We start from the raw sequence: 55,519 nt of genomic DNA on the forward strand, positions 1-55,519 counted from the left end.
CCCCCTCGCCGCCGTGCGGCCCGCCGCGACCGTGCTGCTGCTGCGCGACAGCACCGACCCGGCCCGCCCCGGCATCGAGGTGCTGATGACCCGCCGCTCCATGACGGCCAGCTTTGCACCCGGGGCCTACGTGTTCCCGGGCGGCGGCATCGATGCCGCCGACGCCCAGGCCCACGGCATTTCAACGCGCCGCCCCACGCAGAGCGACCTGCACCTCACGCAGGCGATCGCCGCCATCCGCGAGAGCTTCGAGGAACTCGGCGTGCTGCTCGCGCACCGGGCCGACGGCGCGCCGGTGGACGACGGCGACATCGCCACGCTGGACCGCAACGCCCCGTTCGCCGCGCAGTGCCAGGCCCGGGGCCTGACGCTGGATGGCGCAGGCGTGTTCGTGCTCGCGCACTGGATCACCGACCGCGACCTGCCGCGGCGCTTCGACGTGCCCTTCCTCGTGGCCCGCATGCCCGCTGGCCAGCAGCCGGTGGCCGACGAGGCCGAACAGTTCGAGCCGTGCTGGGTGCGCCCGGCCGACGCGCTGGAGCGCCACAAGGCCGGCAGCTTCTTCATCATCTTCCCGACCATCCGCACGCTGGAACGCCTGCAAACCTACGCCTCCGTGCAGGCCGTGCTGGACGCCTGCGCCCGCAACGACGAGCCGCTGTGGACGAGCTGCCCACGCGCCGGCCTGGTGCGGGGCGCCGAAGAGCGCTACATGGAACACGAATCCCCGTTCGGCGAGCTCGCGATGGTGTGCCCCGACGGACAGATGGTGCACAGCCTGGACTGGCAGAACGAACAGCCGGTGTCCTTGCTGAAGAACGTGCAGCGCCTCACCGCGCCCAACCCCGGCTTCATGACCGGCCCGGGCACCAACAGCTACATCGTGGGCGACCCGGCCAGCGGCCACATCGTGATCGACCCGGGCCCGGACGAGCCGGCCCACATCGAGCGCCTGTGGCGCGCGGCGGGCGGGCGCATCCAGGCCATCGTCTGCACCCACTCGCACCCCGACCACTCGCCCGGCGCGCCGCGCCTGCAGGCGCTGTGCACCGCGGCCGGCCTGGAGAAGCCCCCCATCCTCGGCCTGCCCAGCGCCCCCACCTCGCGCGAAAACAGCCGCTTCACACCCGAGCGCACGCTGGCCGACGGCGAGCAGCTCGTGCTGCTGGGCCAAGCCGGCGACGCCACCGTGTCGCACACGCTGGAGGTGGTGCACACCCCGGGCCACGCGGCCAACCACCTGTGCCTGGCGCTGGTGGAAGACGGCCTGCTGTTCACCGGCGACCACATCCTCAACGGCAGCACCACCGTGATCGACCCGCCCGACGGCAACATGGGCGCCTACCTCGATTCGCTGGACAAGCTGGACGCGCTGTGCGAGCGCCACGGCATCGAGTTCCTGCTGCCCGCGCACGGCTATGTGCTGGGCGACCTGCGGCGCACGGCCGACAACCCCAGCGCCCCGGTGCACGGCGGCGCGCGCGCCGCCATCGCCCACCTCAAGGCCCACCGCCTTGCCCGCGAGGCCAAGGTGGCGCGGGCCATGCAGGCCGTGCCCGAGGGCAGCATGGACGACTGGGTGAAGCTGGCCTACGACGACGTGCCCGACCGCCTGTGGCCGGTGGCCAAGCGCTCGCTGATGGCGCACGTGGAGCGCATCCAGAGCCTGGGCGGTTTCAACCTCTGAAACCTGGGCGCGCCCGGCCTCAGTCCGCCGCGACCCACACGCCGTTGCGGGCCTTGAGCACGAAGCGGGCGCGGTGGTCGTAGCCGTAGTGATCGCCGGCGCTGTACTTCAGCACCCCTTGCGGCACCACGACCTCGCCGGTGTTCTCGATCGCCTTCTTCAAGGCCTGCCGGAACTCCACCGTGCCCGGTTTGGCCTGCTTCAGCGCCACCGGAATCGCCTTGTCGAGCAGCAGCTTGGCGCCCCAGATGTTGGCCGCGAACTGGTTGTAGCTGCCGGCGCCGAACTTCGCTTCGTACAGCTTGACGAAATCGAGCGCGACCGGCTTGGAAGGGTGGCTGTCGGGCAACTGGTCGGCACCCACGGCCGGGCCTGACAGGCCCAGCGTGCCCTCCACGTCCTTGCCGCCCATGCGCAGCAGGTCGGGCGCCACCGCGCTGAAGGTCTGGTAGATGCGGCCCTTGTAGTTGCGGTCCACCAGCGCCTTCTGCGGCATCACCGCGCCGCTGCCCGAGGCCACCACCAGCATCGCGTCGGGATTGGGCGAGAGCACCTTGAGCGCCTGCGCGGTCACCGAGGCGTCGGCGCGGCCGAAGCGCTCCACGCTCACCAGCTTGAGCCCGGCCTCGTTGCCGTAGCGCGTCATCTCGCGCAACCAGGATTCGCCATAGGCGTCCGAGTAGCCCAGGAAGCCGAAGGTCTTCGCCCCGCTCTTCTTCATGTGCTCGATGGTGCCCTGCGCCATCAGCGAAATGCTCTGCGGCAGGCGGTAGGTCCATTGGCCGCGCTCGTCGGGCAGGTCGATCGGGGCCGCCGCGAGCTGCACGGTCTGCGACTCGCTGGCGACCTGGGCGATCGCGATGGCCGGCGGGCTGGCGGTGGAGCCAATGATCAGGTCCACCTTTTCCTCGGTGACCAGGCGGTGCGCGTTGCGCGCGGCGTTGGTCGGGTCGGTGGCGTCGTCGAGCACCACGTAGCGGATCTTCTCGCCGGCGATCTCGGTCGGGAACAGCTGGATGGTGTTGCGCGGCGCGATGCCCAGGGCCGCCGCCGGCCCGGTGATGGAAAAGCTGGCGCCGATCACGATCTCGGCCTGGGCCCCGACGCCGCTCAGGGCCAGGGTGGTGAGCGCGGCCAGGCGCAGGAATGGCTTCATCTTGTGTCTCCTTCGGGTGGTAAATCGATCGGTTCTCAGGCCACGGACTGCAGCGGAATCACGGCCGGGGTGGCGGCGGCCTCCTCGTCGTGCATGCGCTTGATCAGCCAGCGGAACTGGTTGAGCGCCGCGTCGGCCGCGATCGGCTGCATGGGGCTCGGTGGCGTGCGGCGGATCAGGCGCTGCTGCGCCTCGATGATCCGACGGTCCTCCTCGAAGGCCGTGCACAGGCTCTGGTAGATCGACTCGGTGATGGTCGCGTCGTCGAGCCGGAACTTGTGCGCCTGCATGAAGAAGTAGTGCGTGGTGGTGTCGGTCTCCGGCGTCAGCGCCTGGCAGCTGTGGAACTGCAGGGCCCCGGTCATGTCGTCGTCGGGCGTGTCGGCGGGTTTCACGCTGGCGGCCATCAGCAGGACGCCGGGCACCAGGTAGTCGTAGCTGAAGCGCCGGTTGACCTTGCCGGTGAAGCCGCCCAGGCGCGCGTGGTACGGCGCCGGCACGGTGTTGTGCACGTCGCGCGTCACGCGCACGCCGCGCTCCAGCCGTTCGATCACCGGCTTCACCTCGGCGATGTTGGGCGAACCGCCCAGGGTCTTCTCGTGCACGTAGGACAGGTGCGAGAAGTCCAGCAGGTTGTCGGAGATCAGCTGGTAGTCGGCGTCGTAGTGCAGGTAGCCCGGCTTCATGCGCCACTCGGGGTGGTTGAGCGAGTACGCATCGGGGATCAGCGCCTCATCGGCCAGCGCCGGGTCACCCATCCAGATCCACAGCCAGCGCCCACGCTGCACCATGGGGTAGCTCTTCACGCACAGCTTGGGCGGAATGCGCTCCTGGCCCGGGATCTCGGTGCACTGGCCCGTGGCGTCGAACTTCAGGCCGTGGTACATGCAGCGCACGCTGTCGCCCTCGCGCCGCCCCATGTGCAGCGGGGCATGCCGGTGCGGGCACTTGTTGTCCAGCGCCACCGGCGTGCCGTCGGCCAGGCGGTAGATCAGGATGGACTGGTTGAGGATGCCGCGTTCGAGCAGCGTGTCGGCCAGCACCTCGTGGTCCCAGGCCGCGACGTACCAGCAATTCTTGATGAACATGTCTTTGTCTCCGTGCTTGCCGGCGGCATCGTGGGCTGCCGGTCTGGAAACGGAATCTAGGGCGGGTGGCCCGCGCCATCAATACACTATGCCGATACCCACTATCTGCCGGAGCGATGATGGAGTTCGACCTCAACCTGCTGCGCGTGCTGGTCAGCCTGGACGACACCCGCAACGTCACGCGCGCCGCCCAGCAGCTGGGCATGAGCCAGTCCGGCTTCAGCACCGCGCTCAACCGACTGCGCCTGCAGTTCGAGGACACGCTGTTCGTGCGCACCTCCGGCGGCATGGAGCCGACGCCGCGCGCCCGCGAGATGGTGGGCACGGCGCGCGCCGTGCTCGGCCAGGTGCGCACCGGCATCCTGGCCGACCCGCAGTTCGACCCGGCCACCACGCAGACCGAATTCCGCCTGGTCATGGCCGACGTGGCCGAGATCGTGTTCCTGCCCCGTCTGATCCGCCACCTGGCGGTGCATGCGCCGCACGCCTCGGTGCGCTGCTTCCCCCTGCCCACCTCGCAGCTGGAGGCCGCGATGGAAGCGGGCGAGGCCGACCTGGCCATGGGCTACTTCCCCGATCTGAACAAGCAGGTCTTCTTCCACCAGCGGCTGTACATGCACACCTTCGCCTGCGTGATGCGCGCCGACCACCCGCACGCGCAGACCCGCCTGAGCCTGAAGGATTTCGAATCGCTGGACCACGCGCTGGTGAGCTCGCCCGCGCGCAGCACCGACCTGGTGGACCGATTCATCGAACGCAAGGGCATCCACCGCCATGTGGTGCTGCGCACGCCGCACTACATGAGCCTGGCGGCGGTGATCGCCGAATCGGAGCTGGTGGCCACGGTGCCGCTGGCCGCCGGCATGAGCGTGGCGCGCAGCGGCGCGATCCGCCTGGTGCGCCCGCCCTTCGACCCGCCGCGCTTTGCCGTGCAGCAGCACTGGCACCGCCTGTACCGCCACGACACGCGCAACCAGTGGCTGCGCGCGCAGGTGTCGCAACTGTTCAACGAACAGTCGGACGAGTGGCGAGCGGTGGAGCAGTCGATGTATGGAAACGGGCCGACAGCCCGCCGACGGGCGGCACTGCGGCGCGGCGCGAGCTAAAACGATCCGGCGCCGGGCCGCCCCAAGCCGGATCAGCCCCCTTGGGGGGCAGCGACCCGCGCAGCGGCGGAGCGTGGGGGCATAAAAGTGTGAAGCGCACCGATAAGCCGGATTCTGTGCGTCCGAGTTGCCTCGAACGTGACCGCCATTCATCTGGGCCGGGGATCGCTCCCCGGCTCGGTGCCACCTACCCGCCAGCTCCGCGGAACCACGTCAACGCTGGCCTATTTGGTGTTGCTGCGCGTAGAGATTGCCCGTTTCACCCGAACTGAATCGGCTCGTCTCTGTTGCTCTGATCCTCACCTTAGGGCCCATCGAGCGAGCTCGATGGGCTTGTCGGCGGAGAGGTGTTACCTCCTACGCTGTCCTGTGCAGTCCGGACGTTCCTCCAGCACACCCTTTCGGGATGTCGTGCCAGCGGCGGTCTGGTGCGCTTCACGCGTCGATTATCGCCTGCTCAAACGAGTCGCTCGATCTTGCGGTGGCGCCACACCAGCCGGTAGTAGGCGGTCTGCATCACCAGCATGGCCACATAGGCCACCGGGAACGCGACCCACACGCCGGGCAGACCCATCTTCGCGTCGAGCACGTAGGCCGCCGGCAGCTGGATCGCCAGGATGCAGAAGACCGAAATGGCCATGGGCACCATCACCACGCCGCTGGCGCGCATGAGGCCGCCCACCACCGCCTGGAAGCCGAACACCAGGATGCTCCACAGCATGATGTGCAGCAGGTGCTCGGCCTGCGCGCGCACCTCGGGCTGCGTGAGGAACAGGCCCATCAGCTTGTGCGAGAGCGCGTAGCCCAGCAGCACCAGGGCGCCGGTGAGCACGGCGTTGAGCCACAGGCCGGTGCGCAGGATCGCACCCAGGCGATCGACCCGGCCCGCGCCGATGGACTGCGCCGCCAGGATGGACGCGGTGATCGCGATGGACAGCGCGGGGAACTGCACGTAGTTCACCACCTGCGTGACCGCGCCATAGGCGGCCGTGGCCTGCGAGCCGTGGCCGTTCACGAGCGCCAGGATCACGAGTTCGGAGACCGAGATCACCACCATCTGCAGCCCGGTCGGGATGCCGATGCGCATCACCTTGGCCAGGATGTCGCGGTCCAGCCGCAGCGCGCCGATCAGCTCACGATCGACCGCCAGCACGTGGTGCTTGCGGCCCAGGCGCCACGCCAGGAAACCCAGCGCCGCCGCGTAGGACACCAGCCCCGCGTAAGCCGCGCTCTGGATGCCCAGGCGCGGCAGCCCCAGCCAGCCCTGGATCAGCGCCGGCGTGAGCAACAGGCCCAGCGCGGTCGACAACAGCAGGGCGATCAGGGGTGAGACCGTGTCGCTCACGCCGCGCAGCAGCTGCGTGAACAGGATGAAGACCAGCAGCAGCGGCATGATCAGCAGCATCACCCGGGCGTAGGCCACCGCGTCGTCGAGCACGTCCACCGGCGTGCCCAGGGCCTGCAGCGCCGGCCGTGCGAACACCACGCCCAGCACGGCGGCGACCAGGCCGATCAGGGCGCCCAGCACCAGCGCCGTGCCCGCGATGGCCTTGACCTTGTGCGGCTCGCGCGCGCCCCAGGCCTGGCCGATGAGGACCGAGGCGCCCGCGCCGATGCCGATCACCAGCGAGATGAAGAAGAACACGATCGGGAACATGCCCGAGACCGCCGCCAGCGCGTGCGTGCCCAGCATCTGGCCGATGAAGATGCCGTTGAGCGTGCCCGACAGCCCTTGCAGGATGTTGGACAGCACCATGGGCACGAGGAAAACGAGGTAGACGCGCCAGAGCGGGCCTTGGGGAGCGTTGGGCATGGAGGGCTTCTTGTTGTCTTGTTGAAAAGGGATCAGGCGGATGGTGCCGCCGTTTCGGGCGCGAACGCGTCGCGCGCGAGCCAGGCCAGGTGGGCCTGCACGTCGGCCGGCCAGTCGGCGATGCAGCGCGCGAAGGCCTCGGCGTCCTGGGCGAACAGCGCGCGCGAGGCCTCCTCGAAACCGGCGAAACCGCCCGCGATGGCGCTCATGAAGCGGTAGGCGCGCTCCTTGGCCTGGCGCCAGCCGTCGCGATCGGCGTGGGTGCGGCGGGCGTCCTCGACCAGGCGCCGCAAGGCCGCCGACGCGCCGCCCGGCTGCTGCGCAAGCCACTCCCAGTGGCGCGGCAACAGCGTCACCTCGCGCGCCACCACCCCCATGCGCGGGCGGCCTACCTGCGGGGCAGCGGCCGGCGCGGCACGCTGTGCGTCATCGGCCACTGCGGCCGGGTAGCCCGATGGCCAGGGGTGATCGACCAGCGCCCCGGTGGCGTCGTCGAACACCAGCAGGCCGCCGGCCGTGAGGTCGAGCGCGGCCAGGGCCCGCGCCACCTCGCCGTAGGGGCCGAAGGCCACCCGCTTCGCGCCGAGAAAGGCGGTGCAACTGGGAAGGGTCGTGTCGTTCATGCGGCGGATTGTACCCGGGTTTAATAATTTCACCCGGGTTATTTAAAAGCCGCGCATTGACGACAATACGCGGGCTCCGTCTTCTGCTTGATCAACACAAGCCCCACGACCCATGATCCGCCTCTCCGAACTCAAACTGCCGCTGGCCGCCGTGCCGGCCGAACACCGCCGCGCCGCCGACGCCCCGACCGAAACCGAGGTCGACCGGCAGCCCCCGCCGCATCCGCTGGAGGCCCTGACCGGGCTGGCCGCCACGGCGCTGGGCATCGAGGCCGCGCAGATCGCCCAGCTGGAGGTCTTCAAGCGCAGCTTCGACGCGCGCAAGGCCGACCTGCTCGCGGTCTACATCGTGGACGTGACGCTGGCCGACCCGGCGCAGGAAGCCACCCTGCTTGCGGCGCACGCGGGCAAGCCCCACATCCAGCCCACGCCCGACATGACGTGGCACGCGCCCGGCCACGCACCCGCGCACTGGCCCGGCGACGAGTCCGAGCGCCCGGTGGTGGTGGGTCTGGGGCCCTGCGGCCTGTTCGCCGCGCTGGCGCTGGCGCAGATGGGGCTGCGGCCCATCGTGCTCGAGCGCGGCAAGCCGGTGCGCGAGCGCACCAAGGACACCTGGGGCCTGTGGCGCAAGCAGGTGCTCAACCCCGAGAGCAACGTGCAGTACGGCGAAGGCGGTGCCGGCCTGTTCTCCGACGGCAAGCTCTACAGCCAGATCAAGGACCCGCGCTTCCTCGGCCGCAAGGTCATGCACGAGTTCGTGGAGGCCGGCGCGCCGCCCGAGATTCTCTACACCGCGCACCCGCACATCGGCACCTTCAAGCTGGTGCGCGTGGTCGAGGCCATGCGCGAGAAGATCGTCGCGCTCGGCGGCGAGATCCGCTTCCAGCACCAGGTCTGCGGCATCGGCCTGGCGGGCGAAGGCGAGGACCAGCGCGTCGACCGCCTCACGGTGCGGCGCCTGGACAGCGGCGACACGCTGGACATGCCGGTGCGGCACGTGGTGCTCGCGCTGGGCCACAGCTCGCGCGACACCTTCGCCCTGCTGTGGGACGCGGGCGTGTTCATGGAGGCCAAGCCGTTTTCCATCGGCTTTCGCATCGAGCACCCGCAAGGCGTGATCGACCGCGCGCGCTGGGGCCGCCACGCCGGCCACCCGCTGCTGGGCGCGGCCGACTACAAGCTGGTGCACCACGCGAAGAACGGCCGCGCGGTCTACAGCTTCTGCATGTGCCCGGGCGGCACGGTGGTGGCCGCCACCTCCGAACCCGGGCGGGTGGTCACCAACGGCATGAGCCAGTACTCGCGCAACGAGCGCAACGCCAACGCGGGCCTGGTGGTGGGCATCGAGCCCAGCGATTTCCCGCAGGCGTTTCCGAGCGACCTGCCGCTGTGGACCGCCGCCTTCGGCGAGGCCGACGGCGCGCGCTACGCCGGGCAGGCCGCCGCACTCGCGCCACAAGGCCGCACGCACCCGCTGGCCGGCATCGTGCTGCAGCGCCAGCTCGAATCCCGCGCCTACCAGTTGGGCGGCCACAGCTATGAGGCGCCCGGCCAGCTGGTGGGCGACTTCCTGAAGCAGACGCCGTCGAGCGCGCTGGGCGAGGTGCAGCCCTCGTACCGGCCCGGCGTGAAGCTCGGCGACCTCGCCCCGGCACTGCCCGCCTATGCCATCGAGGCCATGCGCGAGGCCCTGCCGGTGTTCGGCCGCAAGATGCGCGGCTACGACATGCCCGACGCGGTGCTGACCGGCGTGGAGACCCGCACCTCGTCGCCGCTGCGCCTCACGCGCGGCCACGACTGCCAGAGCCTGAACACGCGCGGCCTGTACCCGGCCGGCGAGGGTGCGGGCTACGCCGGCGGCATCCTTTCGGCCGGCGTGGACGGCCTGCGGGTGGCCGAGGCGCTGGCGCGCGAGCTGCTCAAGGCCGCTTGAGGAAGTCCACCGCCAGCGCGGCCAGCGAGCGCGCGCCCACCGGCAGCTGGGCTTCGTCGATGTCGAACAGCGGCGAGTGGTTGGAGGGCGCCTTGTTGAAGTCCAGTCCCTTCTGCGGCGCGCCCAGGAAGTAGAAGAAGCCCGGCACCACCTTCTGGAACTCCGAGAAGTCTTCCGAGCCGCTCACCTTCGGAATCAGCATCACCTTGCCGCCCAGGGCTTCGCGCAACGCCGGCAGCGAGGCCTCGGTCAGTGGGGCGGGGTTGGTGGTCACCGGGTAGGCCACGGGCCCGAAGCTCACGCGGGCCTTGGCGCCGCTGGAGGCCGCGATCGACTCGGCGGTGGCCACGATGCGCTTCTTCGCGTCCTCGCGCATGTCCTCGTCGAAGGTGCGCAGCGTGCCCATCATCTCCACGCTGTCGGGAATGATGTTGTAGCGCGTGCCACCCTGGATGGAGCCGATGGTGATGACCGCCGGCTCCTTGCTGATGTTGAGCTGGCGGCTCACGATGGTCTGCAGGCCCAGCACCACCTGGCTCGACGCCACGACCGGGTCGACCGCCGCCCAGGGCGAGGAACCATGGCCGCCGCGCCCGTCGACGCGGATCGTGAGCGCGTCCGACCCCGCCATCAGCGGGCCGCTGCGGTAGCCCACCACGCCGGCCGGCAGGTTGGAGCTGATGTGCAGGCCGTAGATGGCCTGCACGTCTTTCAGGGCACCGGCCTCGATCATGGCCTTGGCGCCGAAGCTGGGCACCTTGCCGTTGGCATCCGCCACCACGGGCGCGCCCTCCTCGGCCGGCTGGAAGATGAATTTCACGGTGCCCGGCAGCTGCGCGCGCAGGCCCGCCAGCGCCTCGGCCGCGCCCATCAGCATGGCCACGTGGGCATCGTGCCCGCAGGCGTGCATCACCGGCACTTCCTTGCCTAGGTAGTTGGCCTTCTGCTTCGAGGCGAACGGCAGGCCGGTCTTTTCCTCCACCGGCAGGGCGTCCATGTCGGCCCGCAGCGCCACCACCTTGCCCGGCAGGCCGCCGCGCAGCGTGCCCACCACGCCGGTGCCGCCCACGCCGGTCTGCACCTCCAGGCCCAGCTTGCGCAGGTGCTCTGCCACCAGCCTGGCGGTTCGCACCTCCTGGCCCGAGAGCTCGGGGTGTTCATGGATGTCGCGGCGCCAGGCCACCATCTTGGGCGCGAGCGCGTCCACCGACGCCTCGATCTGTTTGAAACCGGCGGCATCGAGCGCCTGGGCACCCGCCGGGGCGGTCAGCAGCAGGCCACCGCTGGCCGCGAGCGCCGCCACGAGCGAGGAAGTTGGGAGGGACACGCGCATCGAAAATACCCCGGCAGGTAGTGAATGAAGCGCCCATGCTAAAAGCCGGTTCATCGACCTTGGAGGCTAATATCGCCATTCAGAGAGCTGATACCGCCATGCCTGCCCGCCCACCGTTTGTCGTCGAGATCGCCGTGCTGCCCCAGAGCGCCCTGGGCCATGCGCTGGCGCTGGTGGAGTTGATGCGCACCGCCAACCTGATGGCCGGCCTGCGGCTGGGTGCCCAGGCACCGCGCCTGGCCTGGCGCTTCGTGGACGCCCAGGGCCAGCCGCTGCGCGCCGAAGAGGGTTTGCTGCAGGGGCTCGCCCTCGAAGGCCAGAGCGGCGACACGCCGGCCGCCGCGCTCTTCATCGCCCCGCTGCACCTGGCCGACATCCCGGCCATCCGCCAGGCCGTGCAGCGCCACGCCGCGCTCGCGCGCCGGGCCGCGCTGATGGTGGACACCGGCCGCAAGGTGTGCACGCTGGGCAACGGCGCCTGGTTCGCCGCGCACGGCGGGCGGCTGGACGGGCGGCGCCTCGCGCTGGCGTGGTACTACATCGCCGGTCTGCGCCGCGACTTTCCCACCCTCACCCCCGAAGCCGGACAAGGTTTCTGCGAGGACGGGCCCTGGCTCAGCGCCGCCTACCCCGCCGACCTGGGCCCGCTCGCCATCGCACTGGCGCAGCAGGCCCAGGGTACCGAGCTGGCGGCCGCTCTGGCGGCGGTGCTGCGCCCCGACCGCGACCGCGAACTCGCCGCCGCGCAGGCCACGCACGCCATTCCGAACACCCGCGACAGCACCCTGGCGCGCGCCATCGCCTGGATGGAGCAGCGCGTGGAGCAGCCCTACGACCTGGCGGCCCTGGCGACCGCTGCCGCCGTGAGCACCCGCACCCTGTTGCGCCATTTCCAGCAGGAGCTGGGCCATTCGCCGCTGGACCACCTGCACGGCCTGCGCTGCGCCCGGGCGCGCGTGCTGCTCGAGATCACGCTGGAAAGCGTGCCCACGGTGGCGCTGGCCTGCGGCTACAGCGACACGGCGGCGTTTCGCCGCATCTTCGCGCGCCACACCGGGCTCTCCCCCACCGCCTACCGGCAACGGCACGCCCTGCGCGCGCCGCGCCGCCGCTGGCGGGTGGACACCGGCGCCAGCGTGGAAACCGCGCTCGCCGCCCTGCGCGCGGCGGCGAAAAAACCGGGAACCCCGTAGAACGACACGAATCTTTACAGCATGGGCATCCGGGCTTGACACAAGCGGTGCATGCTTCAGGCTACCCCCATAAGGAGTTCTCCATGAAAACCCCCGTTCTGATTCCCGTGATGACCGGCTTGCTCGCCTTGGCCGGCAGTGGCGTGGCGCACGCTCAGGATGAACAAGGCCGCGTGATCAGCAGCACCCCCGTCATCCAACAGGTGGCCGTGCCGCGCGAAGTCTGCAGCGACCAGCAGGTGACCTACCAGGGCCAGAAATCCGGCGCCGGCGCGCTGATCGGCGGCATCGCCGGTGGTGCGATGGGCAATGCGATCGGCGACGGCGGCGGCCGTGCCGCCGCGACCGTGATCGGCCTCATCGGCGGCGCCATGCTGGGCAACCGCATCGAAGGCCCGAGCCAGCCCTACACCGAAACCTACCGCCAGTGCGGCTCGCAGACCTTCTACGAAAACCGCACCGTGGCCTACGACGTGGTCTACGAGTACGCCGGTCGCCAGTACCGCACGCAGATGCCGCAGGACCCGGGCCGTTTCGTGCGCCTGAACGTCACCCCGGCCGACGCGATGCCGCCGCCGCCCGTGGTCTACCCCTCCTACCAGCCGCAGACCCAGTACGTGGAGCCGTCCACCCGCATCTCGATCGGCACCACCTACTACCCCGCCTACCCAGGCAACCGCTGGGGCCCGGGCCACCCGTACCCGCGCCACGACGGCTACTACAACCGCCGCGACAACGACCGCTGGGAACGCAACCGCTGAAACCCGGCCCCATGAAAAAAAGCGACCCTATGGTCGCTTTTTTTTGGGTCCTGCAGATCAGGCCTGCTGCTGTTGCTGGAGGGCGGCGATGCGTTCTTCGATCGGCGGGTGGGTGGAGAACAGCTTGCCCAGGCCGCCCGTGATGCCCAGCGCCTGCATGGTCTTGGGCAGCTCGCCCGGCGTCAGACCACCCAGGCGGGCCAGCGCGTTGATCATGGGCTGCTTGCGGCCCATCAGGCTGGCGGCGCCCGCGTCGGCGCGGAACTCGCGCTGGCGGCTGAACCAGGCCACGATGATGGCGGCCAGGAAACCCAGCACGATGTCCATCACGATGGTGGTGACCATGTAGCCGATGCCGGGGCCGGAGTTGTTGTCGCTGCCGCGGCGCAGGAAGGCGTCCACCGCGTAGCCGATCACGCGGCTGAGAAACACCACGAAGGTGTTCATCACACCCTGGATCAGCGTCATGGTGACCATGTCACCGTTGGCCACGTGCGCGACCTCGTGGCCGATCACGGCCTCGACTTCTTCCTTGGTCATGTTCTGCAGCAGGCCGGTGGACACGGCCACCAGGGCCGAGTTCTTGAACGCACCGGTGGCAAAGGCGTTGGGCGCACCGTCGAAGATGCCGACCTCGGGCATGCCGATGTTGGCCTTGTCGGCGAAGCGGCGCACGGTCTCCACGATCCAGGCCTCGTCGGCGTTCTGCGGCTGGTTGATCACGCGCACGCCAGCACTGAACTTGGCCATGGGCTTGCTGATCAGCAGCGAGATGATGGCGCCGCCGAAGCCGATCACGAGCGAGAACCCGGCCAGCGCCGTCATGTTCAGCCCGTTGGCCGTGAGAAAGCGATCCACGCCCAGGATGCGGGTGGTGATCAACAGCACCGCCATCACGGCGAAGTTGGTCAGGACGAACAGCAGGATGCGTTTCATGGGGACTCCGGTTTCTAGGTATCGACGACTGCGGGATGATAAGTGGGGCCAACCACGCGGTTCTTCAAGCGGCACACCTCACACCTGGGGCAGCAGGAAACGCCGCTCCCAGGCACTGATCTCGTTGAGGAAGCTCTCGTGTTCCAGCGCCTTGACCGCGAGGTAGGCGCGCACGAAGCGCTCGCCCAGCAGGCGCGGCGCGTGAGCGCTCTGGGCCATTTGTTCGTGGGCGGTGAAAAAAGTTCGCGGCAGGCCCCGGGGCAGGTCGTAGCCGTTGTCCTGCACCGGTTCGCCCGGCAGGCGGCGCGTCTGCAGGCCTTCCAGGCCGGCGGCCAGCGTGGCGGCCATGGCCAGGTAGGGGTTGGCGTCGGCGCCGGCCAGGCGGTTTTCCACCCGGCGCGCGGCCGGCGGGCTCACCGGCACGCGCAGGCCGGCGGTGCGGTTGTCGCGGCCCCATTCCACGTTGATCGGCGCCTGGCTGCCGGCGACGTAGCGGCGGTAGGAGTTGACGGTGGGCGCGTAGATCAGCGTGAGGTCGGGCGTGAACGCCTGCAGGCCGCCGATGTAGTGCAGGAAGGCCTCGCTCTCGGCGCCGTCGGGCTGGCTGAAGATGTTGCGGCCTTCGGCGTCCACCACGCTCTGATGCAGGTGCATGGAGCTGCCGGCCTCGCCGGCCAGGGGCTTGGCCATGAACACCGCGTTGAGGCCGTGCTGCAGCGCGATTTCGCGCGCCGCCGTCTTGAACAGGAAGGCCTGGTCGGCCACGGCCACGGGGTCGCCGTGCAGCAGGTTGATCTCGTACTGGCAGGGGCCGACCTCGTGCAGCCAGGTGTCGGCCCGGATGCCGAGCGCATCGATGGCGGCGTGGAACGCGTCCCAGAACGGCGCCAGTTCGTTGAGCGCGTTCAGGCTGAAGGCCGACTGCCCGACTTCGGGCCGGCCACCCCGCCCCACCGGCGGCGTCAGCGGCTGGGCCGGGTCGGTCATGGCGGCGGTCAGGTAGAACTCGATCTCCGGTGCGACCACCGGCTGGAGCCCCAGGGCCTGGTAACGCGCCACCACGTTTTTGAGCACCGAGCGCGGCGCGAACTCGCACAGGCTGCCGTCGAGCTCCACGCAGTCGTGCACCGCCAGGTAGCGCGGCACGCTGGCCCAGGGAGCGAGCTTGAGCGTGGCCAGGTCGGGCACCAGGCGCACGTCGGGATCGCTGTCGGGGAAGACCTTGTCGTAGGAGTACTCGCCCGTCACGCACTGCATGGGAATGGCCTGGCAGATGCGCAGTTCACCACCCGCAGCGAAACTGGCCGCCGGCATGAGTTTGCCGCGCGGGTAGCCGGTGACGTCGGCGAACAGGCATTCCACGTCGCGCACGCCGGTGGCGCGGAAATGGGCGGCAAGCTCGGCGCGGTCGGCGTCTTGCGCCAGGTTCAGGTGGGACCAGGAGGGCGTGGCGGGCTGGGTCATGGGGTGTCCGTTGGGGCATCGGTGCGCCTGGGGCGAAACACCCCGGCGTCGGCATAGTAAGCGGGATCGCCGTTCGCCGGCCACCAGCCCGGCACGCCCAGCACCGGCAGCGGCGTGAACGGCTTGGCCGCCAGCACCGGTGCGCTGAGGCCCTGGGCCAGCCACCCGTCCCAGGCAGCGAGGTCGTCGCCCAGCGACGCCGGTACCGGCGCGCGGAACACGTGGGCGGTGATGGACTTGTAGGGCGTCACCAGCTTTTCCAGCAAGGCATGGCCGAACAACACCAGCCGCGCCTGCGCCCAGAGCGGTCGCAGTGTGACGAACAGCCGGTGCCAGTCCCGGGCGGTCAAGGCGTCCCAGATCGGCTCGGGCGCCTGCAGCAAGGCGGCGTTTTCGTCGAACAGGGTGAGGGCGTCACGCACCGGGCCTCGCACGTCGCGCACGCCATCGGCGGCGATCTGTGCCGCCTGCAGCCGGTTCAAACATTGCTTGGTCAACGGAAAGCGCCGCCAGCACAGGCCGTTGAAGAAGTCGTGCAGGTTCTCTCGCGTGGGCACGCGGCCGGTGTCGAAGATGAACTGCTCGTAAGCGGTGCCGGCGGGCAGTTCGGCTTGCGGCACGAAGCGCACCGGGGCGGTGCCGCCCAGCGCCTGCGGCCAGGGCTCGCCCCCCGCCAGGGACGCCGCCACCGCCCGCCCCTCGTCAGCCACAGGGGCGAACCAGGGTGCGGCCCAGTCGAGCGCCAGGTCCAAGGGACTCAGGCTTGCAGGCGCCAGGGCAAGGCCTCGCCACCGCGCAGCGGCTTGAGATCGGCCTCGCCGAAGCGGAAGCTCTCGGGCGTGGTCCAGCTCTCGCGCTTCAGGGTGACGGTGCCGCTGTTGCGCGGCAGGCCGTAGAACGCCGGGCCGTGGAAGCTGGCGAAACCTTCCAGTTTGTCGAGCGCGCCCACCGAATCAAACGCCTCGGCATACATCTCGATCGCGGCGTGTGCGGTGTAGCAGCCGGCGCAGCCGGTGGCGTGCTCCTTCAGGTGGGCCGGGTGCGGCGCGCTGTCGGTGCCCAGGAAGAAGCGGTCGCTGCCGCTGGTGGCCGCGGCCACCAGGGCCTGGCGGTGGGTTTCGCGCTTGAGCACCGGCAGGCAGTAGTAATGCGGGCGGATGCCGCCGGTGAAGATGGCGTTGCGGTTGTAGAGCAGGTGGTGGGCTGTGAGGGTGGCGGCGGTGAACGCACCGGCCTCGCCCACGTACTGCGCGGCCTCCTTCGTGGTGATGTGCTCCATCACGATCTTCAGCTCGGGAAAGTCGCGCCGCAGCGGGATCAGCTGCTGGTCGATGAAGACGGCCTCGCGGTCGAACAGGTCGATGTCGGACGAGGTCACCTCGCCGTGCACCAGCAGCAGCAGGCCGGCGCGCTGCATGGCTTCGAGCGTTTTGTAGGTCTTGCGGATGTCGGTCACACCGGCATCGCTGTTGGTGGTGGCGCCCGCGGGGTACAGCTTCAAGGCGACCACGCCCGCGTCTTTGGCGCGCGCGATTTCCTCGGGCGGCAGGTTGTCGGTGAGGTAGAGCGTCATCAGCGGCTCGAAGCTCATGCCGGCGGGCACGGCGGCGCGGATGCGATCGCGGTAGGCCACCGCCTGCGCCGCGGTAGTCACCGGCGGCTTGAGGTTGGGCATGATGATGGCGCGGCCGAACTGCGCAGCGGTGTGGGGCACCACGGTGTGCAGGGCTTCGCCATCGCGCACGTGCAAGTGCCAGTCGTCGGGTCTGGTGATCGTGAGGGTATCAAGGGCGCGGGTGTTCATGCCGCTATTCTCCCATCCGCCAACACGCAGCCGGCGAGACGCGCCCGAATCCAGAGCACCCGAGGATCCGGCTTCGCCGGTCCCAGGGTGCGCCCCCCTTCAGGGGGGACGCGCAAAGCGCGGCGGGGGGTGCTTTCTAATGAGCCAGGATCTTGTTGAGGAAGTCCTTGGTGCGCGGCTGGCGGTCTTCGGGCTTGCCGAAGAAGTCGTCCTTGGAGCAGTCCTCCAGGATCTTGCCGCCCACGTCCATGAAGATCACGCGGTTGCTGACCTTGCGCGCGAAGCCCATTTCGTGCGTCACGCACATCATGGTCATGCCTTCGTGGGCCAGGCCGATCATCACGTCCAGCACCTCGCCGACCATCTCGGGGTCCAGCGCCGAGGTCGGTTCGTCGAACAGCATCACGATCGGGTCCATCGAGAGGGCGCGGGCGATCGCCACGCGCTGCTGCTGGCCACCCGAGAGCTGGCCAGGGAACTTGTCCTTGTGGGCGATCAGGCCCACCCGCTCCAGCATCTTCAGGCCGCGCTTCTTGGCTTCGTCGGCATTGCGGCCCAGCACCTTGATCTGGGCGATCGTGAGGTTCTCCGTCACCGACAGGTGCGGGAACAGCTCGAAGTGCTGGAACACCATGCCCACGCGGCTGCGCAGCTTGGGCAGGTTGGTTTTCGGGTCGTGCACCGCGACGCCGTCGACCGTGATCTCGCCCTTCTGGAAAGGCTCGAGCGCGTTGATGGTCTTGATGAGGGTCGACTTGCCCGAGCCCGACGGGCCGCACACCACGACCACTTCACCCTTCTGGATGTTGGTGGAGCAATCGGTCAGCACCTGGACGCTGCCGTACCACTTGGAGACGTTCTTGAGTTCAATCATTGCAATTCCTGGATTTCGGTGGCGTCAACGGATGATGGCAATCTTCTTGTGCAGTCGCTTGACCAGCCAGGACAGCACATAGCACATGGCGAAATAGACCACGGCAGCGGCAAGGTAGGCCTCGATCGGGCGGCCGAAGTTCTTGCCCGCGACCTCGAAGCCCTTGAGCATGTCGTAGGCGCCGATGGCGTACACGAGCGAGGTGTCCTGGAACAGGATGATGGTCTGCGTGAGCAGCACCGGCAGCATGTTGCGGAACGCCTGAGGCAGCACCACCAGCTTCATGTTCTGGCCGTAGCTCATGCCCAGCGCCTGGCCGGCGAACACCTGGCCGCGCGGGATCGACTGGATGCCCGCGCGCATGATCTCGCTGAAATAGGCCGCCTCGAAGGCGATGAACGTGACCACCGCCGATACCTCGGCGCCGATGGGGCGCCCGATGAGCAGCGGCACCAGCAGGAAGAACCACAGGATCACCATCACCAACGGAATGCTGCGCATGCCGTTGACGTAGATCGTGGCGGGCACGTCCAGCCACTTCTTGCCCGACAGGCGCATGAGCGCCAGGATGGTGCCGAAGAAGATGCCGCCCAGCGTGGCCACGACGGTCAGCATCACGCTGAAGTACAGGCCCTTCAGCACGAAGTTGCTGATGAGGTCCCAGTTGTAGAAGGAGAAGTCGAGATTGAGGTTCATGTCAGTGCCCCCCCGTCCCGCCGGCCACCACGAAGCCCGGTATGCGCGCCCGCTTCTCGATGAAGGCCATGATGCGGTTGATCGCGAAGGCCGAGATGATGTAGAGACCGGTCACGGCAAGGTACACCTCGATGCCGCGTGAAGTTTCCTCCTGCGCCTGCATCGCGAACATGGTCAGTTCCGACACCGACACCGCGAACGCCACCGAGGAGTTCTTGAAGATGTTCATGGTCTCGCTGGTCAGCGGCGGAATGATGATGCGAAACGCCATGGGCAGCAGCACATAGCGGTAGTACTGGAAGGTCGTGAAGCCCATGGCCATGCCGGCGTAGCGCTGACCACGCGGCAGGGCCTGGATGCCCGAGCGCACCTGCTCGGCGATGCGCGCCGAGGTGAAGAAGCCCAGGGCGAAGACCACCAGCACGAAACCGGGCACCTCCCTCATGGCGGGGAACATCGTGGGCACGACGTGGTACCACAGGAAAATCTGCACCAGCAGCGGGATGTTGCGAAACAGCTCCACCCAGGCATTGCCCAGGCGCACCACCATGGGTCGATCGGGCAGCGTGCGCAGCGTACCGATCACGATGCCCAGCACCAGCGCCAACAGCAGCGCCAGCAGCGACACGGACACCGTCCAGCCCCAGGCCGAGAGCATCCAGTCCAGATAGGTGATGTCGCCTCCCTTGCCAAAGCAGCTCTCCACCGGCTGCCGCTCAATGGTGTCCTCACAGAACACCTGCCAATCCCAGCTCATAGGAGCCCCTTTTCTCTCTGTTGCTTGTCCGGATCACCGCCCGCTTTTCACGGGCACCACGAAAACGCCCCTTCAAATGGGTCCACTTGAAGGGGCGTCATGCGGGGCGTGGCTTACTTCTTGGCGTAGTCTTCCATCGGCTTGTCGTTCGGGCTGGCCCAGGCCGCCTTGGTGGCGTCGGACAGGGGCAGGCCGATCTTCACGTTGGCGGGCGGGATCGGCTGCATGAACCACTTGTCGTACAGCTTGGCCAGTGAACCGTCGGCGATCTGGCGCTTGATGCTGTCGTCCACGGCCTTCTTGAAGGCCGGGTCGTCCTTGCGCAGCATGCAGGCGATCGGCTCGACCGACAGCACCTCACCGACGATCTTGTAGTCGGCGGGGTTCTTGGACTTGGAGATGTTGGCGGCCAGGATGGAGCCGTCCATCACGAAGGCATCGGCACGGCCGCTCTCCAGCGCCAGGAAGCTGTCGGCGTGGTCCTTGCCATAGACTTCCTTGAAGTCGATGCCGCCGGCGCGCTCGTTCTTGCGCAGGGTCTGCACCGAGGTGGTGCCGGTGGTGGTGGCCACGGTCTTGCCGTTGAGGTCCTTGATGCCGGTGATGCCGGAGTTGGCCTTGACCGCGATGCGCACTTCTTCCACGTAGGTGGTCACGGCGAAGGACACATCCTTCTGGCGCGTGGCGTTGTTCGTGGTCGAGCCGCATTCGATGTCAACGGTGCCGTTCTGCACCAGCGGGATGCGGTTCTGCGAGGTGACAGGCTGGTAGTTGACGTTCAGCTTGGCCAAGCCGAGCTGCTTCTGGATGTCGGCCAGAATGATTTCGCCCATTTCGGTGTGGAAGCCGACGTACTTGCCGTTGCCCAGGGTGTAGCCCAGGCCGGAAGACTCGCGCACGCCCAGGGACACGCTGCCAGACGCCTTGATCTTGGCCAGCGTGTCGCCGGCTTGTGCAAAGGCGCTGCCGACGGCCAGTGTGGTCACGGCCAACGCGAGCAGGTGCTTCTTCATAAGGGATCTCCTTGCTTGTGGAAAAAATGATGAAACCAACGATCAGTACCGGATGCTCAGCGCCGTTGTCGCGGAGGGCATCTGCATGATGCTCCCTACGCAAGCTCCGTTCCACCCGGGAATTCCCACCCTGTCAAAGGCGGAATCCGCGACTGTAGCCAGCGGCATCTGGCGCATCCAATGCTGATTGCAGACGGCCATTATGCAAAGCACTCATGTACGGGCTTTCCCCAATGGCCTTGGCCATGCATCGCCTGTATCGCCTATGAGACAGCGTGCTCAGGGATTTCCGAGCTTTTTGCGCAGGTCGTTCCAGAACTGCTCCACCGGCCCCTTGGCCTTGCGGGTGGAGGAGCGCTCCCGGTAGATGCGGATGTCCAGCGAGGTCTCCAGCGCCCCGCCGGCGGACACCAGCTTGCGAGCGCGCACCTCTTTGCGCACCGCGCTGGCCGGCAGAAAGGCGATGCCGTGGCCTTCCAGGGCCATGGCCTTCAGGCCTTCGGCCATGTCGGTTTCGTAGATGCGATCGAGGTGCACGGGCGTGCTGCTCTGCTTGAGCATCTGGTCCACGGCCCGCCCCAGGTAGGCGCCCGGCGCATAGGCCAGGTAAGGCAGAGGCTGCTGGGGCAACCCCGGCAGGACATGCTGGGGCAGGCCTTGCGCGTCCGGCCGCACATAGGGAGAAAGCAGCTCCGACCCCAGGTGAAGCATTTCATAGCGGCTCGCGTCGAGCTGGATGGGCTGGGCCGCGTGCTGGTAGGCAATCAGCAGGTCGCAACTGCCCTCGACCAGGCGCAGCACGGCGTCGTGCACGTTCAGGGCGATCAGCCGGCTCTTGATCGGGCCGCAGGTTTCACGCAGGCTCGACAGCCAGGACGGGAAAAAGGTGAAGGCCAGCGTGTGCGGCACGGCGAACTCGATCACGTCCTGCGCAGCAGCGGTGTGGGCCCGCAGCGTGGCGCGCGTGCTCTGCAGGGCCTGCAGCATCTCCAGCGCCTGGTCGTACAGCGTCTGGCCCGCCGGGGTGAGGCGCGTGGGGTACGAGGACCGGTCCACCAGATCGGTGCCCGCCCAGGCCTCCAGCGACTGGATGCGCCGGGAGAACGCGGGTTGGGTGACGTGGCGCAGCTGCGCCGAGCGGCTGAAGCTGCGGGTTTCGGCGAGGCTGACAAAGTCCTCGAGCCATTTGGTTTCCATGGAACGCGATTATGGAACGGCCGCGCCGCCGGCGGCCTGAAAGGCACGACCCGGAGAGAAACCGGAATCAGTCGCTGCCGCTTTGCTGCAGTGCCCACATGCCCGCATAGACCCCGGCCCGCGCCACCAGCTCGGCGTGGGTGCCACGCTCCACGATGTCGCCGTTGACCAGCACCAGGATTTCATGCGCGTCCACCACAGTGGAGAGCCGGTGGGCGATCACCAGCGTGGTCTTGTTGCGTGCCGCGCTCCGGAGTTCCGCCTGGATCGCGCGTTCATTGGCGGAGTCCAGCGCGGAGGTGGCCTCGTCGAAGATGACGATGGGCGGGTTCTTCAGCAGCGTGCGGGCAATGGCTACGCGCTGTTTCTCGCCACCCGAGAGCTTGAGGCCGCGTTCGCCCACCATGGTGGCGTAGCCCAGGGGAAGGTGCTGGATGAACGGGTGGATGTGGGCCGCCTGGGCCGCCCGGACCGCCGCTTCGTGCCCCGCGTCGGGGCGGCCATAGAGGATGTTGTATTCGATGGTGTCGTTGAAGAGCACCGTGTCCTGCGGCACGATGCCGATGGCCTGCCGCACGCTGGCCTGGGTGACCGCCTTGATGTCCTGCCCGTCGATGAGGATGCGCCCGCCCTCCGCGGCGTTGCTGACGTCGTAGAAGCGGTAGAGCAGGCGCGCCAGCGTGCTCTTGCCCGACCCCGACGGGCCGACCACGGCCACCGTCTTGCCGGGCGGGATGTCGAAACTGATGCCATGCAGGATCTCGCGCGCCGGCTCATAGGAAAAGCGCACGTTCTCGAACCGCACCGCCGGTGGTCCCGCCAGCTGGAGCGGCTGCGCCCCGGGCACATCGGCGATCTCGCGCTCCTTTTCCAGCAGAGCGAACATCTTTTCCAGGTCGGTCAGGCTCTGCTTGATCTCGCGGTAGAGCACCCCCAGAAAGCCCAGCGGAATGTAGAGCTGGATCATGAAGGCGTTGACCATGACCAGGTCGCCGAGCGTGAGCTGACCGCTCACCACGCCCTGGGTGGCGCGCCAGAGCATGAGCACCAGCGCCACGGCGATGACCAGCTGCTGCCCGGCGTTGAGCATGGACAGCGTGGTCTGGCTCTTGATGCGCGCGCGCCGGAGCTTCTCCAGCGCCTCGTCGTAGCGCCGGCCTTCAAAGCCCTCGTTGTTGAAGTACTTGACGGTCTCGTAGTTCAGCAGCGAATCGATGGCGCGGCTCTGGCTGGTGGATTCGAGCTCGTTCATCTTGCGCCGGAACTGGGTGCGCCACTCGGTCACGAGCACCGTGAAGGTCACGTACAGCACCAGGGCCACCAGCGTGATCCACACGTAGCCCATGTCGAACTGGGTGCCCAGCAGCGTCAGCACCATGATCACCTCGATCAGGGTGGGGAAAATGCTGTAGAGCGAGTACGAGATGAGCGACTGCACACCCCGCGTGCCGCGCTCGATGTCGCGCGTCATGCCCCCCGTCTGGCGCTCCAGGTGGAACCGCAGGCTCAAGGCGTGCAGGTGGCCAAACACCTGCAGCGAAATGCTGCGCGTGGCGCCTTCGGTGGCCTTGGCGAACACCAGTTCACGCAGCTCGGTGAAGACGCTGGTGGACAGGCGCAGCAGGCCGTAGGCGAGCAGGAGTCCCAGGGGCACCACCAGCATCGATTCGACGCTGCCGGGCCGGATGGTCATGGCGTCGACCAGCTGCTTGAGCAGCAGCGGCACGCCCACGTTGGCCATCTTGGCCGCCACCATGAAGGCCAGCGCCAGCACCACGCGCACCTTGTATTGCCAGAGGTAGGGCAGCAGGCGCTGGAGCGTGCGCCAGTCCGAGCGTGGGGCGGGCTGGACGCCCGGTGCAGCCGGGTTGGCGGGCAGGGCGATCGAGGTGCGGGAGGAGGTGTCGGAGCGCATGCGGGAGAATGGGGGGCCGTTATCCAGAGATTGTGCCCATGTCCAGCCCCTCCAGCGCCCCCTCCGAAACCATCCTGCCCACCGACCGGGAACTGGTGCTCAAGGTCGTTCCCATGCCCGCCGACTGCAACGCCAATGGCGACATCTTCGGCGGCTGGGTCATGGCGCAGGTCGACCTGGCCGGGGCGGTGCTGCCAGCGCGCTACGTGCGCGGGCGCATGGCCACGGTGGCGGTGAACCAGTTCATCTTCAAGCAGCCGGTGCGCGTGGGCGATCTGCTGAGCTTCTTCGCCCATGTCACGCGCCTGGGCCGCACCTCGATCACGGTGCAGGTGGAGGTGTTCGCCGAACGCATGTCGGCCCAGGGCCAGTACGTGAAGGTGACCGAAGCCAGCCTCACTTACGTCGCGATCGACCTGGAAGGCCGGCCCCGCCCCATCCCGCGCGACGGCCTCGTGCTGCCCGAGCACCTGGGCTGAGCCCGCTTCAGGACGAAATCCAGCGCGACCACCAGGTGCGGTAGATGCGCGCGGCCAGCGCCTGGCTGCCCGCCAGGTGCCGTTGCGTGGCGGCGTGCATGCCGGCCGGGTCCTGCACGCTGGTGCGGTGCAGCAGCACGTTCACGGCGTAGGCCTCGCCCGGGCTTTCCAGCCAGTCCTGGATCTTGGCCGGCGCGATCTCGATGTGGAACTGCATGGCCAGGTGCGGGCCCCACGCAAAGGCCTGGTGCGCGCAGGCGGCCGACGACGCCAGCGGCTGCGCGCCGGGCGGCAGCACCACGAAGCTGTCCTGGTGCCACTGGTACACGGTGGGCGTGCGCTCCTCGCCGAACCATTCGCGCGCGCCCGGGCTGTCGTTGTGTTCGATCGGCCACCAGCCGATCTCGGGCTGGGACAACCGCTCCACCCGGCCGCCGAACGCCCGCGCCATCAGTTGCCCGCCCAGACAATGCCCGATCACGGGAACGCCCAGCGCATCGGCCTCGCGGATCAGCGTTTCGGCCTGGCGCAGCGTGGGGCGCGCGTCGTTCGCACTCCACGCACCGCCCAGCACGGCCAGACCGCGGTAACCGCGCACGGACGCCGGATAGAGATCCCCGGCCTCGGCGCAGCGCAGATGCCAGGCAATGCCCTGGGCATCGAGCCACTCGCCCAGGAAACCCGGGCCGTCCTCGAACAGGTGTTGAAGAACCAGGACGTCGGCGGTGGGCGCAGCGGAGGCGGGCATGGCTCAGCGCTGCGCCCAGATCACGGGCGCCACGGCCACCTCGCGGTCCATGCCGAGCAGCTCGCGGTCGAACAGCGCGCCCAGGCGGTCGTCCGCCGAGCTGCCGAAATCGCCGTGCGCGCCACCGTCTATGGTGACCAGGTAGCTTTTCGTGCCGGCCTTGTGCAGCGCATCGTCGAGGCGCGCGGCCTGGCTGAAGGGCACGACGCGGTCCAGCGTACCGTGCACCGTGAGCACCGGCGGCGTGGCGGCGCTGGCGTGCGTCACGGGTGAAGCTTCGCGCGCCAGCGCCAGCTTGTCGCGGATCGCACCGCCGAGCAGGCGGCCTTCGGGCGTGTCCGCGCCGCGCCCCAGCACGGACAGGTCGGTCGGGCCGAAGAAGTTGGCGACGGCCCTCACCTGACTCGTGTGCTGGCGGTGCTCTCCCAGCGTGCCCTCCAGGCGCGGCACGTTGCCGGTGGTGCCAAGCATGAGCGCCAGGTGCGCGCCGGCCCCGCGTCCCCACACACCGATGCGCGCGGCGTCCAGCCCCAGGCGATCGGCGTTGCCGCGCACCCAGCGCACGGCGGCTTTCACGTCGTGCAGGGGCGCCGGCCACGGCGCCTCGCCACTGAGCCGGTACCCCACCGACACGCCGGCGTAGTAGCCGCCACGCACGAAGTCCATGAGGCGGGCCGCCCCGTCGGCCTTGTCGCCGTGCATCCAGCCCCCGCCGTGCACATACATGATGACGGGCAGCGGGCCTCGGTGCCGCTCCCGGGGCAGGTACAGGTCCAGCCGCTGGCGCGGGTTGGTGGTCAGGGCATAGGGCTGGTCCAGGGTCACGTGCACCGGCTCCCGCTCCAGCTCCTGGATCGACATCGCGCCGCTCGGGCCCAGGTCGAACTCGTCGCGGGGAGACTGGGCGCGCACGATGGCCGGCGCCATGCACAACACGGGGGACTGGAGCAACAGACGGCGCAGCATGTCGGTTCTGTGAGAGAGCGGAAGGTCGGCCAAGCGTAGTCGGCCGGGCCGCTTCCGGCAAGGGCGGGACTCAGAACTTGCCGTGCCGCCCCTGCCCGGCCGCGAAGCGCTGCGCGCCGGCCAAGGCGTCGGGGATGCGCTCGCGCCCGCGCTGCCATTCCTGCAGCAGCGCCTCGCCCAGGGGCAGATCCCATTGGCGCAGGGCGCTCTCGCGATCGGCGCGCATCGTGGCTTGCGGGAACGCCGCGAGCTGCCGCGCCAGTTCCAGGGCCGCCTCGCGCGCCTGCCTGGGCGGCACCACCCGGTTGGCCAGGCCCATGCGCAGGGCTTCGGCGGCTTCGACCTTGCGGCCGGTGAGGATCAGGTCCATCGCATGGCCCATGCCGATCAGGCGCGGCAGGCGCACCGTGCCGCCGTCGATCAACGGCACGCCGAAGCGCCGGCAGTAGACACCGAAGTAGGCGTCATCTTCCATCACGCGCAGGTCGCACCAGAGCGCGAGTTCCATGCCACCGGCCACGGCCGCGCCGCTCACAGCGGCGATCACCGGCTTGGCGAGCTGCAGCCGCGACGGGCCCATCGGGCCCAGCGCGCGCGAATCGTCGGCGGCAAAGTCGAGATCCAGCCCCCCGGTCTCGCCCGTGGCGGCGAGCCGCGCGCCGTACTGCAGGTCCCAGCCGGCGCAGAAGTGGCCGTGCGCGCCGTGGAACACCGCCACGCGGGCTTCGGCGTCGTCCTCGAACGCGATAAAGGCGGCGTGCAGTGCCTGGGCGGTGGGGCTGTCCACCGCGTTGCGCACCTCGGGCCGGTCCAGCGTGACCACCCACACCTCGCCCAGCTTCTCCGTCACCACCGCGCTCATGGCCACACCCCCACGCGCGGCGCGTTCAGGGCCGCATCCAGTTCGTCCTGGGTCACGTCGATCTCCATTCTCAGCAGCGCGCCGGCCATGGCCTTGCCCAGGTTGTCCAGCCGCAGGTTGCGCGCGCCGCCGCCCTGCAGCGCACCGCGCAGCACGAACTTGAGCGCAAGGATGTTGGGCAGCAGCCAGGCGTCTACTTCTCCTGGCAGCCAGGGCGCGAAATGGGCTTGCACCCGCTCAGCCGTCACCTCCCGCGCCAGCAGCCGGTAACCGGCCTCGTTCCAGGCGAACAGGCCGAAGTCCACCCAGTCGGCCTTGTCGCCACTGCGCGCGTGGGCGATGCGCACCAAAGGAATCCGGACCGTGCTCATGCGCCATCCCCCAACAGCTGCGTCTGCACGCCCGCTTCCACCACGGCGCGGGGGATCAGCGTGGGCCAGATACCTAGCAGCTCGCTGGTGTTGTGGAGGCCGGTGAAGCCGCAGGTGTAGGCCGGGCCGCTCAGGCCCATCCACGGGAACAGGCGACCGAAGCCGTCGGCGGCGGCCTTGTCGGGCGTGCGCAGCACCAGGCGCGTCCAGATCTCGTTGGCCTGGTTGAGCGCGTCGGGCTTGGGCAGGGGCGCGAGCGCGCCGTGCGCCGAGTTCAGGCCGGGGTACTCCACGTACAACTCGTCGTGCGGGATGCGCTTGTCCTGGAGCAGCGTGCGGATGGTGGCCTGGGAGGCCTGCGCTTTGTCCCAGGCGTCGGGCCAGGAGAAGCCCCAGGTGACCTCGGCCTTGTAACCGTCGCGGAAACCCGCCACCACCTTGAGCGTGTCGGTGGGTGCGGTGCCGCGCGCACCGGTCAGCCGCACGCGGTCCTCGCCTTCGTCCTGCAGCCGGATGCCGCCCATGTCGAGCACCACATCGGGCGAAAAGTAGGCATGCGGGTTGTGCACTTCGTACAGCAGCTGCTGGCGCACGGTGTCGAAGTTGACCCGCCCGCCGGTGCCGGGCGCCTTGGTTATGAGGGCACGGCCATCCTCCCACACCTCGGCGATCGGGTAGCCGATGTGGGCGAGATCGGGAATGGCCTGCCACGCGCCCTGGCTGCCGAAGTTGCCGCCGCTGCCCTGCCCCGAGCATTCGAGCAGGTGGCCCACGGTGAGGCCCTGCGCGAGGCGGTCGAGGTCGCGGGCCTCGGTCGCGCCGCCAAGCGTCCAGCCCAGGCCATGCACCAGGGGGCCGAGGAACAGCGCGGCATCGGCCACGCGCCCGGTGATCACGATGTCGGCGCCCGCATCGAGCGCGGCCACGATGGGCCGGGCGCCCAGGTAGGCGTTGCCGAACACCAGGCGCTCGCGCACCTCGGCCAGGGGCGCACCGGTGAAGAGGTGGGCATAGGCATCGGCGGGCGCGGCACCGTCGAGCAGGCGCGGCAGCACGTCGTCGCCGCTCACCACGGCCACGCGGGCCTGCCAGCCCCGGGTCTTGAAGGCGGCCAGCACCGCCTGCGCGGCGCCTTGCGGGTTCAGGCCGCCCGCATTGCACACGAAGCGCACACCACGCTCGCGCATCAGCGGCCACAGCTTCATCAACATCGGCACCACGTCGCGCGCATACCCCAGCGAAGGGTCGCGCTGCCGGTCTTTCTGCAGGATGGCCAGCGTGAGCTCGGCCAGGTGGTCGCTGGCGATGAATTGCACGCCACCGCGCTCGATGCTCGCGGCCACGGGCTCCCAGTTGTCGCCGTAGAACCCGAGGCCGGCGCCGATTCGAATGGACTTCATGATGGTTTTGATCTTCATGGCACCTGAGCGACTCAGGATGGGGGACAACCCCTAGCGCCAGTCTCATGCAAGACAGCTATAAATTGCGCTCACCTGCTGGGCAGACTGCCACAAAGATCGCAGCGCCACCGCGTCGACAGAACCATACAGGAGACATCGCGTGCAATTGCTGCAACTGCTCATCAGCGGTGTGGCCCAGGGCTGCATCTACGGGCTGATCGCGCTGGGTTTCGTGCTGATCTACAAGGCCACCGAAACGGTGAGCTTTGCCCAGGGCGATCTGATGATGGTGGGCGCTTTCGGCGGTCTGGCGGCGATGACCATGCTGGGTTTCCCATTCTGGCTGGCCGTGCCCGCCGCGATCGTGGGCATGGGCCTGTTTGGCGCGGTGCTCGAACGCGTCGTGATCCGCCCCATTCTGGGGCAGCCGGCCTTCTCCATCGTGATGCTCACCATCGGCGTGGGTTACACCTTGCGCGGGCTCATCACCATGCTGCCCAACATAGGCACCGACACGCACACCCTGCCGGTGCCCTACGCCGACCAGGTGTTGCGCCTGGGTCAACTGGTGGTGTCGGCCGAACAGATCGTGGTGATCGGCTCGACCGCCGTGCTGTGTGCCGGGCTGTTCGCCATGTTCCGCTACAGCAAGCTGGGCATCGCCATGCAGGCCTCGTCGCAGAACCAGCTCGCGGCCTACTACATGGGCATTCCGGTCAAGCGGCTCAACGGCCTGGTGTGGGGGCTGGCGGCGGCCGTGGCGGCGGTGGCCGGCCTGCTGCTCGCGCCCATCACCTTCGTGCACGCCAACATGGGCTTCATCGGCCTCAAGGCCTTCCCCGCCGCCGTGGTGGGGGGGTTCGGCAGCTTGCCCGGCGCCATCGTGGGCGGGCTGATCATCGGCATCGTCGAGGCGTTCTCGGGCTTCTACCTGCCCGAAGGCTTCAAGGACGTGGCCCCTTACATCGTGGTGCTGCTCATGCTGGTGCTCAAGCCCAACGGCCTCTTCGGCGAGAAGCTGCGCAAGAAAGTCTGAGGCACCCCGAACATGCGATTCCTTTTCAAGACCGACTACAACCAGGACATCCGGCTCGCCAAGCACGGCGGCCACACCTTCTGGTACAGCCTGCTGGGCCTGTTCCTGGTGGTGGCGCCCTGGGCTCTCCCGGAGTACTGGCTCGCGCAACTCACCTTCGTGCTGATCTACGCGGTCGTCGGCCTGGGGCTGATGCTGCTGGCCGGCTTCACCGGGCTGTTCTCGCTCGGGCACGCGGCCTTCCTCGGCGTGGGCGCCTACACGCAGGCCATCATGGTGAACGCGGGCATTCCCTTCCCGCTGGCGCTGGCCTGCGCGGGCCTGCTCTCGGCGGCCGTGGGCATGGTGGTGGGCCTGCCCGCCTTGCGCGTCAAAGGCATCTACCTCGGCATGGCGACGCTGGCCTTCGGCTTCATCGTCGAGGAGGTGATCGCGCGCTGGGAACACGTGACCGGCGGCAATGCCGGCCTGATGGTGCAGTACCCCACCCTCTTCGGCTGGGCGCTGGACTCCACCGACGAGTTCTACTTCCTGTGCCTGGTGGTCACCGTGCTGGCCACGCTGGGCATCGTCAACCTCATGCGCTCGTCCACCGGCCGCGCCTTCGTGGCCATCCGGGACTCGGAGATCTCGGCGCAAAGCATGGGCATCCAGCTGGCGCGCTACAAGACGCTGAGCTTCGCGCTCTCGGCCGCGCTCGCGGGCATCGGCGGCGCGCTGTACGCCCACAAGATCCAGTTCCTCTCGCCCGAGCAGTTCAGCATCATCCAGTCGATCGACCTGCTGCTCATGGTGGTGATCGGCGGTCTGGGCTCGATCCACGGCGCCTTCCTGGGGGCGATCTTCCTGATCGTCATGCCGCAGCTGATCTCGCTCGGCAAGGACTTCCTGCCCGAGGCCATCGGCCAGGCCGCCGGCCTGCAGGGTGCGGTGTACGGCATCGTGCTGATCGCCTTCGTGCTGTTCGAGCCCATGGGCCTCTACGGCCGCTGGCTCAAGGTGCGCACCTGGTTCCAGCTTTTCCCGTTCTATCGCAAGGGCCTGTTCAAGCGGCAGAAAACGTTCCAGAAATCGGATCGCCTGAAATGAACCAAGACGTCCTTCTTTCGGCCCGGAACCTGAGCGTGCGCTTCGGCGGCGTGCTGGCGGTCAACAACGTGAGCTTCGACGTCAAACGCGGCGAGGTCTTCACGCTGATCGGCCCCAACGGGGCGGGCAAGACCACGGTGTTCAACCTGATCAGCCGCATCTACACGCCCACCACCGGCACCATCGACTACGCCGGTCCGGACGGCATGCTTCGCCTGACCGACCAGGCACCGCACCAGATCGCCAAGCTGGGCATTGCGCGCACCTTCCAGAACATCGAGCTGTTCGAGCACGCCACGGTGCTGCAGAACCTGCTGATCGGCCGCCACACGCACCGCCAGACCGGTCTGTGGAGCGAGATCTTCTTCACCCGCAAGACGCGCGCAGCCGAAATCGAGGCGCGCGAGAAGGTGGAGCGCGTGATCGACCTGCTCGACCTGCAGCACCACCGCGAATCCATGGTCGCCGGCCTGCCCTACGGCGTGCGCAAGGTGGTCGAGCTCGCTCGCGCGCTCTGCACCGAACCCAAACTGCTGCTGCTGGACGAACCGTCGTCCGGCCTGAACGTGGAGGAGACCGAGGACATGGCGTTCTGGATCACCGACATCAAGGAAGAGCTCGGCATCACGGTGCTGATGGTCGAGCACGACATGAGCCTGGTCTCCAAGGTGTCGGACCGTGTGCTGGCCATGAGCATGGGCACCGAGCTGGCCTCGGGCACGCCGGCCCAGGTACAAAGCGACCCCGGCGTGATCGAGGCCTACCTGGGTTCGATGGACGACGTCTCCAGCCTGCGCCGCGAAAACCACAAGGTGAGCGCATGAGCGTTGCAACGTCTGACGCCCCCGTGCTCAAGCTGCTCAACGTCGAGAGCGCCTACGGCCCGATCAAGGCGATCCGGGGCGTGAGCCTGCAGGTGCGCCGCAGTGAGATCGCCACCGTGCTCGGCTCCAACGGCGCGGGCAAGACCACCATCCTCAAGACCATCAGCGGCATCATCGACCCGCGCAAGGGATCGATCGAATTCAAGGGTGAGAACATCACCGCGCTGGACCCGGCACTCATCGTCCAGCAGGGACTGTCTCACGTGCCGGAGGGGCGCGAGGTGTTCCCGCTGCTCTCGGTGCGCGACAACCTGCTGATGGGCGCCTACACCCGCAAAGACCGCGACGGCGTGGCGCGCGACATGGAGGTGGTGTTCAACTACTTCCCCATCCTGCGCGAGCGCGCGCTTCAGGACGCCGGCCTGCTCTCCGGCGGCCAGCAGCAGATGCTCGCCATCAGCCGGGCGCTGATGGCCAACCCCGACCTCATCCTGCTCGACGAACCCAGCCTCGGCCTCTCGCCCAAGCTCACCAAGGAGATCTTCGAGATCGTGGTGCGCATCAACCGCGAGCGCGGCACCACCATCCTGCTGGTCGAGCAGAACGCCAACATGGCGCTCAACGCATCCGACTACGGCTATGTGCTGGAGAACGGCCGCATCGTGATGGAAGACACCTGCGCCCACCTGCGCGAGAAGGACGACATCAAGGAGTTCTACCTCGGCATGAAGGAAACCGGCGCACGCGGCGAGCGGCGCTGGAAAAAGAAAAAGAATTGGAGATAGCGCATGACTTACCTCTGGGACGTCTCTCACATCCAGCCGCGCACCGACGTGGTCTTGCCCGGCGAGACCATTCCCGCGCTGTTCTGGAACGGCGTGAAGGAACGCGGCCCGGCGATCTGGATGCGGCAGAAGGACTTCGGCATCTGGCGCAGCTGGACCTGGGACCAGACCGGCACCGCCGTGCGCGAGATCGCCCACGGCCTCATGGCGCTGGGCTTCGAGGCGCGCGAGACCGCGTCCATCCTCTCCAACACCACGGTCGAATGGGTGCTGTGCGACCTGGCCGTGCTCAGTGCGGGCGGCGTGGCCAACGGCATTTACCCCACCGACGCGGCCGAACAGGTGCAATACCTCTGCGACGACTCGGCCACCACCGTGCTGTTCGTGGAAGACGATGAGCAGCTCGACAAGGCGCTGGAGGTGCGCGCGCACCTGCCGCGCCTGAAGAAGATCGTCGTCGTCGACATGGAAGGCCTGCGCGACCTCCACGACCCGCAGGTGATCAGCCTGGCCGCACTGCGCGAGATGGGCCGCGCGCACCTGGCGCAGCACCCAGGCCTGGTGGAAGTGCGCGTGGCCGCCGTGAAGCCCGAAGACCTGGCCATCCTGGTCTACACCTCGGGCACCACCGGCCGGCCCAAGGGCGCCATGCACAGCCACCAGGGCCTGGTCTACACCGTGCGCGGCTACAACACCCTGATCGCGCGCGACGAAAACGACGAGTGCATGTGCTTCCTGCCGCTGTGCCACATCGCCGAGCGCATGGGCGGCGAATATTTTTCGCTCTACACCGGCGCCAAACTCAACTTCGTGGAGAACCCGGAGACCGTGCCGGAGAACGTGCGCGAGATCGCGCCCACGGTGTTCACCGCGGTACCGCGCGTGTGGGAGAAGTTCTATTCGGGCGTGATGATCGCGCTCAAGGAAGCCAGCCAGCTGCAGCAGGCGGCCTACGCCTGGGCCATCGGCGTGGGGCAGAAGGTGGCCGATCGGGTGATGGCGGGCCAGCCCGTGCCGGGCGGTCTTCGGCTGCAGTTCCGGCTGGCGCGCCTGCTGGTGCTGGACAACGTGCGCAAGCTCATCGGCATCCACCGCGCGCGCTTCCTGGTCACCGGCGCGGCGCCCATCTCGCCCGACCTGGTGCGCTGGTACCTGGCCCTGGGGGTGCCCATGCTCGAAGTCTGGGGCATGACGGAGACCTGCGGCGCGTCCACCGGCATCCCCGCCGCTCGCATCAAGCCCGGCAGCATCGGGCCGGCCGCCACCTACAACGAGGTTCGGCTGGACCCGCAGACCGGCGAGATCCTGGTGCGCGGGCCCAACGTCTTCATGGGCTACCTGAACCTGCCCGAGAAAACCGCCGAGACCATCGACACCGACGGCTGGCTGCACACGGGCGATGTGGGGCAGGTCGATGAGGAAGGGTTTTTCCGCATCACCGACCGCATGAAAGACATCATCATCACCGCAGGCGGCAAGAACATCACCCCCAGCGAGCTGGAAAACGAGCTGAAGTTCTCGCCGTATGTGACCGATGCCGTGGTGATCGGTGACAAGCGCCCCTACCTCACCGTCATCATCATGATCGACCAGGAGAACGTGGAGAAATATGCGCAGGACAACGACGTGCCGTTTTCCAACTACGCCAGCCTCACCCGATCGCCCGAGGTCCAGTCGCTCATCCAGGCCGAGATCGACCGCGTGAACAAGAAGTTCGCCCGCGTCGAACAGATCAAGAAGTTCTTCCTGCTCGACACCCAGCTCAGCGCCGAAGACGAAGAACTCACCCCCACCATGAAGCTCAAGCGCAAGCTGGTGCAGCAGAAATACGCCGATCAGATCGAGGCCATGTACCACTGAGACCACTGAGCCGGCCTCAGCCCTTCAACCCCCAGGAGACCCACCCGTGACGACCTTCCGATGCACCCTGATCGCCCTCGCCCTGAGCCTGACGGGCGCGGCCGCCTTCGCCCAGACGCAGGGGGTGAGCAAGGACGAGATCGTCCTCGGTTCGATCCAGGACCTCTCCGGTCCGCTGGCGGGTTTCGGCAAATCCGTGCGGCAAGGCATGGTGCTTCGCGTGGACGAGATCAACGAACAAGGCGGCATCAACGGCCGCAAGATCCGGCTGCTCGTCGAGGACAGCAAGTACGACCCGCGCAACGCGGTGCTGGCCGCCCAGAAGCTCGTCAACCAGGACAAGATCTTCGCCATGATCGCCCACCTGGGCACGGCGCAGAACATGGCGGCGATGCCGGTGCAGTTCCAGAAGAACGTGGTGAACTTCCTGCCGGTGACGGCGGCGCGCGAGATGTACGAGCCCTTCCACAAGCTCAAGTTCGCCAACATCGGCCCCTATTACGAGCAGATGCGCACCTTCCTGCCGCGCATGGTGCAGGAGAAAAAGCCCAAGGCGGTCTGCGCGATCTACCAGGACGACGAGTTCGGCCTGGAGGTGCTGCGCGGTGCGGAGGAAGGCCTCAAGGCCGTCAACATGCAGATGGTCGAGAAGACCTCGTTCAAGCGCGGCGCCACCGATTTCTCGTCGCAAGTGGCGCGCATGAAGGCCGCCAACTGCGACTTCGTCGTGCTGGGCACCATCATCCGCGAGACCATCGGCACCATCGGCACCGCGCGCAAGATCGACTTCAACCCCACCTTCTTCGGCTCGCAGGCGGCCTACACCGACCTGATCCACAAGCTCGGCGGCCCGGCCATGAACGGCCTGTACGCCACCATGACCACCCAGCACCCCTACCTGGACGAAGCCTCGCAGCCGATCCGTTTCTGGGCCAACAAGTTCAAGACCAAGTTCAACGAAGACCCCAACGTCTTCTCGGTCTACGGCTACAACGCCATCGACATCTTCGCCCGCGCCGCCGGCCGGACCGGCGCCAACCTCACCACCGACGGCTTCGTCAAGACCATGGACAGCCTCACCGTGCCGACCGACATCTTCGGTTCGCCGGAACTCCGCTTCAGCCCGCAGCGGCGCTACGGCAGCATGGCCATGCGCCTGTCGCAGATCCAGGACGGCCGTTGGAAAGTGACCTCGGACTACGTGAACCAGTGATCCCCGCATCCCGTGTCAACCACCCTTTACAGGAGACATCAGCGATGAAAACGACACTGACCGCCGCGGCCGTGCTGGCCCTGGCCGCCGGGCCGGCCCTGGCCCAGACACAGGGCGTGAGCAAGGACGAAATCGTGATCGGCTCGATCCAGGACCTGTCGGGGCCTATCGCGGGTTTCGGCAAACAGGTGCGCATGGGCATGCTGCTGCGCGTGGACGAGATCAACGAACAGGGAGGCATCAACGGCCGCAAGATCAAGCTGCTGGTGGAAGACTCCAAGTACGACCCACGCAACGCCGTTCTGGCCGCGCAGAAGCTGGTGAACCAGGACAAGATCTTTGCCATGGTGGGGCACATCGGCACGGCCCAGAACATGGCCGCGATGCCGGTGCAGTTCCAGAAGAACGTGCTGAACTTCTACCCCATCACGGCCGCGCGCCAGATGTACGATCCCTTCCACAAGCTCAAGTACTCGTTCGCCGCCACCTACTACGACCAGATGAGGATCGTCGTGCCCATGCTCGCCAAGGAGAAGGGTGCCAAGAAGGTCTGCGCGATGTACCAGGACGACGAGTTCGGCCTGGAGGTCAAGCGCGGCGCCGAAGACGGCCTGAAGACCGCCGGCATGACGCTCGCGGCGGAAACCACCTACAAGCGCGGCGCCACGGACTTCGCTTCGCAGATGCAGAAACTGCAGGCCGACCAGTGCGACCTGGTGGTGATGGGCACCATCATCCGCGAGACCATCGGCGGTATCGCCACCGCGAAACGGCTGGGCTTCAACCCCACCTTCGTCGGCTCCAGCGCCGCCTACACCGACCTCATCCACAAGCTCGGCGGCCCCGCGATGAACGGGTTCTACGCGGCCATGACGGTGCAGCACCCCTACCTGGACTCCGCCTCGCAACCCTTGCGTTTCTGGGCCAACAAATACCAGACCAAGTTCAACGAAGAACCCACCGTGTTCTCGGTGTACGGCTATGGGTCCATCGACGCATTCATCCGCGCCGCCACCAAGGCCGGCCCCGGCCTGACCACCGAGAGCTTCATCAAGGCCATGGACACCATGAAGATCCCGCCGGACATCTTCGGCAGTGCCGAGATGAGCTTCAGCCCCACCAAGCGGCTGGGCAGCAGCGCCACCCGCCTGTCGCAGATCCAGGACGGCCGCTGGAAGGTGCTCTCCGAGTACATGTCGGCCAAGGACTGAGTACCGCGCCGCCCGCTTCGGCGGGCCATGCGCGCAGCCGCCAGCGCTTCGTGTGCTGGCGGTTTTTTTTGCTCCCCGTACCATGGTCGGACCATGTCACCCCTCAGCCCCACCACCGCCGCGCTGTTCGCCGACGCGCTGCTCACGCTGCACGTGGCCATCGTGGTCTTCGTGGTCGGTCTGCTGCCCTTGGTGCTCGTGGGAGGCACCCTGGGCTGGCGCTGGGTGCGCCACCGGGGTTTGCGGCTCAGCCACCTGGGCCTGATCGTCTTCATCGCCCTGCAGGCCTGGCTGGGCCGGCTGTGCCCGCTCACGGTGTGGGAGCAAGCCTTGCGCCGCAGCGCCGGCCAGCACAGCTACCGCGAGAGCTTCATCGAGCACTGGCTCTCACGGCTGCTGTACTGGGACGCACCCTGGTGGGTGTTTCTGGGAGCCTACACGGCCTTTGCCTGCATGGTGGCCCTGGCCTGGTGGTGGGTCCGACCGACCGGCCGCATTTGAGGGCTACCCGAGCTCACGACCGGGGCCGCTCAGCCGGCGCCACCTCTTTCACGGCCTTCAGCACGTCGATGACCAGCTCGAACAGGTGCTCCGGCACGGGATCGTCCACCTCCACTTGCGCGACCAGCGCGCGCGCCAGCGGAATGTGCTGGATGATGGGGATGCCATCGACCCGGGCGTCCCGGACGATCGCCTGGGCCTGCAGACCCGCGCCCTTGGCGACCACCAGCGGCAGAGGCGTCTCGCCATGCTCGTAAAGCAGGGCGACGGCGAGGTGGGTGGGGTTGGTCACCACCAGCGACGGCTTGCGCTTGCCCCCGCCTCCACCCTGGACGATCTCGCGGTGCAGCTTGCGCCGCTCCCCCTTGATTTCCGGCGCACCGTCGGACTCCTTTCGCTCGCGCTTGACCTCGTCCTTGGTCATCATCTGCTGGCGAGAGAACAGTTTGCGCTGGATGAGCATGTCGAACCCGGCAATGACGGTGAAGACAAAAGCCGTCGCCAACAGCAGGGACTTGATCAGAAGACCGAAGCCGGTCGTCACCGGTTGAATGCCGGAGCCGGCCAGCAGCATGAGGGTGCCCAGGTTGTCGTGCACCAGTTTCCACACGATGCCGGTAAGCGCCAACACCTTCACCACCGACTTCAGGGCCTCGATGAGGTTGCGCGCCGAAAACAGGTTCTTCACATTGGCCACCACGTCCAGCTTCTGGAAGTTGAACTTCACTTTTTCCGGCGCGAACACTGGGCCGGCGGTCACCAGTTCGCCGAAGATGCTGAGCACGATGACAATCGCCATCCAGGGCAGCAATGCCAGGCCCAGTTCCTTCAGCGCCAACCGGAGAAAGGCCGCCAGCACGTCGCGAAACGGCCCGTTCGCATGGGCGCCGGCCCATTCGATCAGGAACAGCATTGCGTCGGTGAGCTGTCCTGCGGAAAACAGCAGATAGCCCGCACAGGCCCAGATCAGCAAGGCCTTGGAGGCGTCCTTGGCGTGCGCCACGTCGCCTTTTTTCCGCGCATCGACCAGGCGCTTGGGGGTGGGTTTCTCGGTTTTCTCGCTCATCGAACCAGCCTTCCGAGGTCCGGCAGGATCACCGACATCACGGCCGCATGGTCACCCAGATAGCCCATGAGTGTGGCCAGATAGAGCGTCAGCACGAAGAGCGCGATGCAGGCTTTCACCGGCATGGCGAGAAAGAACACCGGCAATTGAGGGGCGAACATGCTGACGATGGCCAGACCGATCTCCGCCAGCAACATGGCGATCATGGCCGGCGCGGCCAGCATCACGGACAGGCGCATCATCGTGTCGAACAGCCGCAGCCAATGCGCCGGGAAGCCCGCATCCAGCGACGGCCATGTGGCGGCCAGCGGCCACACGGCGTAGCTCGCGTAGTAGGTCTCCAGCACCGCGTTGGCGCCGCCGTGCATCAGGAACAGCACCAGGTAGAGCTGCAGCAGCAGAACGCCCAACGGCGATGCCTCGTTGCCCGTGAGGGCGTCGTTCGTGTTGCCCACCGTCGCCCCATACTGGTTGGAGATGATGAAGCCGATGGCTTCCGCTGCCCAGAACGGCAGGGCAATGGCCCAGCCCATGCAGAAACCGATGAGGGTCTCCTTGAACACCAAGCCGAGCAGCAGGGCATCGGTGGTGATGTGCTGGCTGTATTGCGCCGTGAGCATGGGCAGCGCCGGCAGGGTGAACGCCAGCGCGATGGCCACGCGCACCAACGCGGAGCTGGCTTGCTTGGCGTAATAGGGCAGCATGAACAGCAAGGCCACCAACCTCGCCATGCCTGCCAGCAAAGCCATGGTGCTCGCCTGGAGATCCTGCAGATCCGGCATGGAGCCTACCGGCCAATGAACGGGATCAGGTCGAACAGCTGGCGTGTGTACTGCAGGATTTCACTGCCGATCCAGTTCAAGGTGAGGGTCAAGGCCACCGCGGTGGCGATCAGCTTGACGGCATAGCCCAGCGTCTGCTCCTGGATCTGCGTCAGGGCCTGGATCACCGCCATCAGCGTGCCGACGATCGCCGCAGCGGCCACCATGGGCATGGACAGGACCAGGCTCAGGTAGAGCCCCTTGACGGCCAACGAAACGAAGTCGGCCGATTCGATCATGGCGGTTTATGCATAGGACAGCACCAATCCGTGCAAAAGCCGCGTCCAGCCATCGACCATGACGAAGAGAAAGAGCTTGAGGGGCAGCGAAATCGTCGACGGCGACACCATCATCATGCCCAGCGCCAGCAGCACGTTGGAGACGATCAGGTCGATCACCACGAAAGGCAGGTACAGCAGGAAACCGATCTCGAACGCCGATGTGAGCTCCCCCACCACAAAGGCCGGCAAGCGGCGGACAGCCGCATGTTCTGCGCATGCTCTTTGCTCAGCCAATCGCTGCGCTGCTGCAACGAGGCATCCAGGTCGTCACGGAAACTTTGAAGATCTTCGGCCCACCGCTTGGCATTGGCCAGAAGAACCTCATGGAAGGCCTGTGCCTGCATCTCCGTCACCTGGGCTTCCAACAGCCGATAGCGCGCTTGCGCCGCTACGATGCCCGCGGTGCCGGACGCAACAGCCGTCGCGCCCGACGCCAACGACAGCACAATGTTCACCACCTTGCCGATCATTTCGCCCACTTTGGCCGCTGCAGAAAATCCTCCAACGGCACCCAGGATGGCCGTGACAATCTGAACCGCCAGGCCGAGCCACTGCCGAACAGCATCCGCCGCCTCCTTGCTGGAGCCGCTGGCCTCCATCACCAGTGCGATCAAGCCGGCATAACTGATGTCCGGCCCGCCGCACGCTTTGGAAATGGCGCTGCAAAAATCCAGCACGGTCAAAACCAGCGCGGTGATCGTCAGAAGTGCAACCCCGACTTGTCCGGTGCTCACCAGCGCGACGGACGTGAGGGTCAGGAAAATGATCGCGAAGATCCGGGCAATCCAGCCAAAGATCTTCCCGAGGATGCCGGCATCCGCGTCCTTCGTGGCCTGCTGAATGGCCTCCAGACGGGCCTTTTGCACGATCTCGCCCTGGCGCTTCTGAAGGTCACGGGTGTACTTGAGCCCCATCTGAGCAACTTCAATGACGTCTTCCAGCGTCATGGCGCCGCTTCGAAATGCCATGGACTGCTTGAAGTCCAGGGAGTTCATCACCTCGGCCAACATCCGGTCCATCTCCACGTCCGGGCCCTTCTTCAGAAGGGTTCGAGAATGCATGCGCTCCAGCACCGGAGCTTCAAGCACCGGAATGCCCTCCGTTGGATCAAAGCCCCATGGCGAGGCAAGAGGCAGCTCGCTGGCAGCATCCTCGCCCCATCCAAGCGAACCCGCCGCCTCCACACCGCGTGACACCCGGCCCATGGGTTGCCCCTCGGCACTGCCGACAACACCGTCACCCACATAAGAACTGACATAGCTCATGGCGTGCACTCCATTGAATTCATTTTTGCTTCTGCCGTCCTGACCATCCCCAGCGCTTTGCTCCGCATATCGCCATGACCATCAGAACCCGCCGTTTCATCGAGAAACGTTTGCGCCGCCTCGCCCGCTTCGCACCAACCACCTGCTTTCGCGAAACACTGCGCCAGATAGAACAGCAGCGTCACATCCGTCGGTTGCAGGCTGTAGGCGCTGGCGTAGCCCATGACGGCCTCTTGGTACTTGCCCGTGACCTGCATGCAAGCCGCCATGCCTTTGAAGAACCGGGCCTGCGATGAATCCACCAGGATCAGACCCAGCAAGGTCTTCGCAGCCGGCAGGTACCGCCCCTGCGCATAGTCGGCCATGGCGGCGGCGTACAAACGCTCAACCTCGCCAACCGTTCTAGACCGGGAAGGAGTGGCTCGAGGCATGACGGCTTCGCCTTACATGTTCCGCATCACCCCTTCCTTGCGGTCCTTCTCGTTTTTGATGATCGTCGACAGGAGCTGGGTATTGCTGTCCACCTTGGATCGCAGGGACTGCAAGGTCAGGTTGTCCTGAGAGGTCACCGCGTTCAGCGCGGACATAGCCGACTTCGTCGCCTCCGCCTGCTGGTCGTAGTAGGCATAGAGCTGCTTGCCAGACAATTTCTCCGCATTCGGTGAGTACCAGATCGCCCCACCTTTCTCAAGAAAACTGTTAACGCTCATGCCACTCAAGGGAACCATTGAAAAAGCCGCCCTAGCTTGATCCGCGCTCATAGCTTTCCACCCTTGAAAAGGAGGCACAGTTGCACTGTCAAAGCTGAGGAAATAGGTGTGCGTCTTGTCGTCTTTTTCAGGATCTACCACCTCGCGAGCCAAGTTCTGCTGCAGGTTAAGCCGCTCCTTCAGCATGTCCGTCCTCACACGATCCTCATTCATCTTGAGGAGGAGCTGGTTTTGCATGTACTCCACATTTCCAATGAAGGCCGACAGTACTTGGCTGGAAAGAATCGAATTTTGAAGCTCCAGATTGCGAGATCCAAGGGTTTCAAAAGCAGTGATAGCGGGGGTTGTCATATGGAACTCCAGATTGAAGAGCAGTGAAATTGGCCTGACCGACAAAAGCCAGGCACGGACGGTTTCAGACCAGCCTCGAGGACGGTAGTCGCCGAGCCCCCCCCGGCGAGACGGCGGACTTTTGATCGCCACCTGTCGGACCCGGATTGGAAACGAATTTGGTGCGAAAGCCCTGCAAGGCCTCCAGTCGCTCCTTCGCTTGCGACTCGGACGCAAAGGGCTCACGCATCAGTTCAAACAGCTGATCGACCTGACGGCGCAACTCCATCGACCGCTGCGCCGAGGCTCGAATCTCCCCTTCAAATGGCATGACCTCAAAAGGGGTAACGGGTTGAGAAGACATCTGATTCATCGATCAACTCCTCCAAGGAAGGGCTTGTACGTTAAGTGGCCAATGAAAGAAAAATGGTTCGGCGGTGCCGGCCCTTAGGGAAGTGCCCCAAGGCTTTTTTCGATGCGCAGCATCGGGTGCAACACCGTGGCGTCCGACGGGATCTGCACGGGCCGCGCCAGAGAAGCAACAGGCGCTCCAATGGACACGATGCGCGGCGTGATGAGAAACATGCGCTTGCGGCGCTGCTGGTCCACGCGCGTGGTTCGGAACAGGGCGCCCAGCTTGGGGATGTCGCCCAGGAGCGGCACTTTCTCCATGCTGTTCTGCTGCGTCTCCGTGTCGTATCCGCCGATCAGCAGGCTCTGCCCTTCTCGGATCGTGGCCTGCGTGCTGATGGTGGTTCTCTGAACCACGGGCAGATCCAGGCCTGTGCGGTCCACCAGCGAACCGTCCTCGATGTCGATGACCAGCTGGATTTCCGTCTGACCCGCATCCGTCGTGACGATGCGGGGCGAGACTTTGAGCATCACACCCACCGTGACCGGTGTGAGGTTGGCGACGCGTTCGCCCGTGACCTTCGCATAGAAGGTCTGGCTCAGGTCGATGAGCGCACTGAGGTTGTCGGAGGTCAGGATGGAGGGCTTGCCCGCCACATACGCATCCCCGGTGGTCTCGAGCAGGCGGATGCGCGCCAGCAGGGCGTTCGCCTGATCCGCCACCACCGTCGTCGCCGCAGCGGCACTGCGATAGCCGAGAGAGAGAATGCCCGAGGCCGTGGGGAGAGAGGCATCCCCGAACCCCACGTTGACACGACGGGCGTTGGCGCTCCAGTCGATCCCCAGCTCTTCCAGGCGCGACTTGTTCACATCGATGGTGATGGCTTCGATCTCGACCAGGCCCGCCGGCGTGTCCAACGCCGAAATGAGCGCCTGATAGCCCGCAATCAGATCGGCGGGCCCTTTCATCACGATGGCATTGAGCCGCACATCGGCCTCGATGGAAACCTCGCGACCGGTGAACGCCTGTGGCCGGCCCGGCGCTGCACGGTCCGCCGAGGCAGGGGGTGCTACGCCACCGCGCCCCGCAGCGCTGCCGGCATCCGATCCCGGTCCTGCACCGGACGACGGGTCCACAGATCCCCCGTGCACGGACGGCGCGGACTTCAAGGGCTCGAGCCGAACGCCGCCCTCTTGCGACGCAGAGCCTGCCACCGCAAGGTGCGCGCGACCGCCACCCAGCGCCTGCAGCAACGTCCTGACACCGGGAACGACGGTGGTCTTGTCGCGGATGGTGACTTGCCGGTCTTCCACGTTCGCGTACTTCAGTTTCCACACCACCATCTGCTGGCCGTTGGGGGCGGCTTGAACGGTTCGCATGGTCTTGGCGATCAAGTCCAGATAGGCAGGAGGTCCGGACACCACCACCATGCCCTGGTCCGCCAACGCGGCCCAGCCAAACCGCTCGTCCAGGATTTTCAGATCCAGCAGCGCATTTCGCAGCCCAGGAATGGTTTCCCTCGCAATGGCGTGAACCTGCGTGTCGCGCTCGGAGACGCGGGTGACATGGATGGCGCCAGCGTAGTGAAACCAGTCAAGTCCGGCGGACGCAGTCACGGTATTGAGGAACTCGGATGCCGACGGCGCCGCCAGACGGCCGCTCACGCGGGTAACGATGCCCGGATCGATCTGCAGTCGAAGGCCGAAGTTGGCACAAAACTCCGCCAACATCTTCGCAATGGGCGTGTCACTGGCGTAGTAAGAGTACGCACTGCCATCGAACGGAAGTGGGGCCGTGTGCGCCAACGGCGCCAGGCCCACAGCGGCGCAGAACACCATCGACGCCCACCACGGACTTCCCCGACGCCAACCCACATCACTCATGGCTGCACCGCAAACCTTCGGTCCCGCGCGTCACGGCGGGCCGTCGAGACATCCACACCAGGCCCCACGGCAACCCACCAGGCATCAGCGGCATTGAGAAACCCCTCCAGGGCCTGCTCCACCGCCGCAGCGCCTGCGCGTTCGGGTATTTCACATTGCAACACCAGACTGCTCGCGTCCAGCGACAGGCACAGCACATCGTGCCGCTCCAGCATGCGCAGCGTGGAGAAGCGAAGCGCCCTCTCCAGCAGCGTGGTTCGAGCCAACCCAGGCTCCGGCAGGGAGACGAGGTGCGCCTCCAACACCAGCCGCCCGTCCGCCAGCGCGTGCACATCCACTCTCCTGCCGCCGTCATGGCTGAAGGAGAAGCGGCCATCGGATCGAGGCTTCAGACCCCGAACGCCGTGCTTTTCCAGTGCATGGGAGAGGTCTTTAACGGCTTGCATGGTGTGACGAGCGGCAGCGCACCTTCAAGCGACGTTCTTGAGCACGGAGCTGACCATGTCGCGCAGCGATTTCATGAGCTCTGACGTCAATTGCGTGGCTTCCGCCATTTCACCGGTCTCGCGCTGCACCGCCAGCAGATCCTGGCTCGACATGTCACCCTGCTGCTGCAATTGCTGGATCAGGTCGCGAAAGCGCAAATTGTTCGCCTGCAGCATCGGGGTGAGCGTGCCGTACACCGCACCGATGTTGATGCCGGAGCCAAGAACGTCGGCACCAGAAGTTTTGAACAATGCCATAGGGCCTCCTCACAATGAAAGGAACAAGGGATTCAGCGACGGGGCGCGCTGGTTGAAGCAAGAACCTGCCGCGCGGCGTCCAGTGCCGCCATCAGCAAGCAGAGGTCCTTGAATCGCTGGGGCGAACCGCCCCGTCGAAGGGCCGAGGCCATGTCTTCGCTCGCCCGCTCCAGTTCCCGCTGCAACTCGCTGTGGCGAACAGGCGTCATGGGGAGGACACCATCCTGTGCGGGGTCATCGATCCGGGCGTTCATGCGCAGGTCTAAAGGGCAAAGCCATCCTGGCGCAGGCGAATCAGGAACCGGACCCCCCACGCCGCGCCGACCAACAGGACCGCACCCAGCAACCCCAGCAAGACCCACAACGGGGTGACCGATTCGCGATCCACCCGCATGAAAAGCACCTTGGAGAGCGAGGCACTTTGGCCCGCCACCTCCTGCCCTGCGGCAGGCACCATCACCACGGCCACCCGGTCCTGTGACAAACCAGGAATGCCGTTGGCCACCAAGGCCCGAACCGGCACCACCACGCTCTCCACGCCGTAGCCCTTCTGGAACTTGAGAAAGACGGACGCCGAAGAAGGGGTGGAAGCCTCCAAGGGGCCCGCGCGTTCGGGCATCCGGTCCATGGTGTTGAGAATGAGATCACCCACGGAAAAAGAGCGGTCCGCCGCCAGCGGCTTCACCGAGCCGGTTCGCGGCACTTCGACGGTCGCCGAAGCAGCTCCCACACGCTCGGCGTGCAGGGCGGCAAACAATGCGGCAGACGCCGTGTCCTCGGGCTGCGCCCGACCGGTCAGCCCTGACTTCGGGGACGAGACACGAGACACACCCTCTTGCATGGCAGACATGTTCAATGCGCTCACAGCTTGACTCCTCTTTGCACAGCCCCGTCCCGCAATCCGGCCAAGGCCTGGCTACCGGGAGCCTGAACCAAACCCAACAGGGCCCAATGTGCCGCCGCATCCCAGCGAAGCTGCAACAACTCGACCATGGACATCCCCACATACGGAAACTCGCTCTCGTGCCGGAAGGCCATGAGCACGGAGAAGATTTGCTGGGCCCGCGACCAGTCCTTCTGATCGATCGCAAGGAAGCCCACCTCTGCCAGCGACCGCGCCAGGTCAGGCGAAAGCAGCGCTGGCATCGAGGCCACCTCTGCTTGCTGAAGAGACGGGGCTGGGCTCAGGGATCGCATGGCTTGTGCGGGGTGGTTGGATGGCTGAGTGCGCGAGGCCGAAAGGAAAGTTCGGGCGGCTCTCCGGCTTTTCGGGGTTTGCTGGGGAAATGAACCTTGGTACGCCCCCCTCCACTCATGCTGCATACCGATTCCGGGCTTTGCATGCAACCGGTCCATGTCGTCCATTGACTTTTCCTCCCCCACGGGTCTCGATGCCGCCCCCCTCAGCGAGAGGGCCCGCGCGCTGCTGAGAGGTGGGGCAACGGTTCCCGACGGGGACAACGCCGGTGCCACCCAGATCCTTCTCTGGACTTTTCTGGTGATGAGCGCGGCCCGTCTGCGGCGCTTTGCGGACCATGTGGGCATGCTCGGGGCCGGCACCGCATTGCGCCACGTGCTGGACGGGCGGCGAATCGCCGCTTTTCGCGAACAGCTCGGCCACGAGCTGTTCCAATTCGGCATGCTGAAAGCGCCGCTGATCGGCACGTTCCCGATCGCGCCAACGGCATTCAACGACCCGGAGCGCGCCCACAGGGCGGTGCGCGAATCCGGCCTGGCCGCCCTGCAAGCTTTCTGCATGGCGCCGGATGCTCAACACCTTCACCTGCGCGCACGCCTGTCGGCGCGGCTGCAGGAGATTGCGCCAGACACCGCTTCCCGCATCTTCGTCGACCCGCCGAGCGGCGCACTCCTTCAAAGGGTGCTCCGCGAGGTGGAGCCGGTTCTCGCCACCGCCTTTGATGGCATCGGAGCCACTTCATGAGATCGGGAAAAATCATTCGCCGTGAGGATGCCAGCCACCTCCGTCAAGCCGCCCAGGTGCTGGCGGACGCACACGCCCAAGCCGCCACCCTGCTGGAAACATCGCGCCAACGGGCCACGGAAGAGGCCGAGCGCATCCAGCGGGACAGCGCGGAGGCCGCCGCCCGCGAGAAATCCGGCCTGATGTTGCAAGCCATCGCCAGCCGGGACGCCTACATGGCAGAAGTCGAATCGGAACTGGTGAGCGTGGTCATCAACGCCGTGCGATCGATCTTTTCCCAGTACAACGACCACGAGCGCGCCACACTGGCCGTCGGCAAGGCCCTCAAGGCCCTGCGCCAGCAGACACAGGCCACGCTGCACGTGCATCCCAGCCACCACGACGCGCTCTGCGCGGCCGTGCCGACCCTGCTGCGCGACACCCCCTCGCTGCAATCGCTCATCGTGGAGCGCGACTCGCGCCTCAAACCCGGCACGTTCGTGCTGAGAAGCGCCATGGGTCTGGTGGAAACCGACCTCGAATCGCAGCTGCGTGCGATCGAAAACGCCCTGGTGCGCAGCGTCAGGGTGTCGGACGCCGCCCGGCACATGGTGGCCGGCGTCCCGATCTGACCGGCACCGCGCGGCTCAACGCGAGGCCTGCCAACCCCCGCCCAGCGCGGCCACCAGCGCCATGCTGGCCGCCAGCCGATCGGCCTGCACGTCGAGCGCCGCCCGGCGCGCCGACAGCGCCAGGTTCTGCGCAGTCGCCACTTCCAGGAAGCTGATCTCGCCGGCCTCGTAGCGGTAGCCCACCACGCGCTCGTTTTCGCTGGCCAACCTCACCAGTTGCTGTTGCTGCCGGTCCTGCTCGGCCAGTGTCGCCAGTTGCACCAGCGCGTCCTCGGTTTCGCGCACAGCCGCCAGCACGCCGCCACGCCAGGCCGCGGCCTGTTCGTCGTAGGCGGCGAGGAAGGCGGCTTCGTCGGCGCGGCGCGCACCGCCATCGAACAGCGTGGCCGCGAGCTGCGGGCCCAGCGACCAGACGCGCGCGGGCGCGTCCAGCAGGCGGGACCAGCTGCTGGCCTGCAGCGTGCCGCTGGCCGAGAGCGTCAGGTCCGGCAGCCAGGCGCGCTGGGCCACGCCCAGTCGCGCGTGCGCAGCGGCCAGCGCGCGCTCGGCGGCGGCCAGGTCGGGGCGGCGGCGCAGCAACTCGCCGGGCAGCGCCGTGGGAACGGCGGGCACCGCCGGCAGCGCCGCATCGCGCGCGGCCATCGGGTACTCGGCGGGTGTGGACCCCGCCAGCAACGCCAAAGCGTTCGCTTCCAGCGCGCGCTGGCGCTGCAGGGTGAACACCTGAGTGCGCAGCGACTGCAGCTGTGTCTCGGCCTGGATCACGTCGGCGCGCGCCACCAGGCCAGCTTCGTACTGCAACTGCGTGACCTGCAGCGAACGGGCATAGGCCACGTCGGCCTGGGCCTGCAGGGCCAGTTGGGCGTCCAGCGCCCGCAACCGCACATAACCCTGCGCGGCCGCCAGCTGCAGCGCCAGGCGCGCGGCGTCCATCAGCGCGGCCTGCGCTTCGGCGCCGGCCATGGCGGCCTGGCGCGAGAGCGCGACACGGCCCCACAGGTCGGGCGACCAGGACAGGTCCGCACCCGCCGCGTACAGCCGGCGCGTGCCGGCGCTGGTGCCGGCGGCCGCGTTGCCGCCGCTGCGCGTGGCGGACGCGCCCACACCGACCTGGGGCAGCGCCAGCGCACGGGCGGCATCCACCTGCGCCAGCGCCTGGCGCCAGCGCGCCTCGGCCTGGGCCAGCTCGGCATTGGCCTCGCCCACGCGGCGCAGCAGCCGGTCGAGATCGGCGTCGCCGTACACATTCCACCAGTCGGGCTGGATCGCGGCGGCCGCCGCCGGGGCACCGGCGTGCTGGAAGCCGGCGGGCAAGGCCATCTCGGGCGCGCGGTAATCGCCGCCGGTGGCACAGGCCGCCAGCCACAGCGGCAAGGCGGCCAGCGCGAAACGGGAAGGAAGCAGGAAAGAGGGCATGGGTTCAGGCGGTCTGGGCCACCGGGCTCGGGCCTTGCACGCGTCGGCGCAGGCGCTCCAGGGCCAGGTAGACCACGGGCGTGGTGTAAAGCGTCAGCAGCTGGCTCACGGCCAGGCCGCCGATGATGGCAATGCCCAGGGGGCGGCGCAGTTCCGAGCCTTCGCCCAGGCCCAGCACCAGCGGCACCGCGCCCAGCAGCGCAGCGAGGTTGGTCATGAGGATGGGGCGCAGGCGGCGCAGCGCGGCCTCGTGAATGGCGGCCTGCGGCGCCAGCCCGCGCGTGCGCTGTGCGGCCAGCGCGAAGTCGATCATCAGGATGGCGTTCTTCATCACCACGCCGATCAGCAGGAACAGCCCCAGCAGCGCGATCAGGCTGAATTCGGTGTCCGAGATGCGCAACGCCAGCAGCGCGCCCACGCCCGCCGACGGCAGCGTGGACAGGATGGTCAGCGGGTGCAGCGTGCTCTCGTACAGCATGCCCAGCACCAGGTAGACCGTGAGCAGCACGGCCAGGATCAGCCAGGGCTGGCGCTTGAGTGTGGCCTGCAGACTGTTGGGGTCGCCCGCGCGCTCGCCGGTAGAGATGCTGGTGGGCAGCAGCAGGCCGTTGACGGCGCGGTCGATCGCCTGCTGCGCCTGCTGCAGGCTCACACCAGGCGCCAGCGCATAGCTGATGCCGGCGGAGGCGAACTGGGCGTCGTGCTGCACGCGGTCGCGCGTGAGGCCGTAACGCCAGCTGGCGATAGCGCTGAGCGGCACGCGCTCGCCGGCGTCGTTGAGCAGCTGCACCTGATCGAGCGCAGCCGGCTCGCTGTTGCCGCGCGGGTCGGCCTCCATCACCACGCGGTACTGGTTCAGCGGGTCGTACAGCGTGGCGACCTGGCGCTGCGAGAACGCGTTGTTCAGGGCCGTCGTCACGGTGTCCATGCGCACACCCAGGCGGCGCGCGGCCTCGCGGTCCACGTTCAGCACGACCTGCTGCGCGTCTTCACCGGCGCCGAAGTCCACGTCGGTCAGCTCGGGCAGCGCACGCAACGCCTCACCCACCGGTTTGGTCCAGCCGCGCAGGTCCTGCAGCGAATCGGAGCGCATGACGAACAGGTATTCGTTGTCCCCCCCGCCGCTGGAGAGGCGGATGTCCTGGTCCACGTTCACGAACAGCACGCCGCCGGCGATCTTCGGCGCATTGGCGCGCAGGCGCGCGACCACGGTCGAGGCCGGTTCACCGCGTTCGGCCAAGGGCTTGAGGCGGATGCGGAACCAGGAGTTGCTGGTGCCGGTGCGCCCGCCGCTCACGCCCGTCACGTCGGCCACGGCGGGGTCGGCCACCAGCAGGCGGCGAAAGGCCTCTACCTTGGGTTGCATGCCCTGGAACGAAAAACCGTCGTCGCCGCGCACGAAGCCACCGAGCTGGCCGGTGTCCTGCTGCGGCAGCATGCCCTTGGGGATCGCCACATAGAGCCACACGTTGAGCGCCACGGTGCCGGCCAGCAGCAGCAGGGTGAGCACGCGGTGGCGCAGTGCGAAGCCCAGGCTGCGCGCGTAGCCCGCCTGCACGTCGGCCAGCAGGCCGGCGATGCCGCGCGCCAGCGGGCCGGGTGGCTTGGGCGGGCCGGCCGGCAGGCCGTGCGCGCACAGCGCGGGCGTGAGCGTGACCGAGACCGCCAGCGAGATCAGCATGGCCGCCACCAGCGTGATCGAGAACTCGCGGAACAGCCGCTCCACCACACCGCCCATGAACAGGATGGAGATGAACACCACGATCAGCGCCAGGTTCATCGCCAGCAAGGTGAAGCCCACCTCGCCGGCGCCGGTGAAGGCCGCGCGCCAGACCGTGCGCCGCCCCACCTCGCGCTGGCCGTTCGCGGCCTGCGCCGCGCGCGCCCGCTCGATGTGGCGCTGGATGTTCTCCAGCACCACGATGGCGTCGTCCACCACCAGGCCGGCGGCCACGATCAGGGCCATGAGCGAGAGGTTGTTGAGCGAGAAGCCCTGCCACCACATCACCGCGAAGGCGCCGATCAGCGAGACCGGCAAGGCCAGCGCCGGAATCAGCGCGGTGCGCACGCTGCCCAGGAAAGCCCACACCACCGCCATCACCAGCACGCACGACAGCACCAGCGTGAACTGCGCCTCGCGCAGCGTGGCGCGGATGCCGGGCGAGCGGTCCATGACCACGCGCAGCTCGGTGTCGGCCGGCAGCAGCGCGCGCAGCTGCGGCAGCTGGGCATGGATGGCGTCGATGGTCTGCACGATGTTGGCGCCGGCGCGCCGGCTCACCAGCAACACCACGGCCGGCCGGTCGTTGTGGTAACCGGCGGTGTAGCGGTTTTCCACCGAGTCCGTCACCTCGGCCACGTCGGCCAGGCGCACCAGCGCCCCGCCCTCGTTGCGCACCACCAGCTGCGAAAAGTCCGCCGCCGTGCGCAGCGGCGTGGGCAGCGCGATCTGCCAGCGCTGGCCGCCCTGCTCGGTCTGGCCGAGCGGGCGCCAGGCGTTGGCCTGGGCGATGGCCTGGCGCACGTCGTCCAGCGACATGCCCCGGTGCGACAGCGCCTCGGGCCGCGCCTGCACGCGCACGGCGGGCAGCGACGAGCCGTCCACCGTGACCTCGCCCACGCCCACGATCTGCGCGAGTTTCTGCGCCAGCACGGTGGATGCGTTGTCGTACAGCGCCGACGAGGGCAGCCTGGGCGAGGACAAGGCCAGCGCCATGATGGGGGCCTGCGAAGGGTTGACCTTCACGTAGCTCGGGTTGCCCGTCATGCCCGAGGGCAGTTGCCCGCGAGAGGCGTTGATGGCGGCCTGTACCTCGCGCGCGGCCTCGTCGATGTCGCGGTCCAGGTTGAACTGCAGCGTGACGCTGGTGCTGCCCTGGTTGCTGCTGGATCGGATGCTCGCCACGCCCGCGATGCTGCCCAGCGCGCGCTCCAGCGGCGCGGCCACGGTGGAGGCCATGCTCTCCGGGCTGGCGCCCGGCAGGCTGGCGCGCACCTGGATCACCGGGAAGTCCACCCGCGGCAACGGCGACACCGGCAGCAGCCGCCACGCCAGCAGGCCCACCAGCACGATGCCGACGGCCAGCATCACGCTGCCGATGGGGCGGCGGATGAAGAAGCGGGCCAGCGCGTTCATGCCGTTTCGGTGCGCCGGCGCGCCAGCCGGTCGAACGCCAGGTAGACCACCGGCGTGGTGAACAGCGTGAGCACCTGGCTCACGATCAGCCCGCCCACCATCACGATGCCCAGCGGCTGGCGCAGCTCGGCGCCCGAGCCGCTGGCCAGCATGAGCGGCACCGCGCCGAACAGCGCGGCCAGCGTGGTCATGAGGATGGGGCGAAAACGCAGCAGCGCGGCGCGGTGGATCGCCTCGCGCGGCGACAGGCCCAGGCGGCGCTGCGCGTCCAGCGCGAAGTCCACCATCATGATCCCGTTCTTCTTCACCAGCCCGATCAGCAGCACGATGCCGATGACCGCGATCAGGTCCAGCGGCCGCCCCGCCAGCAGCAGCGCGGCCAGCGCGCCCACCGTGGCCGAAGGCAGCGTGGAGAGGATGGTGAGCGGGTGCACCGCGCTCTCGTACAGCATGCCCAGCACCAGGTACATCACCACCACGGCGGCCAGGATCAGCCACAGCGTGTTGGCCTGCGAGTTGCGGAAGCCCTCGGCCGCACCCTGGAAGGCCAGCTCCACGGCCACCGGCAAGTCCACCTGCCGCTGGACGGCTTCGATGGCGGCCACGGCCTCGCCCAGCGAATGCCCGGGCGCGAGGTTGAACGACAGCGTGACCGCCGGGAACTGCCCCTGGTGCTCGATGGCCAGCGGCGCGCGCCGCTCCACCGCGCGCGCCACCGCCGACAGCGGCACCGGTTTCGCGTCGGCCCCGCCGCCGGCCGGCTGCACGTACACCCCCTCCAGCGCCTGCAAACCGCCCTGCTTCGCGTCGTCGCTCTCCAGCACCACGCGGTACTGGCTGGCGTGGGTGAACAGCGTGCTCACCTGCCGCTGGCCGAACGCGCTTTGCAGCGCGGAGGCGATGTCGCCCATGCGCAGGCCCAGGCGTGCCGCCGCGTCGCGGTCGATCTCCAGGTAGGCCTGCAGGCCGTCGCGCTGCAGGTTGCTGGCCACGTCGATCAGCTCCGGCCGTTCCTTCAGCGCGGCCAGCAAACGCCCGGTCCACTCACCCAGCAGCGCGCTGTCAGGGGAACTGAGCGTGAACTGGTACTGCGTGCGGCTGATGCGGTCTTCCATGCCCAGTTCCTGCACCGGCTGGAACCAGGCCTCGATGCCGCCCACGTCGCGCGCGCGTTCGCGCAGCCGCTCGATCAGTTCGCCGGCCGACACCGAGCGCTGCGCGTGCGGCGCCAGCGTGAGCAGCATGCGCCCGCTGTTGAGCGTGGCGTTGCTGCCGTCCACGCCGATGAAAGAAGCCACGCTCTGCACCGGCGCCTCGGCCAGCAGCGCCTTGGCCAGCGCCTGCTGCCGCTCGGCCATGGCGCCGAAGGACACGCTCTGCGGCGCCTCGGTCACCACCTGGATCGCGCCGGCGTCCTGCACCGGGAAGAAGCCCTTGGGCACGGCCAGGTAAAGCAGCGCCGTGAGCACCAGCGTGGCGGCCATGGCCAGCAGCGCCAGCGGCTGGCGCGCCAGCACCCAGTCCAACCCGCGCCCGTAGCGCTCGATGGTGCCGCTGAGCCAGTCGCGCCGGCCTTCGGCGTGCGCCGGCGCCTGCCGGAGCATGCGCGCGGCCATCATGGGCGTGAGCGTGAGCGAGACCACCAGCGAGATGCCGATGGCCACCGCCAGCGTGACCGCGAACTCGTGGAACAGGCGGCCCACCACATCGGCCATGAACAGCAGCGGAATCAGCACCGCCACCAGCGAGACCGTGAGCGAGACCAGGGTGAAGCCGATCTCGCTCGCGCCCTTGAGCGCGGCTTCCATCGGGTCCGCCCCCTCCTCGCGGTGGCGCGCGATGTTCTCCAGCATCACGATGGCGTCGTCCACCACGAAGCCGGTGGCGATGGTCAGCGCCATCAGGCTCAGGTTGTTGAGCGAATAGCCCAGCAGCAGCATGGCCGCGAAGGTGCCGACCAGCGAGAGCGGCACCGCCACGCTGGGAATCAGCGTGGCCGGCAGCGTGCGCAGAAAGACAAAGGTGACCAGCACCACCAGCGCGATGGCGAACAGCAGTTCCTTCTGCACGTCGCGCACCGACGCGCGGATGCTCTCGGTGCGGTCGGACACGATCTGCACCTTCACATTCGCCGGCAGCGTGGCCGTGAGCTGCGGCAGCAGCGCGCGCACCTGGTCCGCCACCGCGATCACGTTGGCGCCGGGCTGGCGCTGGATGTTCAGCAGCACGGCGGGCGCGAGGCCGCAGCCGCCGGTCTGGCCCTCGGCACAGGCCATGCCGGCCCAGGCGGCGAGAAAGCGGTCTTCCGCGCCCTCCTCCACTTTCGCCACATCGGCCAGGCGCAGCGGTGCGCCGTCGCGCCAGGCCACGATGAGCCGCTGGTACTCGGCCGCGGAGCGCAGCTGGTCGTTCGCGTCCAGCATGGTGCTGCGCAACTGGCCGTCGAAACTGCCCTTGGGCTGGTTGTTGTTGGCCGCGGCGATCGCGGTGCGCAGCTCCTCCAGCGTCAGGCCGTTGGCGGCCAGCGCGCGGCTGTTCGCCTGCACCCGGATGGCGGGGCGCTGCCCGCCCGCGAGGCTCACCAGGCCCACGCCCGGCAGGCGCGACAGCTGGCCCGCCATGCGCGTGTCCACCATGTCCACCACGCGCGGCAGCGGCAGCGTGTCCGAACCGATGGCCAGCGTGAGGATGGGCACGTCCGCCGGGTTCACCTTGCGGTAGATCGGCGGCGCGGGCAGGTCCGAGGGCAGCAGGCTGTTGGCGCTCTGCAGCGCGGCCTGCACGTCCTGCTCGGCCACGCCCAGGTCCACCTCGAGCGCGAACTTCAGGGTGATGACCGAGGCGCCGCCCGAGCTGGTGGACGACATCTGCGACAGGCCCGGGATCTGCCCGAGCCGGCGCTCCAGCGGCGCGGTGACGGTGCGCGCCGTCACGTCCGGGCTGGCGCCGGGCTGGAAGGTGAACACCTGCATCACCGGGTAGTCCACCTGGGGCAGCGCCGACACCGGCAGCTGGCGCCAGGCCAGCAGGCCGGCGATGAGCACGGCCAGCATGAGCAGCGAGGTCGCGACCGGCCGCAGGATGAAAGGGCGCGAGAGCGAGAGGGGTGCGGCGGCGGCGGACGACATGCGCGCCCCTGTCAGCGCGCGGTGGCGGCGGCCGGGGCCGCGTCGGGCGCCAGCGGTGACGAGGCCGGCAATTCGGCCGCCTGCACCACGTTCACCGCGCGGCCGTTCTCCAGCCGGTCCAGGCCTTCGAGCACCACCGGCTCACCGCTGACCAGGCCTTTGAGCACCACCGTGCGCCCGCCGCTGGCGGGGCCGAGCGTGAGGTCGCGCACCTGGGCCTTGTTGTCGGCAACCACATACACATAAGTGCCGCGCGAGCCGTGCTGCACCGCGTCGGTGGGGATCGTCACCGCGCCGGGCAGCTGGCGCAGGGCGAGGCGCACGTTCACGAACTGGTTGGGAAACAGCGCGTCGTCCGCGTTCTCGAAGCGCGCCTTGAGCCGCAGCGTGCCGGTGGCCGCGTCGATCTGGTTGTCCAGCGTGTCCAGCCGGCCCTGGGCCAGGCGGCTGCGGTTGTCGCGGTCCCAGGCCTCGGCCTGCGGCGGCTGCTTGCCGTCGTGGGCGGCGCGCACCTCGGCCACCTGCGGCTCGGGCACGTTGAACACCACCGACACCGGTTGCGTCTGCGTCAGCGTGAACAGGCCGTTGGCGTCGTTGGCCGACAGCAGGTTGCCCGCGTCCACCCGGCGCAGGCCGATTCGGCCCGCGATCGGCGCCACGATGCGCGTGTAGGAGAGCTGCAGCTTCGCGTTGTCCACCTGCGCCTCGTCGGACTTGAGCGTGCCGCGCAGTTGCTGCACCAGCGCGGCCTGGCGGTCCAGCACCTGGCGCGCCACGGCGTCGCGCTTGAACAGCAGCTCGTAGCGGGCCAGTTCGCTCTCGGCGTTGCGCAGCTGGGCCAGGTTCTGCTGCTGCTGGCCCTGAGCCTGGGCCAGCGCCACGCGCAGCGGCTCGGGATCGATCTCGGCCAGCAGCTGGCCGCGCGCCACCTTCTGCCCTTCGCGCACCAGCACGCGCGCCAGCTGCCCGTCCACCCGGCTGCGCACCGTGACCGTGTTGTAGGGCGCCACCGTGCCCACGGCCCGGGCCTGTACCGTGAAGTCTTCGGTGCGCGCGGGCTCCACCCGCACCGCCACCGGACCGCGCCAGGCGCTCGGCGCGGCCGGCGGCTGAGGCGGCGGGCGCAGCAGGAACCACC

53 protein-coding genes, 1 other RNA gene and 1 pseudogene (1 of these 55 cut by a window edge) are annotated in these 55,519 nt (G+C 67.8%); 16 read left to right on the top strand and 39 right to left on the bottom strand.

Going from position 1 to position 55,519, the window contains the following annotated elements:
• The first annotated feature begins 13 nt into the window (after positions 1-13).
• Positions 14-1,687 carry an MBL fold metallo-hydrolase gene (locus tag AC07ZS_RS16360; RefSeq protein ID WP_494799648.1) on the top strand — a complete coding sequence of 558 codons (1,674 nt, stop codon included), beginning with the start codon at positions 14-16 and terminating at the stop codon, positions 1,685-1,687.
• A gap of 19 nt (positions 1,688-1,706) precedes the next feature.
• Here the strand turns inward: AC07ZS_RS16360 and AC07ZS_RS16365 are convergent, their stop codons facing one another.
• Together AC07ZS_RS16365 and AC07ZS_RS16370 are read right to left on the bottom strand one after the other, a co-directional pair.
• Entirely contained in the window at positions 1,707-2,843 is a 1,137-nt protein-coding gene (locus AC07ZS_RS16365; RefSeq protein ID WP_494799586.1) for an ABC transporter substrate-binding protein, read from the bottom strand.
• A 35-nt stretch (positions 2,844-2,878) separates the two neighbouring features.
• Entirely contained in the window at positions 2,879-3,931 is a 1,053-nt protein-coding gene (locus AC07ZS_RS16370; protein WP_494799587.1) for an aromatic ring-hydroxylating dioxygenase subunit alpha, read from the bottom strand.
• Positions 3,932-4,047: 116 nt separating this feature from the next.
• Between AC07ZS_RS16370 and AC07ZS_RS16375 the strand changes: the two genes are divergently transcribed.
• Positions 4,048-5,037 carry a LysR family transcriptional regulator gene (locus AC07ZS_RS16375; RefSeq protein WP_494799588.1) on the top strand — a complete coding sequence of 330 codons (990 nt, stop codon included), beginning with the start codon at positions 4,048-4,050 and terminating at the stop codon, positions 5,035-5,037.
• A gap of 87 nt (positions 5,038-5,124) precedes the next feature.
• Here AC07ZS_RS16375 and rnpB read toward each other — a convergent pair.
• The 3 genes from rnpB to AC07ZS_RS16390 form a co-directional block, all read right to left on the bottom strand.
• An RNA gene (rnpB, locus tag AC07ZS_RS16380) (RNase P RNA component class A) lies at positions 5,125-5,474 on the bottom strand.
• A 20-nt stretch (positions 5,475-5,494) separates the two neighbouring features.
• The gene (locus AC07ZS_RS16385; protein ID WP_382321780.1) at positions 5,495-6,850 is read right to left on the bottom strand and encodes an MATE family efflux transporter; all 1,356 of its coding nucleotides are present in this window, start codon (positions 6,848-6,850) and stop codon (positions 5,495-5,497) included.
• 32 nt (positions 6,851-6,882) lie between these two features.
• Complete coding sequence (locus AC07ZS_RS16390) at positions 6,883-7,473, bottom strand: DUF2239 family protein (protein ID WP_494799589.1); 591 nt, start codon at positions 7,471-7,473, stop codon at positions 6,883-6,885.
• A gap of 112 nt (positions 7,474-7,585) precedes the next feature.
• Between AC07ZS_RS16390 and AC07ZS_RS16395 the strand changes: the two genes are divergently transcribed.
• A complete protein-coding gene (locus AC07ZS_RS16395; protein ID WP_494799590.1) occupies positions 7,586-9,409 on the top strand; it encodes an NAD(P)/FAD-dependent oxidoreductase in 1,824 nt (607 codons plus the stop codon).
• Here AC07ZS_RS16395 and AC07ZS_RS16400 read toward each other — a convergent pair.
• A complete protein-coding gene (locus AC07ZS_RS16400) occupies positions 9,396-10,742 on the bottom strand; it encodes an amidohydrolase (RefSeq protein ID WP_494799591.1) in 1,347 nt (448 codons plus the stop codon). The two genes, AC07ZS_RS16395 and AC07ZS_RS16400, sit on opposite strands and share 14 nt — an antisense overlap.
• A gap of 98 nt (positions 10,743-10,840) precedes the next feature.
• On the opposite strand from AC07ZS_RS16400, the gene AC07ZS_RS16405 reads away from it, so the two are divergent.
• Both AC07ZS_RS16405 and AC07ZS_RS16410 read left to right on the top strand, forming a co-directional pair.
• Complete coding sequence (locus tag AC07ZS_RS16405) at positions 10,841-11,935, top strand: GlxA family transcriptional regulator (RefSeq protein WP_494799592.1); 1,095 nt, start codon at positions 10,841-10,843, stop codon at positions 11,933-11,935.
• Between the two features lie 83 nt (positions 11,936-12,018).
• Entirely contained in the window at positions 12,019-12,696 is a 678-nt protein-coding gene (locus AC07ZS_RS16410) for a glycine zipper 2TM domain-containing protein (protein ID WP_494799593.1), read from the top strand.
• Positions 12,697-12,753: 57 nt separating this feature from the next.
• Here AC07ZS_RS16410 and htpX read toward each other — a convergent pair whose 3' ends face one another.
• The 10 genes from htpX to AC07ZS_RS16460 all read right to left on the bottom strand — a co-directional run bounded on the left by htpX (position 12,754) and on the right by AC07ZS_RS16460 (position 23,352).
• Positions 12,754-13,632 carry a protease HtpX gene (htpX, locus tag AC07ZS_RS16415; RefSeq protein WP_494799594.1) on the bottom strand — a complete coding sequence of 293 codons (879 nt, stop codon included), beginning with the start codon at positions 13,630-13,632 and terminating at the stop codon, positions 12,754-12,756.
• Positions 13,633-13,710: 78 nt separating this feature from the next.
• Positions 13,711-15,096, bottom strand: coding sequence for a glutamine synthetase family protein (locus AC07ZS_RS16420; protein ID WP_494799595.1), 1,386 nt, complete (start codon positions 15,094-15,096; stop codon positions 13,711-13,713).
• Positions 15,093-15,848: a DUF3025 domain-containing protein gene (locus AC07ZS_RS16425; protein ID WP_494799596.1), complete on the bottom strand. Its 756-nt coding sequence runs from the start codon at positions 15,846-15,848 to the stop codon at positions 15,093-15,095. Before AC07ZS_RS16425 ends, AC07ZS_RS16420 begins: the two co-directional genes overlap by 4 nt.
• A 5-nt stretch (positions 15,849-15,853) precedes the next feature.
• Entirely contained in the window at positions 15,854-16,900 is a 1,047-nt protein-coding gene (gene pyrC / locus AC07ZS_RS16430) for a dihydroorotase (protein WP_494799597.1), read from the bottom strand.
• Between the two features lie 136 nt (positions 16,901-17,036).
• Positions 17,037-17,774: an amino acid ABC transporter ATP-binding protein gene (locus tag AC07ZS_RS16435; protein WP_494799598.1), complete on the bottom strand. Its 738-nt coding sequence runs from the start codon at positions 17,772-17,774 to the stop codon at positions 17,037-17,039.
• Between the two features lie 24 nt (positions 17,775-17,798).
• Positions 17,799-18,470, bottom strand: a complete 672-nt coding sequence (locus tag AC07ZS_RS16440) for an amino acid ABC transporter permease (RefSeq protein ID WP_494799599.1) — start codon at positions 18,468-18,470, stop codon at positions 17,799-17,801.
• 1 nt (position 18,471) lies between these two features.
• On the bottom strand, positions 18,472-19,227 hold the full coding sequence (locus tag AC07ZS_RS16445; protein ID WP_494799600.1) for an amino acid ABC transporter permease: 756 nt from the start codon (positions 19,225-19,227) through the stop codon (positions 18,472-18,474).
• A 113-nt stretch (positions 19,228-19,340) separates the two neighbouring features.
• The gene (locus AC07ZS_RS16450; protein WP_494799601.1) at positions 19,341-20,240 is read right to left on the bottom strand and encodes a transporter substrate-binding domain-containing protein; all 900 of its coding nucleotides are present in this window, start codon (positions 20,238-20,240) and stop codon (positions 19,341-19,343) included.
• A 279-nt stretch (positions 20,241-20,519) separates the two neighbouring features.
• Positions 20,520-21,437, bottom strand: a complete 918-nt coding sequence (locus tag AC07ZS_RS16455; RefSeq protein ID WP_494799602.1) for a LysR substrate-binding domain-containing protein — start codon at positions 21,435-21,437, stop codon at positions 20,520-20,522.
• Between the two features lie 67 nt (positions 21,438-21,504).
• On the bottom strand, positions 21,505-23,352 hold the full coding sequence (locus AC07ZS_RS16460; protein WP_494799603.1) for an ABCB family ABC transporter ATP-binding protein/permease: 1,848 nt from the start codon (positions 23,350-23,352) through the stop codon (positions 21,505-21,507).
• A gap of 38 nt (positions 23,353-23,390) precedes the next feature.
• Here AC07ZS_RS16460 and AC07ZS_RS16465 point away from each other — a divergent pair, with 38 nt between their 5' ends.
• Positions 23,391-23,831: an acyl-CoA thioesterase gene (locus AC07ZS_RS16465; protein WP_494799604.1), complete on the top strand. Its 441-nt coding sequence runs from the start codon at positions 23,391-23,393 to the stop codon at positions 23,829-23,831.
• Between the two features lie 7 nt (positions 23,832-23,838).
• Here the strand turns inward: AC07ZS_RS16465 and AC07ZS_RS16470 are convergent, their stop codons facing one another.
• The 5 genes from AC07ZS_RS16470 to AC07ZS_RS16490 form a co-directional block, all read right to left on the bottom strand.
• A complete protein-coding gene (locus tag AC07ZS_RS16470) occupies positions 23,839-24,579 on the bottom strand; it encodes a type 1 glutamine amidotransferase (protein WP_494799605.1) in 741 nt (246 codons plus the stop codon).
• 3 nt (positions 24,580-24,582) lie between these two features.
• A complete protein-coding gene (locus tag AC07ZS_RS16475) occupies positions 24,583-25,545 on the bottom strand; it encodes an alpha/beta hydrolase fold domain-containing protein (RefSeq protein WP_494799606.1) in 963 nt (320 codons plus the stop codon).
• A 70-nt stretch (positions 25,546-25,615) separates the two neighbouring features.
• Positions 25,616-26,407 (bottom strand): crotonase/enoyl-CoA hydratase family protein, encoded by a 792-nt coding sequence (locus AC07ZS_RS16480; protein WP_494799607.1) that lies wholly within the window; start codon positions 26,405-26,407, stop codon positions 25,616-25,618.
• The gene (locus AC07ZS_RS16485) at positions 26,404-26,778 is read right to left on the bottom strand and encodes an AtuA-related protein (RefSeq protein WP_494799608.1); all 375 of its coding nucleotides are present in this window, start codon (positions 26,776-26,778) and stop codon (positions 26,404-26,406) included. The genes AC07ZS_RS16480 and AC07ZS_RS16485 overlap by 4 nt, the downstream gene beginning before the upstream one ends.
• Positions 26,775-28,178 carry an acyclic terpene utilization AtuA family protein gene (locus AC07ZS_RS16490; RefSeq protein ID WP_494799609.1) on the bottom strand — a complete coding sequence of 468 codons (1,404 nt, stop codon included), beginning with the start codon at positions 28,176-28,178 and terminating at the stop codon, positions 26,775-26,777. The genes AC07ZS_RS16485 and AC07ZS_RS16490 overlap by 4 nt, the downstream gene beginning before the upstream one ends.
• A 160-nt stretch (positions 28,179-28,338) precedes the next feature.
• Here AC07ZS_RS16490 and AC07ZS_RS16495 point away from each other — a divergent pair, with 160 nt between their 5' ends.
• The 8 genes from AC07ZS_RS16495 to AC07ZS_RS16530 all read left to right on the top strand — a co-directional run bounded on the left by AC07ZS_RS16495 (position 28,339) and on the right by AC07ZS_RS16530 (position 36,697).
• Positions 28,339-29,214, top strand: coding sequence for a branched-chain amino acid ABC transporter permease (locus AC07ZS_RS16495; protein ID WP_494799610.1), 876 nt, complete (start codon positions 28,339-28,341; stop codon positions 29,212-29,214).
• Between the two features lie 12 nt (positions 29,215-29,226).
• Positions 29,227-30,303 (top strand): branched-chain amino acid ABC transporter permease, encoded by a 1,077-nt coding sequence (locus tag AC07ZS_RS16500; protein WP_494799611.1) that lies wholly within the window; start codon positions 29,227-29,229, stop codon positions 30,301-30,303.
• Entirely contained in the window at positions 30,300-31,127 is an 828-nt protein-coding gene (locus tag AC07ZS_RS16505) for an ABC transporter ATP-binding protein (protein WP_494799612.1), read from the top strand. The genes AC07ZS_RS16500 and AC07ZS_RS16505 overlap by 4 nt, the downstream gene beginning before the upstream one ends.
• Positions 31,124-31,912 (top strand): ABC transporter ATP-binding protein, encoded by a 789-nt coding sequence (locus tag AC07ZS_RS16510; RefSeq protein WP_494799613.1) that lies wholly within the window; start codon positions 31,124-31,126, stop codon positions 31,910-31,912. Before AC07ZS_RS16505 ends, AC07ZS_RS16510 begins: the two co-directional genes overlap by 4 nt.
• Before the next feature lie 3 nt (positions 31,913-31,915).
• Positions 31,916-33,772 (top strand): AMP-dependent synthetase/ligase, encoded by a 1,857-nt coding sequence (locus tag AC07ZS_RS16515; protein ID WP_494799614.1) that lies wholly within the window; start codon positions 31,916-31,918, stop codon positions 33,770-33,772.
• 46 nt (positions 33,773-33,818) lie between these two features.
• The gene (locus AC07ZS_RS16520) at positions 33,819-34,985 is read left to right on the top strand and encodes an ABC transporter substrate-binding protein (RefSeq protein ID WP_494799615.1); all 1,167 of its coding nucleotides are present in this window, start codon (positions 33,819-33,821) and stop codon (positions 34,983-34,985) included.
• Positions 34,986-35,029: 44 nt separating this feature from the next.
• Positions 35,030-36,196, top strand: a complete 1,167-nt coding sequence (locus AC07ZS_RS16525) for an ABC transporter substrate-binding protein (protein WP_494799616.1) — start codon at positions 35,030-35,032, stop codon at positions 36,194-36,196.
• 93 nt (positions 36,197-36,289) lie between these two features.
• Complete coding sequence (locus tag AC07ZS_RS16530) at positions 36,290-36,697, top strand: DUF2784 domain-containing protein (protein WP_494799617.1); 408 nt, start codon at positions 36,290-36,292, stop codon at positions 36,695-36,697.
• 13 nt (positions 36,698-36,710) lie between these two features.
• On the opposite strand, the gene AC07ZS_RS16535 is transcribed toward AC07ZS_RS16530, so the two are convergent.
• The 14 genes and pseudogenes from AC07ZS_RS16535 to AC07ZS_RS16600 form a co-directional block, all read right to left on the bottom strand.
• Positions 36,711-37,763: an EscU/YscU/HrcU family type III secretion system export apparatus switch protein gene (locus AC07ZS_RS16535; protein WP_494799618.1), complete on the bottom strand. Its 1,053-nt coding sequence runs from the start codon at positions 37,761-37,763 to the stop codon at positions 36,711-36,713.
• Positions 37,760-38,545 carry a type III secretion system export apparatus subunit SctT gene (gene sctT / locus AC07ZS_RS16540; RefSeq protein ID WP_494799619.1) on the bottom strand — a complete coding sequence of 262 codons (786 nt, stop codon included), beginning with the start codon at positions 38,543-38,545 and terminating at the stop codon, positions 37,760-37,762. Before sctT ends, AC07ZS_RS16535 begins: the two co-directional genes overlap by 4 nt.
• 5 nt (positions 38,546-38,550) lie before the next feature.
• Positions 38,551-38,823 carry a type III secretion system export apparatus subunit SctS gene (sctS, locus tag AC07ZS_RS16545; RefSeq protein WP_494799620.1) on the bottom strand — a complete coding sequence of 91 codons (273 nt, stop codon included), beginning with the start codon at positions 38,821-38,823 and terminating at the stop codon, positions 38,551-38,553.
• Positions 38,824-38,829: 6 nt separating this feature from the next.
• A pseudogene (locus tag AC07ZS_RS16550) lies at positions 38,830-39,051 on the bottom strand (EscR/YscR/HrcR family type III secretion system export apparatus protein); the annotation flags it as partial.
• Complete coding sequence (locus tag AC07ZS_RS16555; protein ID WP_494799621.1) at positions 38,979-40,130, bottom strand: hypothetical protein; 1,152 nt, start codon at positions 40,128-40,130, stop codon at positions 38,979-38,981. The gene AC07ZS_RS16555 and the pseudogene AC07ZS_RS16550, both read right to left, overlap by 73 nt.
• Positions 40,127-40,495 carry a hypothetical protein gene (locus tag AC07ZS_RS16560; RefSeq protein ID WP_494799622.1) on the bottom strand — a complete coding sequence of 123 codons (369 nt, stop codon included), beginning with the start codon at positions 40,493-40,495 and terminating at the stop codon, positions 40,127-40,129. Before AC07ZS_RS16560 ends, AC07ZS_RS16555 begins: the two co-directional genes overlap by 4 nt.
• 78 nt (positions 40,496-40,573) lie before the next feature.
• On the bottom strand, positions 40,574-41,191 hold the full coding sequence (locus AC07ZS_RS16565; RefSeq protein WP_494799623.1) for a hypothetical protein: 618 nt from the start codon (positions 41,189-41,191) through the stop codon (positions 40,574-40,576).
• A 64-nt stretch (positions 41,192-41,255) separates the two neighbouring features.
• Positions 41,256-41,543, bottom strand: a complete 288-nt coding sequence (locus tag AC07ZS_RS16570; RefSeq protein WP_494799624.1) for a hypothetical protein — start codon at positions 41,541-41,543, stop codon at positions 41,256-41,258.
• 74 nt (positions 41,544-41,617) lie between these two features.
• Positions 41,618-43,405 carry a type III secretion system outer membrane ring subunit SctC gene (gene sctC, locus AC07ZS_RS16575; protein WP_494799625.1) on the bottom strand — a complete coding sequence of 596 codons (1,788 nt, stop codon included), beginning with the start codon at positions 43,403-43,405 and terminating at the stop codon, positions 41,618-41,620.
• Entirely contained in the window at positions 43,402-43,851 is a 450-nt protein-coding gene (locus AC07ZS_RS16580; RefSeq protein WP_494799626.1) for a CesT family type III secretion system chaperone, read from the bottom strand. Before AC07ZS_RS16580 ends, sctC begins: the two co-directional genes overlap by 4 nt.
• Before the next feature lie 24 nt (positions 43,852-43,875).
• Positions 43,876-44,148, bottom strand: a complete 273-nt coding sequence (locus AC07ZS_RS16585) for a hypothetical protein (protein ID WP_494799627.1) — start codon at positions 44,146-44,148, stop codon at positions 43,876-43,878.
• 32 nt (positions 44,149-44,180) lie between these two features.
• Positions 44,181-44,402, bottom strand: a complete 222-nt coding sequence (locus tag AC07ZS_RS16590) for an EscE/YscE/SsaE family type III secretion system needle protein co-chaperone (protein ID WP_494799628.1) — start codon at positions 44,400-44,402, stop codon at positions 44,181-44,183.
• An 8-nt stretch (positions 44,403-44,410) separates the two neighbouring features.
• Positions 44,411-45,013, bottom strand: coding sequence for a hypothetical protein (locus tag AC07ZS_RS16595; RefSeq protein ID WP_494799629.1), 603 nt, complete (start codon positions 45,011-45,013; stop codon positions 44,411-44,413).
• Positions 45,010-45,345, bottom strand: a complete 336-nt coding sequence (locus tag AC07ZS_RS16600; protein WP_494799630.1) for a hypothetical protein — start codon at positions 45,343-45,345, stop codon at positions 45,010-45,012. Before AC07ZS_RS16600 ends, AC07ZS_RS16595 begins: the two co-directional genes overlap by 4 nt.
• A 157-nt stretch (positions 45,346-45,502) precedes the next feature.
• Between AC07ZS_RS16600 and AC07ZS_RS16605 the strand changes: the two genes are divergently transcribed.
• Positions 45,503-46,090, top strand: a complete 588-nt coding sequence (locus AC07ZS_RS16605) for a SctK family type III secretion system sorting platform protein (protein WP_494799631.1) — start codon at positions 45,503-45,505, stop codon at positions 46,088-46,090.
• Positions 46,087-46,701 carry a type III secretion system stator protein SctL gene (sctL, locus tag AC07ZS_RS16610; protein ID WP_494799632.1) on the top strand — a complete coding sequence of 205 codons (615 nt, stop codon included), beginning with the start codon at positions 46,087-46,089 and terminating at the stop codon, positions 46,699-46,701. The genes AC07ZS_RS16605 and sctL overlap by 4 nt, the downstream gene beginning before the upstream one ends.
• A 15-nt stretch (positions 46,702-46,716) precedes the next feature.
• Here sctL and AC07ZS_RS16615 read toward each other — a convergent pair whose 3' ends face one another.
• The 4 genes in view from AC07ZS_RS16615 to AC07ZS_RS16630 are tightly spaced (at most 11 nt apart) and all read right to left on the bottom strand, a layout consistent with a single transcriptional unit that may run on beyond the window.
• The gene (locus AC07ZS_RS16615; protein WP_494799633.1) at positions 46,717-48,117 is read right to left on the bottom strand and encodes an efflux transporter outer membrane subunit; all 1,401 of its coding nucleotides are present in this window, start codon (positions 48,115-48,117) and stop codon (positions 46,717-46,719) included.
• Between the two features lie 4 nt (positions 48,118-48,121).
• Entirely contained in the window at positions 48,122-51,253 is a 3,132-nt protein-coding gene (locus AC07ZS_RS16620) for an efflux RND transporter permease subunit (RefSeq protein ID WP_494799634.1), read from the bottom strand.
• Positions 51,250-54,381, bottom strand: a complete 3,132-nt coding sequence (locus AC07ZS_RS16625; RefSeq protein WP_494799635.1) for an efflux RND transporter permease subunit — start codon at positions 54,379-54,381, stop codon at positions 51,250-51,252. Before AC07ZS_RS16625 ends, AC07ZS_RS16620 begins: the two co-directional genes overlap by 4 nt.
• A gap of 11 nt (positions 54,382-54,392) precedes the next feature.
• A protein-coding gene (locus AC07ZS_RS16630) for an efflux RND transporter periplasmic adaptor subunit (RefSeq protein WP_494799636.1) crosses the window boundary here: on the bottom strand, positions 54,393-55,519 show its 3' portion. The gene runs 103 nt beyond the window's last position; the window shows 1,127 of its 1,230 coding nt (coding positions 104-1,230); its start codon lies off the right edge, out of view; it ends in the stop codon at positions 54,393-54,395.

The sequence above is a fragment of the Hydrogenophaga sp. GW456-12-10-14-TSB4 genome (assembly GCF_059424305.1).

Coding starts and splice junctions, on each gene's coding strand:
- AC07ZS_RS16365 (WP_494799586.1), bottom strand. CDS start 2,843: ATGAAGCCATTCCTGCGCCTGGCCGCGCTCACCACCCTGGCCCTGAGC.
- AC07ZS_RS16370 (WP_494799587.1), bottom strand. CDS start 3,931: ATGTTCATCAAGAATTGCTGGTACGTCGCGGCCTGGGACCACGAGGTG.
- AC07ZS_RS16375 (WP_494799588.1), top strand. CDS start 4,048: ATGATGGAGTTCGACCTCAACCTGCTGCGCGTGCTGGTCAGCCTGGAC.
- AC07ZS_RS16385 (WP_382321780.1), bottom strand. CDS start 6,850: ATGCCCAACGCTCCCCAAGGCCCGCTCTGGCGCGTCTACCTCGTTTTC.
- AC07ZS_RS16390 (WP_494799589.1), bottom strand. CDS start 7,473: ATGAACGACACGACCCTTCCCAGTTGCACCGCCTTTCTCGGCGCGAAG.
- AC07ZS_RS16395 (WP_494799590.1), top strand. CDS start 7,586: ATGATCCGCCTCTCCGAACTCAAACTGCCGCTGGCCGCCGTGCCGGCC.
- AC07ZS_RS16400 (WP_494799591.1), bottom strand. CDS start 10,742: ATGCGCGTGTCCCTCCCAACTTCCTCGCTCGTGGCGGCGCTCGCGGCC.
- AC07ZS_RS16405 (WP_494799592.1), top strand. CDS start 10,841: ATGCCTGCCCGCCCACCGTTTGTCGTCGAGATCGCCGTGCTGCCCCAG.
- AC07ZS_RS16410 (WP_494799593.1), top strand. CDS start 12,019: ATGAAAACCCCCGTTCTGATTCCCGTGATGACCGGCTTGCTCGCCTTG.
- htpX (WP_494799594.1), bottom strand. CDS start 13,632: ATGAAACGCATCCTGCTGTTCGTCCTGACCAACTTCGCCGTGATGGCG.
- AC07ZS_RS16420 (WP_494799595.1), bottom strand. CDS start 15,096: ATGACCCAGCCCGCCACGCCCTCCTGGTCCCACCTGAACCTGGCGCAA.
- pyrC (WP_494799597.1), bottom strand. CDS start 16,900: ATGAACACCCGCGCCCTTGATACCCTCACGATCACCAGACCCGACGAC.
- AC07ZS_RS16435 (WP_494799598.1), bottom strand. CDS start 17,774: ATGATTGAACTCAAGAACGTCTCCAAGTGGTACGGCAGCGTCCAGGTG.
- AC07ZS_RS16440 (WP_494799599.1), bottom strand. CDS start 18,470: ATGAACCTCAATCTCGACTTCTCCTTCTACAACTGGGACCTCATCAGC.
- AC07ZS_RS16445 (WP_494799600.1), bottom strand. CDS start 19,227: ATGAGCTGGGATTGGCAGGTGTTCTGTGAGGACACCATTGAGCGGCAG.
- AC07ZS_RS16450 (WP_494799601.1), bottom strand. CDS start 20,240: ATGAAGAAGCACCTGCTCGCGTTGGCCGTGACCACACTGGCCGTCGGC.
- AC07ZS_RS16455 (WP_494799602.1), bottom strand. CDS start 21,437: ATGGAAACCAAATGGCTCGAGGACTTTGTCAGCCTCGCCGAAACCCGC.
- AC07ZS_RS16460 (WP_494799603.1), bottom strand. CDS start 23,352: ATGCGCTCCGACACCTCCTCCCGCACCTCGATCGCCCTGCCCGCCAAC.
- AC07ZS_RS16465 (WP_494799604.1), top strand. CDS start 23,391: ATGTCCAGCCCCTCCAGCGCCCCCTCCGAAACCATCCTGCCCACCGAC.
- AC07ZS_RS16470 (WP_494799605.1), bottom strand. CDS start 24,579: ATGCCCGCCTCCGCTGCGCCCACCGCCGACGTCCTGGTTCTTCAACAC.
- AC07ZS_RS16475 (WP_494799606.1), bottom strand. CDS start 25,545: ATGCTGCGCCGTCTGTTGCTCCAGTCCCCCGTGTTGTGCATGGCGCCG.
- AC07ZS_RS16480 (WP_494799607.1), bottom strand. CDS start 26,407: ATGAGCGCGGTGGTGACGGAGAAGCTGGGCGAGGTGTGGGTGGTCACG.
- AC07ZS_RS16485 (WP_494799608.1), bottom strand. CDS start 26,778: ATGAGCACGGTCCGGATTCCTTTGGTGCGCATCGCCCACGCGCGCAGT.
- AC07ZS_RS16490 (WP_494799609.1), bottom strand. CDS start 28,178: ATGAAGTCCATTCGAATCGGCGCCGGCCTCGGGTTCTACGGCGACAAC.
- AC07ZS_RS16500 (WP_494799611.1), top strand. CDS start 29,227: ATGCGATTCCTTTTCAAGACCGACTACAACCAGGACATCCGGCTCGCC.
- AC07ZS_RS16505 (WP_494799612.1), top strand. CDS start 30,300: ATGAACCAAGACGTCCTTCTTTCGGCCCGGAACCTGAGCGTGCGCTTC.
- AC07ZS_RS16510 (WP_494799613.1), top strand. CDS start 31,124: ATGAGCGTTGCAACGTCTGACGCCCCCGTGCTCAAGCTGCTCAACGTC.
- AC07ZS_RS16515 (WP_494799614.1), top strand. CDS start 31,916: ATGACTTACCTCTGGGACGTCTCTCACATCCAGCCGCGCACCGACGTG.
- AC07ZS_RS16525 (WP_494799616.1), top strand. CDS start 35,030: ATGAAAACGACACTGACCGCCGCGGCCGTGCTGGCCCTGGCCGCCGGG.
- AC07ZS_RS16530 (WP_494799617.1), top strand. CDS start 36,290: ATGTCACCCCTCAGCCCCACCACCGCCGCGCTGTTCGCCGACGCGCTG.
- AC07ZS_RS16535 (WP_494799618.1), bottom strand. CDS start 37,763: ATGAGCGAGAAAACCGAGAAACCCACCCCCAAGCGCCTGGTCGATGCG.
- sctT (WP_494799619.1), bottom strand. CDS start 38,545: ATGCCGGATCTGCAGGATCTCCAGGCGAGCACCATGGCTTTGCTGGCA.
- sctS (WP_494799620.1), bottom strand. CDS start 38,823: ATGATCGAATCGGCCGACTTCGTTTCGTTGGCCGTCAAGGGGCTCTAC.
- AC07ZS_RS16555 (WP_494799621.1), bottom strand. CDS start 40,130: ATGAGCTATGTCAGTTCTTATGTGGGTGACGGTGTTGTCGGCAGTGCC.
- AC07ZS_RS16560 (WP_494799622.1), bottom strand. CDS start 40,495: ATGGCCGACTATGCGCAGGGGCGGTACCTGCCGGCTGCGAAGACCTTG.
- AC07ZS_RS16565 (WP_494799623.1), bottom strand. CDS start 41,191: ATGACAACCCCCGCTATCACTGCTTTTGAAACCCTTGGATCTCGCAAT.
- AC07ZS_RS16570 (WP_494799624.1), bottom strand. CDS start 41,543: ATGAATCAGATGTCTTCTCAACCCGTTACCCCTTTTGAGGTCATGCCA.
- sctC (WP_494799625.1), bottom strand. CDS start 43,405: ATGAGTGATGTGGGTTGGCGTCGGGGAAGTCCGTGGTGGGCGTCGATG.
- AC07ZS_RS16580 (WP_494799626.1), bottom strand. CDS start 43,851: ATGCAAGCCGTTAAAGACCTCTCCCATGCACTGGAAAAGCACGGCGTT.
- AC07ZS_RS16585 (WP_494799627.1), bottom strand. CDS start 44,148: ATGGCATTGTTCAAAACTTCTGGTGCCGACGTTCTTGGCTCCGGCATC.
- AC07ZS_RS16590 (WP_494799628.1), bottom strand. CDS start 44,402: ATGAACGCCCGGATCGATGACCCCGCACAGGATGGTGTCCTCCCCATG.
- AC07ZS_RS16600 (WP_494799630.1), bottom strand. CDS start 45,345: ATGCGATCCCTGAGCCCAGCCCCGTCTCTTCAGCAAGCAGAGGTGGCC.
- AC07ZS_RS16605 (WP_494799631.1), top strand. CDS start 45,503: ATGTCGTCCATTGACTTTTCCTCCCCCACGGGTCTCGATGCCGCCCCC.
- sctL (WP_494799632.1), top strand. CDS start 46,087: ATGAGATCGGGAAAAATCATTCGCCGTGAGGATGCCAGCCACCTCCGT.
- AC07ZS_RS16615 (WP_494799633.1), bottom strand. CDS start 48,117: ATGCCCTCTTTCCTGCTTCCTTCCCGTTTCGCGCTGGCCGCCTTGCCG.
- AC07ZS_RS16620 (WP_494799634.1), bottom strand. CDS start 51,253: ATGAACGCGCTGGCCCGCTTCTTCATCCGCCGCCCCATCGGCAGCGTG.
- AC07ZS_RS16625 (WP_494799635.1), bottom strand. CDS start 54,381: ATGTCGTCCGCCGCCGCCGCACCCCTCTCGCTCTCGCGCCCTTTCATC.